The sequence below is a fragment of the Pseudomonas sp. NPDC007930 genome, from assembly GCF_042958985.1.
In the GTDB taxonomy this organism is placed as follows: Bacteria; Pseudomonadota; Gammaproteobacteria; order Pseudomonadales; family Pseudomonadaceae; genus Aquipseudomonas.
The window spans coordinates 939196-982158 of sequence record NZ_JBIBKC010000001.1; the positions used below are offsets into that span (position 1 = coordinate 939196).

Sequence of the window (42963 nt, forward strand, 5' to 3'; positions counted from 1 at the left end):
CGCGGCCATGGGCACCGGCTTTGGCGTGCAGTACGCCTCGCGGCTGGGCCTGCGCCAGCTGGCCAAGTTCATCCCGGTGTGGGGCCAAACGATTGGCGGCGCCTCGGCGGCGGTGGCCAGCTATGGCTACACCTATGCCCTGGGGCGGGCGGCGTGCATGTACTTCTACCGCCTCAAGCGCGGCGAGCCGATCACCCACCAGGAACTGCGCGAGCACTTCAAGCAGGCCTTCGAACACATTCTGCCCGTTGCCCGCGATGAAAAGAGCCATTAGTGCGCTGGGCGTGATCGCCCGCCTCTCTGAACGGGCCATCCCCTACGCCCTGCTGACGGCGGTGATCCCGCTGCTGGTGCTGGCCGGGTTTGGCCTGTACAGCGTGTTCGCCAACGGCCACCTGCTGTTGTTCATCGGCATCTTGCTGGGCTGCACGGTACTGGCCAGCGCCGGGCTGCTGCTGGCCCGGCGCAAGCTGGCGCAAACCGTGGCGCCGGCGGTGGAGCATGCGCTGGAGGCCACGCCCAAGGTGCCCGACTACTGGCGCGAGCGTGACCGCGCGATCCAGCGCGACACCCTGCCGGAGCTGGCCGAGCTGCTCAAGCAGCAACCGGCCTGGCAAGCCCTGCCCGGGCATGCCCTGGCGGTGGTGCGCAGCGTCGCCAACCGCTACCACGACAACAGCCGCCACGCCCAACTGGCCTTTACCGCGCCCGAGCTGCTGGCCATTACCGAGCAGGTCAGCCGGCGCTACCGCAAGGTGCTGCGCGCCCACGTGCCAGGGGTCGACCACATTCGCCTGTCGACCTTGGTGGCGTTGAACGAACAGGTGGAACGTTACGGCCCGCTGGCGATGAAGCTGTTCAACGGCTACCGCGCGGTGCGGCTGTTTTCGCCCCAGGGCCTGCTCGCCGAAGTGCTCACCCAACTGCGTGGCGAAGTGTTCAGCGGCCTCAGCGATGAGCTGCAAAACCGCTTGAAGATGTTACTGCTGCTGGAGGTGCTGCGCGCGGCGATCGACCTGTACGGCGGCCATTCGCGCAGCGAAGACGCCGACCTCGCCCGCGGCAAGGTGGCGCTGGCCGACGATAAGCGCCAGGCGCCGCCGCTGGACCCTGTGCGCATCGGCTTGGTCGGCCAGGTGGGCGCGGGCAAGTCGTCGCTGGTCAACGCGCTGACCGCCAGCCTGGGCGCGGAGGTCAGCGCCTTGCCGGCGACCGAAGGGGTCACGGTGTATGCCTGCAGCGTCGACGGCGCGCCAGACCTCCGGCTGGTCGACCTGCCCGGCCTGGACGGCAGCGAAGCCGTGCAAAAGCTGCTGTTCGAGCAGGTGCGCGATTGCGACCTGGTGCTCTGGGTGCTCAAGGCCAACCAACCGGCGCGGGCGCTGGACAGCGCCTTTCGCAAACACCTGCTGGGCTGGTTCGAACAGGCGAAAAACCTCGACCACCAGCCGCCGATCATCATCGGCGTGCTCAACCAGGTCGACCGCTTGCTGCCTGCCGGGAGCTGGCCCGAGCACTGGGCGCCGGGCGACGGCAGCCAGGCGTCACAGGTGGTGGAGCAAGCGCTGGCCTACAACCGCGAGGTCATGGGCCTGCCGGAACTGGTGCCACTGGCCCTGCCGCCGGGGCGGCCGCCGTTCAACCTCGACGGCTTGCGCGGCGAATTGCAGGAGCGCTATGCCCAGGCGGTGAACGTGCAATTGAACCGCCGCCGGCGCGAGGCCGGTGACTTTTCGATCAGCAAGGAGATGGACCGCGTGCGCAAGGCGGCGGTGGGGGTGTTTGAGTTGTTGAAATGATTGGAGGGCCCATCGCCCGGCACAGCCGGAGTGCCGTTCACTTAAGCAATCAGAGCGCTCAATTGAGGATAAAAAGGCCTGATTTTCTTCAAATGGTTTTACTGAGCGCATGGCCTGACTGGCCCATCGCCCGGCACAGCCGGCCTCCCACGGGTTCTATGTTGCCTCGTAAATCAATGGCTTACACAAATCTGGTGGGAGGCCGGCTGTGCCGGGCGAAGGCCCCGCAACCCCAACTCAGATCAACGGCGTTTCATCGTCGTTGATCAACCGGCTCAGGCCACCGAGGTTTTCCCGCGCCACGCTACGGTCGGCCAGTTTGGCCTGGGCGGCGTCGGGCAGGTCGGTCACGCGGATCACCCCGTTACTGACCAGCAACTGGATCAAGTCGTCCAGTACGCGAATCATGTTCAGGTCGGATTCGCGTAACTGCTCCAGGCTGCGCAAGGCGGTCTGGTTGGAGAACCACTCCAGGATGGTCACGTCGTCGGCGTTGAGCGTTTCGGTGGCTTCGGCGAAGGCCGCGGCTTCTACGCGGATCAATTGGCCTTGTTCATCGCGCTGTACGTAAAACATGTCAAAACCCTCGAAAAACGACCGGCGGCTGCCTACGCGGTTAAGCATAGGGCAGCCGCCGGCCGGTTGATACTGCTAGCGGGGTTACAGGAACGTAGCGGTTGATACCTTCGGCCCCGGCCTGCGGGTGCAGGGCGGGGCCGGGGGTTATCAGTGGCTCTGGTTCACTTTCAGGGTGTGATCATCGATCAACGCCTTCACGGCATCGTGCGAAGAGGCATAGCCACTCAGCAGGTCGGTACCAGACACCTTGATCGTCACGTCAGCGTTGCTGGCACTGGCGTTCAGGGCGCCGGTGCTGCTGATCGACAGCGTCGACGTGGTCACGTGGTTGGCGTCGGTGCTGGTGGTGATCTTCAGGTAGCTGTCGATGTTCGCGTCCGTTGGGTTACCCAGCAGGTCGCTGATGTCGATCTTGTCGCCTTCAGCCTTGCTGAAGTCTTTGATCAGGTCCGCGCCACCGTTGGTGCCACCGCTGGTGTTGAGGTCACCCTTGAGCCACATGAAGGTGTCGGCACCGGTGCCGCCGTACAGCGTGTCGTTGCCTTTGCCGCCGATCAGGATGTCGTTGCCGGCACCGCCGATCAGGGTGTCATCACCTGCCTGGCCAAAGAGAATGTCATCACCGTTGCCGCCGTTGATCGTGTCATCGCCACCGGCCACGCCAACGTTGAACTCACCCAGGTGGCCCTTGATGTAGGTGTAAACGTCAGCGGCGCTGGCGGCGCTGCCCTGCTTCTCGGTCACGTACGCGGTGATCGCCGCGGTGCCGTCGCCCGCGATGCCGTTGAAGAACACGGTATCGCCGAAGAGGATGTCGTTGCCTTCGCCACCGTTGACGGTGTCAGCGGCCGGGACCGCGGTCACGGTCTTGGCGGAGATCACCCCGGCCAGGTTGTCCAGAGACACGTTCTGTGCCGCATGGCCGCTGGTGTCGTAGGCGTTGAGCGACGACAGGTCGGACGTACCCAGGCCTACCGCGTTGATCGTTGGCGACACCGCGTGCAGCAGGTTCCAGCCTTCCATCGAGTTGGTCGCCAAGTCGCTGGCGCTACCGCTGGTTTCCAGCGCTTTCTCGGTGCCACCGTGGCCATCGGCAACCGTGGTGTAGCTCTTCGACGTCCCGGTGTAGCCTTCGCCGGTCAGGTAGCGGTTAGGCTGCCCGTCGGTAATGAAGAAGGTTTCGTTCACCGCGCCGGTGTTCGGGTGGGTGATGAACCAGTTCGCCGCCGTTTTGAACGCTTCTTCGTAGTTGGTACGGCCACCGGTGCTGACCGAGAGCGAGTTCACCCAGGCAGTCACGTCGACGGTTTTGGTCAGCGACAGCGTATACGCCGTGGCGTGGTCGCTGAACGCGACGACGCCCACGTTGATGGTCTGCGAGCTGCTCATGTCGCTCTGGACCGCCTTGATCGCCGCGATCAGCGCGTTTTTCTCGGCGGTCAGGTTGTTCGCCATGCTGCCCGACACATCGACGATGAACGCAACGTTGGCGTTCTTGCCGATAACCACCGTGCTGTTGGCCTTGTCGCCAACGATGATGTCGTTGGCGGCAGTGCCGTTGATGGTGCTACCGGTGGTAGTGCCATCGATCAGGTTGTACACCGACTTGGCAATCGCCACGGTCGTGGTCGCCGTGTTCGACGACGTACCGTAGATGTCTTGCACGGTAACGGTGACGGCACGGGTAGTGTCGGCGGCGTAGTGCGCGCTGCTGCTGAAGGTGATCGCCTTGATCGCGTCCTGGAAGCTCGCGTTGGTGGCGCCGCTGTTGGCGGCCGCGGTCAGGGTCACCGAGGTACCGTCGCTCGACAGCACCGCCGCGATGCCGGTCGGCAGCGTACCGATGTTCAGGTGGTCGCCGCTGATGGCATTGCTGATCGCGATGGTCGCGGTCTTGATGCCAGCATCGTCCAGGGTGATGGCTGCCTTGTCGCTGACCGAGACACCGTCGTGGTTAGCGATGTAGCTGACCGAGTGGTCCGCGCCCACCACACTGGTGTCGAGGTCGAGCACCGGTGCCACCGGGGTCACCCGCACGGTCACGGTTGCGCTCTTCACGCTGTTGGTGCGGCCGTCATACACGTCGTAGGTGAAGTACGTCAGGCCCGAGAAGCCGGCCTTCGGCGTGAACACCACGTTGCCGTCGGCGTTGAGCACCGCGGTATCGCCGGCATTGACGGCCTTCACGTTGACGATGGTCAGGGTATCGCCATCGGCATCGGTGTCGTTCGCCTTCAGGGTCGCGCCGCTGATGATCAGGCTGTGGTCGTTGGTGTGCAGGTTCTCGGTGGTCACGAACAGGTTGTGTTCGAGCGCCGAGCCGGTGTCACCCAGCACCTTGAAGCTGCTGCTGGTGGCGTTGGCATCACCCACTTGTACCTTGAGCACGGCATTGGCGCCCTGATCCCAGTACACGATCTGGATGTCATGCACAGCGGTGCCGCTGACGGTGAACTTGAAGTCGTTGGTTTGCGCTGGCGTGTTGCCGTCGTAAACCGCGACCTGCTTGCCATCGATCAACACCATGTAACCGTCGTCGGCGGTGATACGCAGGGTGTAGGTGCCGGCAGCCAGGCTCACCTGGCCGGTCAGGTTGACGATCGCGTCCGAGGTGTTGCTTTCGTGGTTGTCCAGGCTGTTGGCATTGCTGCCCAGGAACTTGACCAGGCTGGAGGTGCCCGAGCTGGCGTTGTAGGCACCCAGGTTGTTGGTCACGCCATTGCCGTAGTCGATCTTGGTGGCATTGAACGTGGCATCAGCCTGGTGGCTGGCGATCCAGGCCAGTACCTGCGCGACGCTGGTCAGGTTCGGCTGGTTGACGCCTGCCGAGTTCACGCCCTCTGCGTAGCCGTAGTACTCGCCCTTGAGGCCGCCGACGATGGAGATGTCATCGTTGGCCACTGGCGCGCTGTTGCTCAGGCTGAGTGCCAGCGGCGAACTGCCTTCGCTGCTGGCGCGGCCATCGGTCACGACCAGCGTGACGGCAGGCAGCGTGTTGTTGTGGCTGTTGTAGTAGTTCACGCCAGCCTCGGTCAGCACCACCTGGTGGGTGGTGGTGTTCAGGCTGTAGTACGCCGCCGAGCCGTCGGCATTGGCCTTGACGGTCACAGTGAGCTTGCTCTGCGCGTCGTCACCGTCGGCGGTGCTATAAGTACCGACAACGCTGCCGACCGCCGCGACGTGCGGCTTGGAGTCGGTCGCGGTGACGCTCACGGTCGGCGCCAGGTTGCTCAGCGTTGGGGTGTCGCTGCCAGCCACCGACACACGGCCATCGGTCACTGCCAACTCGATGGTCGGCAACTGCCCTTGGTGCGTGGTGTAGTACTGCACACCGGCATCGGTCAGCGCGACCGTCTTGTTGACCGTGTCGAGGGTGTAATAGGTCGCCAGGTTGCTGCCAGCCTTGAAGGTCACGGTCAGGGCATCACCGTCGGCATCGCTGGTGGTGTAATGCGCCACCACCGCGCCCGAGGCAGGGGCATGGGCCGTGCCATGGTCAGCGGTTACGCTGATGGTCGGCGCGGCGTTGGTCAGGGTCACGACCGGCGTGCCGGTTGCCGAAGCGGTCAGGCTGCCGTCGCTGACGGTCAGCTGAACTTGCGGCAGCGTATTGCCCGCGTTCACCCAGGCAGCGCCGGTGGTGGTCAAGGTCACGTTGCCAGCCTGGTCGACTGCGTAGTAGCCCTGCGAGTTGCTGGTGCCGGTGAAGCTCACCGTCAGCGCATCGTGGTCGACATCACCGGCGACGTAGGTAGCAACCACCTCTCCAGCGTGTACAGCGTGCTCGACCAGGGTCAACGGGGTGACGCTCAGGGTCGGGGCATCGTTCACCGCATCGACGATCACGTTGAACGACACCGACGGAGCATCGGCGTGAACGGTTGGCGCGACTTTTTCGGCGGCGTAAGCGTCCACCGTCAGCGTCATGGTGCCGTTCCAGTCGGTGTTTGGCTTGATCTGCAGGGTCGACAGGTCGTACCCAGAGATGTCGGCCTTGCCGTTGGTGATGGTGATGTTCACCAGCGTGGTGGTACCCGCCAGCGCCCCTTGCAGTTGCTGCACGTTGCCCAGCCCGCTCAGGGTGACCACGTGGGTTTCCGACCCGTCGGTGTCCGGGAAGGTCGCGGTGATGGTGCTCAGCTTGATGAAGGCGTCTTCAACGCCGTGGTTCACGGTGTTGACGGTGTAGTAGCCCTCGCCATTGGCCAGTACGTGCTGGGTAGCCGAGCTGCCCAGTGCATCGGCACTGGTGTAGGTCAGCAGCGCGCCGCTGTCCAGGCCGCTCGCCGTGCCGCCATTGACCGCAACGGTGAGGTTGTAGTTACCGGCGCCGTTCTGGTTGTAGTGGTAGATGTCTACCTGGTAGTAGCCGCTGTTCTGCGGGGTGTAGCTGCCGCTGATCACGCCGTGCACGCCATTGGTGACGGTGCTCCAGCTGGCAGTGGCCACCGTGGTGCCACCGACGACGACAGCGAAGCTGTCATCGGCCTGGCCGCCGAAGGTGTAGGTTTTGCCTGCTTCCAGGTAAACCAGGCCGAAGAACTTGGTCGCGGTATCCACGGCAACGTTGCTGGTGCTGTGCACCGAAGCGGTGTTGTCCGGGGTCAGGCCCGCGGTCGCCTTGCCGACCTGGGTGATCAGGTCGGCGGTGGCCGCGCCGCCACCGCCGTTGCCCAGGGCGCTGAGCAAACCAGCGCTGGCGACGGTGACCTTGTTGAAGCCCGTAGTGGCCGCGGCGGGCACGCTGACGGTCAGGGTCGGTGCGTTGGCGATCGGGTCGACGTCTACTTTCAGGGTGGCGCTGCTGCTCACCTGGCCGTGGTTGGCGGCCTCGTAGGTGAACGAGGCGTAGACCGACTTCTGGTCACCGGTACCGGTGGTGCCGGTGTAGCTGTCGTTGCCCGACTGGTGGGCAGTTGGCGTGAAGGTCAGTGCGCCAGCATTGATGTCATGCTGGGTCACGCTGATGCCGTTGGCCAGGTCTGCCGAGGTCAGCGGCTTGCCATTGAGGGAGAGCACTCCATCGGTTGGCAGGCTGGTGATCTTCAGGCTCCAGGCGGTGTCGGTGTTGTCTTGCGCGGTACCGGTGACGTTGAAGTCAGACCAGCTGAAGACCTTGGTCGTGGCTTCGTCGGTGTGAACGGTATTGCCCGCGGCACCTGGCAGGTCGTCGTCGTAGGCGATGACCTTGATGTTCGCGTCGGCGAAGGTGACTTTTTCCAGGCCCGAAGCGCTGACGCTCAGCACTTGGAAGGTCAGGTCACGGGTGCCTTCGATCACCGAATCGTTGGTGAGGAACAGCGAGATAGAGCCGGTGGTGCCGTTTTTCGGGATCACCACATCGAAGCTGCCGGTCGAGGTCGTCCCATCCGCGTTCTGCAGGGTGTAACCCAGCTTGACGGTGGTGTTTTCCGTGACAGGGCGATCCAGCGTCATGCTGAACAGCTGGCTAGCACCGTTCTCGTAAAGCGCCGCCGGGCCGCTCAGGTGAAGGACGGTCTCACTCTGGTTGTCCAGCACGGTGGTGTGCACGTTGCTGCTGTTCACCGAGAGGTTCAGCACATCGCCGCCCGTTACGCTGGTGATGTGCGTGTCTACCGCGAGCGACGGGGTGTTGATGTAGTAGTCATCAGGCGCCGTCACCGTTTCGGTTTCGGAAGTGCTCTGGCCTTTCTGGATGGTCAGTTGCTTGCCGTTGTCCAGGCTGATGGTCATGTCGCTGTTGGCGGTGACCAGGTTGCCCGCGGTGTCTTTCAGCGTGGCGACGTAGTGGATGGTGTCGCCTTCAGTCACCGAAGCCTCGGCGCTGACGCTGACGATCACTTGCTTCTGCAAGGTCACGGTGGAGGTCGCGGTCTGCGACGTCACAGCCGGCTGGCCATCGCCACCGTTGTCGGTGACCGTGACGCTGACGCCACGGCTGCCCACTGCCGGGTGGTCGCTGTTGCTGAAGGTGATCGACTGGATCAGTGCCTGGTACGCCTCGACCGACTGCACACCGGTGAGGGTGACGGTCCAGGTCTGGGTGGCGCTGTCGTATACCCGGGTGAAGTCGATGCCATCGGAGGTGGTACCGCTGGTGACATCGCCATTCTGGGTAGCGCTGGTGGCGTGCGAGGAATCCAGCACATCGTTGGCCGATGCGTTGGAGACGACGATCACCGCCTTGCTCAGGGTGGTGCTGTCCTGGTCAACGATGGTGAAGCCGCTGGTGACCAGCGATACCGCATCGTGACCTTCCAGGAAGGTGCTGTCGGCGATGGTCAGCTTGGCCGGGTCGTTGACCAGGGTCACGGCCGGCGTGGCATCCGCCTCGGCGGTTGGGCTGTTGGCAACGCCCACCAGGCTGGCGACCAGCTGGATTTCCGGCAGCACGTGGCCGCTGTTCACATACGCGGCACCGGCGTCGGTGAGTTTCACGCTGTGGGTCGCTTCGTCGACCTGATAGTAACCGTTCGGGTTGCTGCCGTCTTTGAGGGCAACGCTCACCGCCTGGCCGTTCTGGTCCCAGGTGCTGTAGTTGCCCACCACCAGGCCCGCCACGGTGTTCGGGCTGTCTTCGGTTACGCCCACGGTGGTCAGGGCAATGTGCGGCGCGTTATCGGCGGCCAGCACATGCACGGTCACATCCACCGGCGTTTCGGCCGAGGTCACGGCCGCGCCGAGGGTACCGGCGGTAGCGCCAGCGTAGTGGTCGGTAGCGATGGCAACGACCTTCAGCGCAACATCACCGCTGCTGCCAGCAGGCGCGGTGAAGCTGATCGCGCTCAGGTTCCAGCCGGTGACATCCACCGCGCTGCCCGCGGCGAGGTACTTGACGCTGTCGGTGTCGGTGCCGGTAACGCCCACGTAAACGGTGTGGGTGCCGTCGCTGATCACGCCGCCGGTAGGCACCTGGCGAATCTCGACCTTGAGGGTCTCGGAGCCGTCGGTGTCGTTCAAGGTGGCGGTGATCGGTTGCAGCAGGATCGGCGAACCGGCCAGGCCGGTGTTGTCGTGGGTGGTCAGCTGGATGTTGTCCAGCACACCGCCTACGGAGTTGTAGCCGCTGTCCGAAGCCGCGACGAAGGTCAGCGTCTGGTTGCCGTCGGCGGTGACCGGCAGGTTCAGGGTGTAGGTTTGCAGGCCGACGGTGGCGCTGTTCAGCGTGGCCACCACGGCATCGCCCCACTTCACCAGGATCTCGGAGTCAGCACCGGTGTAGCCGGCACGTGGCGAGTAGTCGAAGGTGAGGGTGTAGACAGTGCCCGCCTTGGCGTTCTGTACCACGGTGTACAGGTCGCTGGCGTCGCCACTGTTGCGCTCCAGCTCGATGACCTGGTTGGTCGCCGGCAGGCCGTACTTGTCGCCGCTCTGCACTTCGACCTGGCCGCTACCGTTATGGGTGAGCCAGGTAGCACCGGCCACGCTGGAAACCGGCACGTCGATGCCAGGCGCGGTGTTTTCGAAGTTCGAGCTGATGGCCCACTCGCGGCTGCCAAGGGTGAGCGAAGGCGCGTCGCTGACGGGGGTGACGTCGATCGCGCTGGTCACCGAAGTGCTGGCGCCGGAGTTATCGGTCGCTTGGAAGCTGTACTGGGTGTTGCCACTCCAGTTGGTATCCGCCTTGAACCAGACGCTCAGGCCGCTGCCGTCGGCCGGGGCCGCCAACACGGTGCCTGGCTCGATCTTGGTGGTCGCGCTGGCGTCGGTGTAGAAGCTGCCGTGGGCCACGTCGGTGATGGTGTAGCTCTTGATGGTGCCATCAACGTCGCTGGCCGCGAGCACCACTTCCTTGGCAACGTCTTCGACGGCGTGGATCGGCGTGTCATTGACAGCCGGCGCATCGTTCACGCCGTTGACGGTCAGGGTCAGGCGGCCGGTGCTGCTGGCGCCCTGGCTGTCGGTCACGGTGTATTCGATGACTTCCTTGGCCGATTGGCCCACGTTGAGCGGGTCGTACTTGGCCGCGGTGGCATCGAACTTCCACTCGCCAGTGGCCTGGTTGACCCAGGTGAAGCCCGCGGGGGTGGTGCCCTTCACTTCGAAGTGCAGGGTGTCGCCCAGGTCGGCGTCTTTGCCGACCACGGTGCCGCTGACGCTGCCGCCTTCGGCGACCTTGGCGCTAGTCCAGTCCGAGGATGGCGCGTGGTTGAGGCTGTTGACCTGCACGCTGACCGTTGCCGAGCTGGTGCCGCCATGGCCATCGCTGATGCCGTAGGTGAAGGTCGCGGTGCCCACGAAGCCATCGGCCGGGGTGAAGACCACCTTGCCGGTGTTTACATCGTAGGTGGCGGTGCCGTGGGTGCTGGCAGTGATCCCGGTGATGCTCAGGCGGTCGCCATCGGCGTCGGTGTCGTTGCCGAGCAGGGTCGCGGCATCGATGGTCAGCGGTGCTTGCGCGGTGGTGGTCAGCAGGTCGTGCTCGACCGCGAAGTTGCTACCGGCGGCGGCATCGCCGAGCACGGTGTAGGTGGTGCTGCCCGCTGGGGCCAGCTCCACTTTCAACTGGGCGCCACCGCCCTGGTCCCAGTAAACGATCTGGATGCTGTGCTCGCTGTTACCGGCAGAGGTGTCTGCCACAGTGAACGAAGCAGTCTGGGTGCTGAGGCCGTTCTGGTTGACCAGCGTAACTGGCTTGCCGTCGACCAGGACTACATAGCCATCATCGGCGGTGACCTTGATCGAGTAGGTGCCCGCGGCCAGGGTGACCTTGCCGGTCATCTCGAGGATGGCGGACTGGGTGGTCGGCTGGCTGCCGGTGGCGTCGGTGGCGTTGCCTTTGAGGAAGGTGTCCAGGCTGTTTTTGCCCAGGCCATCCTTGCTCACGCCGCCAAAATCGACTTTGCCGGCAATGAGCGTCACGTTTGGTGCCTGCACCGAGGCAGTGCCGGTGCCGTTGATGTAGTTCAAGGCGTCGGCGATGCTGCCCAGGCCTTTGGCATCACCGTAGTAATGAACCAGCAGGCCGCTGCCTTCGATGCCGGTGTTCGCGGCATCGGCCACGGCTACCGGGTTGATGTTGGTCAGTTCGACCGACGCCGGGGCCGAGCCCGGGGTGGTCGCCTGGCCATCGCTGACCTCCAGCTGCATGGCTGGCAGGGTGTGGCCGGCGTTGACGTAGTCGGCGCCGAACTGGGTCAGTTTCACTTCGCCGTTATCGACGGTGTAGTACTGGCTGACCTTGCTGCCATCGGCCAACACGGCGTCAGATACCCGCACGGTCAGGCTGGAGGCTGCGTTGTCGACGTCTTTGACGGTGTAGGTGCCCACCACGTTGCCTTCAGCGGCTTCGTGCACGCTGACCGGCTGGGTGACCACGTCGATTTCAGGTGCATCGTTCACACCGTTGACGGTCAGGGTCAGGCGGCCGGTGCTGCTGGCGCCTTGGCTGTCGGTCACGGTGTACTCGATGATTTCCTTGGCCGATTGGCCGACGTTGAGCGAGTCGTACTTCGCCGCGCTGGCGTCGAAGGTCCACTCGCCGGTGGCCTGGTTGACCCAGGTGAAGCCAGCCGGGGTGGTGCCCTTCACTTCGAAGTGCAGGGTATCGCCCACGTCGGTGTCTTTGCCGACCACGGTACCGCTGACGGTGCCGCCTTCGGCGACTTTGGCGCTGGTCCAGTCCGAGGTCGGCGCGTGGTTCAGTGCGTTGACCTGTACCGTTACGTCGGCCGTGGTGGTGCTGCCATGGCCGTCGCTCACGGTGTAGGTGAACACAGCCTGGCCGCTACCGGTCAGGGACGGGGTGAAGGTGACCTTGCCGGTGGCTTCATCGAAGCTCACCGAGCCGCCGGACTTGGCGGTCACAGCGGTGATGGTCAGTTTGTCGCCATCGCCATCGGTGTCGTTGGCCAGCAGCGTCGCGGCGTCGATCACCAGCGGTGCGCCAACGGTGGTGGTCAGGGTGTCATGGCCCAGGGCGAAGTTGCCGCTGGTGGTGGCGCCGAGCACGGTGTAGGCCGAATCCGGAGCGTCGTAGTCCTTGACCTCGACTTTCAGCGAAGCGGCGCCGCCCTGGTCCCAATAGAGGATCTGCAGGGTGTGGCTGGCATCACCGGTCACGGTGAAGTCGGTCACGCCGTGGGTCTGGCCATTGGTGTCGACCGAAGCCACTGGCTTGCCGTCGATCAGCACCAGGTAGCCGTCATCGGCGCTGACTTTCAACGAGTAGTGGCCGGCGGCGAGGCTCACGGTGCCGCTCATTTCGATGATGGCCGACTGGGTCGACGCTGGGGTACCGGTCACGTCCGAGGCGTTGTTGCCCAGGAAGGTCGCCAGTTGGCCCTTGCCGATGCCATCGGTGGTCACACCGCCGAAATTCACCTGGTTGACGGTGAAGCTGGCATCAGGGGTACGGCCGGCGGTGTTGATGTAGTTCAGCGCCTGCGCGATCGAGCCGACGTGGGCGGCATCGCCATAGTAGTGGGCGACCAGGCCGCCAGCATCGCTGGTGTTGGCCGGGGTGTCGTTGGCCGCGACCACTGGCTCGTTGGTCAGGGTGTAGTTCGGGGTAATGAGGTACTGAGCGCCATCGGCGGTGCCGTCGTTCGGCACCACCACCACGGTCGGCAGGGCGCTGGCGCCTTGGCTGTTGACCAGGGCCGCACCGGCCTCGGTCAGCACGACGTTGTTGCCATCAAGGGCGTAGTACTGCTTGGCCGGGTCGCTCGACTGCTCCAGGTGCACGGTAACGGTGTCGCCATCGAGGTCGACCACGTTGCTGAACGCGCCGATGACCTGGCCCGCCTGGGCAATGTGCGCGCTCACCGGCACCGCTTCAACGGCCAGGGTTGGCAGGTCGTTGACCGCCACCACGTTGAACTCGGTGTTGAACGCAGCGCTGCTGACCGGCGTGCGGGCATCATAGTTGGTGCTGCTGTCGCCTTCGTCAGTCACGGTAATGCTGACGCCGCGCGCGCCACCGGTAGGCGTGTCGGTGCTGTTGCTGTACTGGATCGACGAGATCATCTCGGCGTATTGCGCTTTGCTGGCCACGCCTTCGATGGTGATCGTCACGCTGCCATCAGCGTTGGTCACCGGGGTGACGGTGACGCCGGCTGGCGTGCTGCCGGTGAAGGCGATCTGGTCAGCGCCGCTCAGGTGGGTGATGGTCACCACCGCCTTGGTCAGGTTGGCGTTGTCGACGTCGGTCAGGGTCAGGCCCTTGACGATCGACATGGCCGCACCGTTCTCGGTGAAGGTCACCGGCTCGCTGCTCACCGCGACGATCGGCGCGTCGTTGTCTGGCTTGATGTACAGGGTGCCGCTGGCCGTGGCGAGGTTGTTCTCGCTGCTGCCGTCGTCCACCACCAGGGTGAAGGTACGGTCCGGGCCGTGCAGGTCTTGGGTTTCGTTGTCGAAGGTGACGGTTTTCAGCACCTTCTCGTAGTCCGCGGCCGAGCCCACGCCGGTCACGGTCAGCACCAGGCTGGTGACGTTGCCGTCGGCGTCCTTCACCTGCTCGACGTTGACGCTGAGGTTAGTGCCGGCGGTGCTGGCGGTCAGTTGGTCAGCCGACTGCACGTGCAGCAGGGTCACCGTTGCGCTTTTCAGCGAGCTGCTGTCTGCGTCGGTCAGGGTCAGGTCGGCGAGCAACAGGGCCGAGCCTTGGCCAGGGCGCGCTACTTCGCCATTGGCGACGTCCGGGGCTTCCATGAACACGTTGCCGAAGCTGGTGATCGAGCCGTTGGTGCGACCGATGACCGGCGCGTCGTTGACCGCCACTTCGGTCAGGGTACTCTGGGCCGTGCCGCTGAGAACGGTGCTGGTGTTGCTGCCGTTGTCGGTCACCGAGATGGTCACGGTGCGCTCGCCAGCGGTCGGGTTGTCGCTGCCGTTGGCCAGGGTGATCGATTCGATCAGCTGCTTGTAGGTCGCGGTGTTGGCCACGCCTTCGATATGCAGCACCACGGTGCCGCCTTCGTCGGTGCGGGTGACCTGCAGGCCATGGGCGGTGGCATAGGCGCTGTTGATGGCGATCACGTCGCCATTGCCCAGGCCGCTGACGGTCACGCTGGCCGCGCTCATCTTGCTGTCGTCGACGTCGCTGATCTTCAGGTTGCTGACGATGGCTTTGGCGCTGTCGCCTTCGGTGAAGGTCACATCGCCGAAGCTGATGGTCGGTGCGTCGTTGACCGGGGTCACGTGCAGCGTGGTGGTGGCGACTTCCGAATCATCGGTGCCATCGTTCACGGTGATGGTGATGGTGCGGTCGCCGATCGCCGGGTTGCTGCTGCCGTTGGAGAAGGTGATCGCCTGCAGCGCTTGCTGGTAGGCCTCAACGCTGGCGGTGCCGGTCAGGGTCACGACCAGGTTGCTACCGTCGCGGGTCACGGTCGGAACGATGCCGTCAGGCATGCCGGCGGTGTTCAGCTTGTCGCTCGGCTGGAAGCCGACCAGGGTCACGGTGGCGCTTTTCAGCGTGGTGTTGTCCACGTCGGCCAGGGTCAGGGTCGGCGCGATCTGCACCGCGGCGCCCTTCTCGGTGAAGGTGGCGTCGAAGTGGTTGCCCGCATCGCCCGAACCACCGCCAATGACCGTCGGGTCGTTGACCGGGGTGACGGTGATGGCGATGTTCTGAGTACCTTTGAGCGCGCCGCCGATGCCGGTGTTGCCGTTGTCGTTAACGGTGATGCTGATGCCAGCGTTGCCGTTGAAGTCCTGGTTCGGGGTAAAAGTCGCGCCTTCGAGCTTGGCGTTGATCTGCTCAACGGTGCCGTACAGGAAGATCGCGTTCTTGCCACCGGTTTCGGACGAGGTGCCATCGGCCAATACCAGCTTGCCGTTGCTCACCGTGACGAAGAAGTTCATCGGGCTGCCGTTGGCGTCGACGTCGGCGACTTTGATCGCGTTGTCGCCGCTGAAGGTGACCGAGTGGTCTTCAGCGATGGTCAGGGTAGCCGGTGCGCTGACGGTCGGTGCGTCGTTGACCGCGATCACGGTCAGGCTGCTGCTGTCGGAGGCGCCGAGCAAGGTGGTGGTGCTGCCGCCGTTGTCGGTGACCGCGATGGTCACGGTCCGGTCGGTGGTGGTCGGGTTGTCGCTGGTGTTGGCGAAGGTGATCGTTTCGATCAGCGCCTTGTACGCCTCGATGCTGACCGGCGCGTTGGTGTCGCTGGTCAGGGTGTAGGTCACGCTGCTGGTGCCAGCGGAGTACTCGATGTGGATGCCTTTTTCGGCGGCCAGGGCGTTGTTGATCGCCAACTGGTCAGCCGAAGACAGGCCGCTGACGGTCACCACCGCTTTGCTCAGGGTGCTGTCGTCGACGTCGGTGATCTTCAGGTTGCTGATGATCGCCGTGGCTTGGTCGCCTTCGGTGAACTTCACGCCGTTGAAGCTGATTTCCGGCGCATCGTTGACCGGCGCCACGCTGATGGCGATTTCCTGAGTACCTTTAAGCGCGCCGCCGATGCCGGTGTTGCCGTTGTCGTTCACGGTGATGCTGATGCCAGCGTCGCCGAAGAAGTTGGCGTTCGGGGTAAAGGTCGCGCCTTCGAGCTTGGCGTTGATCTGCTCAACGGTGCCGTACAGGAAGATCGCGTTCTTGCCGCCCGCCTCCGAAGAGGTGCCGTCGGCCAGCACCAGCTTGCCGTTGGAAACGCTGACGTAGAAGTTCATCGCGCTGCCGTTGGCGTCGACGTCGGCGACTTTGATCGCGTTGTCGCCGCTGAAGGTCACCGAGCTGTCTTCGGCGATACTCAGGGTGGCCGGTGCGCTGACGGTCGGTGCGTCGTTGACCGGGGTCACGTCGATGACCGAAGTGGCCACCAGCGAGTCTTTGTCGCCGTCGTTGACCACGATCGAGATGGTCCGGTCGGCAGCGCTCGGGTTGTCGCTGCTGTTGCCATACATCACCGCGCGCAGGGCGTTCTGGTAGTCCTCGAGCGAGGCACTGCCGGTAAGGGTGATGGTGGTCTTGTCGTCGCTGATGTTCACCGTCAGGCCGCTGAACACTTCGCCGATGGTCAGCGCGTCGCCCGGCTTGGCGTTGGTCAGGGTGATGGTCGCGCTTTGCAGCGTGGTGTTGTCGACGTCGCTCAGGGTCACGCTGCTGGCCACCGGCACGCCGCTGTCACCTTCGGTGAAGCTGTTGCTGAAGTGGTCGGTACCGGTTGGCAGGCCGCCGATTACCGGGGCGTCATTGACCGGCACCACGCTGACCGGGATGGTCACCGAGGACTCGGAGGTGTCGACGATCACACCGTTGGCGGTTTCCAGGGCGGTGGCGGTGGCAACCAGATTGATGGTGCCGTTGGCGTTCAGCGGCGGGGTGAAGCTCAGGTTGGCCAGGTTCCAGCCGGTGACGTCGACTTTGCCGTCGCCGCCAACAATGGCGGTGTAGCTGTTAGTGCCATCGGTCAGGGTGCCGCCTAGCGGGATGTTGCTGATGGTGATCAGGTGAGTTTCGGAGCCGTCGGCGCTGTCACCGAAGGTGGCGCTGATGGTCGCCAGCTTGATGGCGCTGTCTTCGGCGCCGTGGTTCAACGCGTAGCCGCTGTAGTAGCCGTCGCCATTGCTGTCAAGGTGCGCGTCCACGTTAATGCCGAGGCTTTCGACCGCGCCGATGTTGGCGTATACCGGCAGGCCGCTGGCGCCGAGCGAGGTCGCCGGCTGGCCATCGACGGCCACATTGACGTTGTAGGCGCCCGGGCCATCGGCGTTGTAATGGTACAGCTCAATGGTGTAGAAGCCGCTGGCGGCCGGGGTCACGGTGCCGCTGAAGCCTTGGTTGACACTCCACTGGGTGCTGCCCACCACTTGGGTGCCCACTTGCAGCAGCAGGGTGTCGTCACCGCTGCCGCTGAAGGTGTAGGTGTGGCCGGCTTCGAGGTAGATCACGCCAGACAGCTTGGTGGCTTGGTCCACCGGTACATCGGTGTTGCTGAATTGCGTGGTGTTGGCGCTGCCATTGGGCTGCTGGGTCGCCGTATCGATGGCGTGCTTCAGGTCAGCTGGCGGCATGCCGCCGCCATCGTGGCCCAGCGCCAGGGTGGTCCAGGTTTGCCCCAGCAAGGTGGCGGGGGTGCTGCCCAGGCTGATGCTGGTGGGGTCGGCAACCGGGGTGATGTCGATGCCGAGCTTGACCGTCTCGCCGGTCAGGCTGTCGAGGGTCGGCTTGTAGCTGATCTGGGCGTAAACGTCGTGCTGGTCGCCGGTGCCCGGGTTGCTATAGCTGGAGTCGCCCGAAGCGTCGGCGGCCGGGGTGAAGGTCAGCTCACCGGCCTTGATCTCGGCGCGGCTGACGAAGTAACCGTCGGTGCCCAGGTCAGCCGCAGTCAGTGCCTTGCCGTTCAGATACAGGGTGCCGTCAGTTGGCAGTTGGGTGAGGGTGATGCCCAGGCGCTCATCGCCGACGTCGTTGACCGGCTCCTGAACGTGGAAGTCAGCCCAGGTGAGGGTCACGGTCTGGTCTTCGCTGCCGGTCACGCTGCCGCCTTCGGCGACTGGGCGGTCACGGTCGTAAATGGTGGTCGTGACGCTGTCGGCGTCGCCGTTCACCAGTTTTTCAAAGCTGCCGCCGGTCACGCTGCCAATGCTGACGGTGTAGGTTTCCAGGCCTTCGACCTTGCCATCGGCCAGGGTCGGCACCGAGAACGCCTGCGAGCTGCTGCCCGCGGCGATCGTCACCGACTGGGTGATGGTGATGTCATCGCCATTGGCGGCTTTGCCGGTGTACACCAGCTCGACCACAACGTCGGTCTTGGCCTCGTTGCTCAGGCTCAGGGTGTATTGGGCGGTTTCACCTTCGCCGATGCGGGTGTCGCCGGTCAGCGTCAGGGTGGTGGTGTCGATCACGTCGGTCACGGCAGTGGTGACGTTGGTGTCGGCGGCCGGCTGCAGGTTTTCGTAGTTGCCGCCGGTCACGCTGGTGATGCTGTTGTCGACGTTGGGGTAGCCCTGGTACACATCACCGCCCACCGCGGCGGAGGTGGTGCTGCCCTCGGTTTCGCCCACGGCGATGGTGATGGTTTCGCCGTTTTTCAGGGTAACCACGACCGGGCTGCCGGTCACGGCGGCGCCGACGGTGGCGGTGTAGGTGATGGTGCCGCCTTCGGAAACGCTGGCGCTGGCGGCCAGGGTCACGCTGGTGGTGGTGGCACCGTTGTCGCTGCCGTCACCGATCGAGTCGGTGATGGTGGTGGTGATCTCCGAGCCGATCTGCACGTTCTCCAGGCCGCCGGCGCTTTGTACGCCGGTCACGCTCAGGGTGGTGGTGCTGTCTGCGTCGTTGTAGGCGTTGTCCGGGCGGTTGCCGTCGAGCTCGGCGCCCACGTTCACCGTGTAGGTGGCGCTGGTCGAGTTGGCGGCGATGGTCACGGTGCCGCCGTCAGACAGCGTCAGCACCAGATTCGACGACGGTGCGTTGCTGACGGTGAAGGTGTAGGTGATGTCATGCCCTTCGACCACCTTGCCGCCCGCGGCATCGGAGGTGATGGCCACGGTGGTCAGGGTGTTGTTATCGGTGATGCTGGTGGTCGCCGAAGCGCCGCTGGTCACCACCGATTCCAGGTTGCCGTTGGCGCCATTGACCACGCCGGTCACGCTCAGGGTGGTGCTGGTAGTGCCTTGGACCAGGGCGTCGTCGCCGCGGTTGCCATGGTTGGCATCGCCCACGTTGACGGTGTAGGTGGTGGAGGTCTGGCCGGTGGCGATGGTCACGGTGTTGCCATCGGACAACTGCAGCACCAGGGGAGACTGCGGGGCATTGGCCACGCTGATGGTGTAGGTCAGCGAACTGCCTTCGTTGACCGACTCGGCGGCACTGACGGTGACCTGGGTCGGGTCGATGGTGTCGGTAACCTGGGTCACCGCCGGGGTGGTCTGGCTGGTGATGTTCAGGCCAGCACCACCACTGGTACCGGTGATGGTCACTTCGAGGCTGTGGGCATCGATGTACGGGGTGTTCTCGTTGCCCATCGTGACGTTGACCGAGCCGCTGGTCTGGCCGGCGGCGATGACGATCTGCGCGCCGTTGCTCAGGGTCACGGTGGTGGCGCTGAGGGCCGCCTGGCTCAGGGTGGCGGTGTAGGTGAGTACGCCGCCCTCTTCGGTGATGGTCGACGTCGCGCTCAGCGTCAGGGTGGCCGCGCGTACGGGCGTGGCATCGGTTTGCTCGGCGGCGATGGTCTGGCCACCGTCCAGGCCGGCGGTATTGAAGCCCACGGTGGGGTCAACCACGGCGTTGGTTTCGGTCAGCATCACCACGGTGTGGCCGCCACCCCCCGAACCACCGGTGTCTACGGCATCGTTGCCGGCCGCGGTGGCTTCAAGGTCCTGCGTCGGGTCGGCACCGGCGGCGATGGCCTTCTGCAGGTCATCGACGGAAGTCGCCTGGGCGTTGCTGGCCACGATGCTGTCGTGGCTGGCCTCTACACGGGCAGGCGCCGCGGCGCTCCACTGGCTGTCCCGGCCGACGTCGAGGGTGCGCCCATCTTGAAGTTGCAGGGTGACGGCGCCTGCGCCGGTCTCTACCTGCTCCCCGGCAAACAGCCGATCGCCTTCCACCAGCACACGTTTGATCCCTTCCGGGGATACAGCGACAACCTGGCCAACAATGCTTTTGACGATGGCAACAACACTGCTCATGGGGACTTCTCCGGGGTTACCTTCTGGGTCGCTTCCTTACGACTGGCGAAAATTCTCAGCCATTTCAGAGGGGAGCGCTTAGATTCGATTAATGTTTAAATATGGCGTCAATATTTCGTCTAACTAATTAGCTTGCTACCAACACGACAAACTATTGACCAATTGCGCGTCATCCTAAACAATCCGCCGCGCAATGTCACATTGATATTGCGGGTGGCGAATCGTCTCGCATTGTGTGTGTAGTTTCTGTGACAGAACTTCCGACATACGGTCTCTTCGGTTGCCATTTATGCCAGGCGGCTGCTTCAAGCACCGCGACTGAAACCAGCTATAACCCGGGTAAATCACAATGCGCGCGCCATTTTTAGCAGTACTTCCACTGACTCTCGCTGCCAGCCTCGTGCAAGCACAAACCCTGCCAGAAGCTATGCAGCACGCCCTTGAGGTTCACCCCGAGGTGCAGGCTGGTGTTAACGCTCGCTTGTCCGCTGACTACGCGGTCAAGTCCGCCAAGGGCGGCTACCTGCCGCGCGTTGACGTACTCGCCGGTTATGGCCGCGAGAACACCGACAGCCCGACCACCCGTGCCGAGGGTTACAACAGCCGTGACCTGAACCGCGGCGAAGCCAGCGTTCGTTTGCAACAAATGATCTTCGACGGTTTTGCGACGCAGAACGAAGTTGCCCGTCAACAAGCCACCGCCAATTCTCGGGCGTACTCGCTGTTGGGTACTTCGCAAAAGACTGCGCTCGATGTTGCCCAGGTGTATCTGGACGTTCTGGCCCGCCGTGAATATGTCCGCCTGGCCGACGAAAACTTGAAGAACCATCAGCGCATTCTCGACCAGATCAAACTGCGCACCGCGCGCGGTGTTGGCCGTAACGCCGACCTGGACCAGGCCGAAGCCCGCGTGGCCGGCGCGCAGAACAACCTGCTGACCGAGCAGACCAACCTCAACGACGCCAACACCAACTACTTCAGCGTGGTCGGCCTGGCGCCCGACGAGCTGACCGCCCCGGCCGCCGCCGTGCCGATGTTCCCGGCCAGCCTCGACGAAGCCCGCGCGCAGATGGTCTCCAACAGCCCGGTGCTGCGTTCGGCCGAGTCGGACATCGCCGCTACCGAGAAGCAGTACTCCGCCGCCAAATCGACCTTTTATCCGCGCTTCGATGGAGAACTGACGAAGAATGCCGATAACAACGTGAGTGGCGAAGAAGGCCACTACAACGGCTGGTCGGCGATGGTGCGCATGCAGTTCAACCTGTTCGCCGGTGGTAGCAACAGCGCCGACCTGCAATCGAAGGCCTACGCCAGCAGCCAGGCCCTGGACATTCGCAACAACGCCCTGCGCCAGCTGAACGAAGAGCTGGGCCTGGCGTGGAACGCCTACAACAACGCTGGCCTGCAATTGCCGGTCGCCCAGCAGTACGCCGCGCGCAGTGAGCGCGTACGCACCGCCTACCAGTCGCAATTCAGCCTGGGCGAGCGTACCTTGCTCGACCTGCTCGACAGCGAGAACGAAAACTTCACCGCGCGCCGCCGCGTGGTGGAAGTGGAGTACCTGAAGGAGTTCAGCCAGTACCGCATCCAGGCGGCCATGGGCCAACTCCTGAAGAGCCAGGGTGTGGTCGCGCCATTGGCATCGGTTGTGCAAAGCGACATCAAGCCGGAGGTGAAACTCCCCGGCATGAACTGATTTTTGACAGTTCGGCCCCATCAACCCGTTTAGTAGTAGAGAGTGTGCAGCGTGGAATCTGAAACCGGTCGAGTTCAACTCATTCACGATCCCAGGAGCCTGCACGACGATCCGCTATTGGACGGGTTGCTTGCGCTTTGCTACCTGCACCAGAAGCCCGCCAGCCGGGCCATGCTGACCACCGGCCTGCCGCTGCCCGACCAGCGCCTGGCGCCGGAGCTGCTCGGCCGCGCCGCCGCCCGTGCCGGGCTGCAAGGGCGGCTGCTGGTGCGCAAGCTCACGGCGATCCCAACCATTGCACTGCCAGCGCTGGTCCTGCTGAAGGAAGGGCGCTGCGCGGTGCTGGTGGGCTGGGAGGGCGACAACGCCCGCCTGCTGCTGAGCGAAAGCGACGGCGGTGAAACGAAAGTTTCCCGCGAGTTGCTGTTGGAGGATTACAGCGGCAAGGTGTTCTTCGCCCAGCCGCAACACAAATTCGATACCCAGCGCGGTACGCTGATTCCTCGGGCCAAGTCGTGGTTCAAAGACACCCTGAAGAAGTCGCGCTGGCTGTACATGGACGCCGTGGCCGCGAGCCTGGTGATCAACCTGATCGCCATGGCCGCGCCGCTGTTCACCATGAACGTGTATGACCGCGTGGTGCCGAACCAGGCCACCTCCACCCTCTGGGTGCTGGCCGCCGGTATCTGCGGCGCCTACCTGTTCGACCTGCTGCTCAAGGGCCTGCGCAGCCTCTGCCTGGACCTGGCCGGCAAGAAGACCGACCTGATCATCTCCGCCACGCTGTTCGAGCGCGTGGTCGGCATGGCCTTCAAGCAACGCCCGGCGCGGGTGGGCAGCTACGCGCAGAACATCCATGAGTTCCAGGGCATGCGCGACTTCATGACCTCGCTCACCCTCACCACCCTGATCGACCTGCCGTTCACGCTGTTGATCATGCTGGTGATCGGCCTGCTTGGCGGCTGGCTGGTGATGATCCCGCTGGTGGCCTTCCCACTGGCGCTGACCATCACTCACCTGCTGCAACGCCCGCTCACCTCCACCCTCGAGCGCACCATGGCGCTGGGCGCCGAGCGCCAGTCGACCATGATCGAAACCCTGTCGGGCCTGGACGGCATCAAGGTGAACAACGCCGAGAGCGAGCGCCAGCACCTGTGGGAACACACCATCGGCACCCTGAGCCGGCTGGAGCTGCGGGTGAAGGTGCTGTCGAGCCTGTCGATGAACCTGACCATGCTGATCCAGTCGCTGGCCGGCGTGATCATGATCATCGGTGGCGTGTACATCATCATCGACGGCAACCTCAGCATGGGCGGCCTGATCGCCTGCTACATGCTCAACCAGCGCGCGATGGCGCCGCTGTCGGCGCTGTCGGGCCTGATGACCCGCTGGCAGCAGACCAAGGTGACCATGGGTTCGGTCAACCAGATGATGGAGCTGCCGCAAGAGCGCAACTTCGAAGAACGCCCAATGACCCGCCCGGTGCTGCAGGGCGCGCTGGAGTTCCGCAACGTCGACTTCACCTACCCTGGCCAGGAAAACCCGGCCCTGCGCGGGATGAACCTGAACATTCGCCCCGGCGAGAAGGTCGGCATCATCGGCCGCAGCGGCTCGGGCAAAAGCTCGCTGGCCAAGCTGCTGGTGGGCCTGTTCGAAGCCGAAAAGGGCGAGCTGCTGGTCGACGGCGTAGACATTCGCCAGATCGACATCAGCGAGCTGCGCCACAACATCGGCTACGTGCCGCAAGACATCCAACTGCTGGCCGGCACCCTGCGCGACAACCTGGTGTCCGGCGCGCGCTACGTAGAAGACGAACTGGTGCTGCAAGCCTCGGAACTGGCCGGCGTGCACGAGTTCGCCCGGCTGCACCCGCAAGGCTATGAGCTGCAGGTGGGCGAGCGTGGCCAGAACCTCTCCGGCGGCCAGCGGCAGATCGTCGCCCTGGCCCGCGCCCTGCTGCTGAACCCGCCAGTGCTGCTGCTCGACGAGCCCACCAGCGCCATGGACAACACCGGTGAAGAGCGCCTCAAACAGCGCCTGCAGGCGGTGATCGAACACAAGACCGTAGTACTGGTCACCCACCGGGCGTCGCTGCTATCGCTGGTCGATCGCCTTATCGTTATCGACCGCGGGCAAATCGTCGCTGACGGGCCGAAAGCCGCCGTCATGGAAGCGCTGCGCAAGGGGCAAGTCAATGTCGCTTAAGATTGATAAAGGCGGGATCGGCGCGTACTTCAAAGGCCGCGAATCCCTCGACGGGCAACCACTGCCGGAAGTTAAAAAAGCCCTGCTCGACGACGCCCCGCGCATCGTCCGGCTGACCATTTGGGGCGTTATCGGCTTTTTTGCGTTCCTCGGCCTGTGGGCTCACTTCGCGATCATCGACGAAGTGACCAAGGGCGAAGGCAAGGCGATCCCGTCGTCGAAAATCCAGAAAATCCAGAACCTCGAGGGCGGCATCGTTGCGCAGATTTACGTGCACGAAGGCCAGATCGTCGAAGCCGGCGCGCCGCTGATCCGCCTCGACGATACCCGCTTTGCCTCCAACGTGGGCGAAACCGAAGCCGACCGCGTGGCCATGGAACTGCGCGTGGCGCGGTTGTCGGCCGAGATCGACGACAAGCCGCTGGTGATCGACCCAGCCATCCTGAAGAAGGTGCCGAAGCAGTCTGCCGACGAGCTGGCGCTGTACCAGAGCCGCAAGCAGCAGTTGGCGGACGAAGTCGGCGGCCTGCAGGCGGTGCTGGTGCAGAAGCAACAGGAACTGCGCGAGTTCGCCTCCAAGGCCGAGCAGTACCGCAGCAGCCTGGGCTTGCTGCAGAAGGAAATCGGCATGTCCGAGCCGCTGGTGGCCCAGGGCGCGGTGTCGCCGGTAGACATCCTGCGGCTCAAGCGCAGCGAGGTCGAAACCCGCGGCCAGCTTGATTCCACCACCCTGGCCATGCCACGGGCGCAGGCGGCGATCAACGAAGCCCAGCGCAAGATCGAAGAAACCAAAGGCAAGTTCCGCAGCGACGCGCTGACCCAGCTCAACGAAGCCCGCGCCAACCTGAGCAAGTACACCGCCACCGCCAAGGGCCTGGAAGACCGCGTCAACCGCACCATGGTCAACTCGCCGGTGCGTGGGGTGATCAAGCAGGTGATGGTCAACACCGTGGGTGGGGTGATCCAGCCAGGTAGCGACATCGTCGAGATCGTGCCGCTGGATGACACCCTGGTGGTCGAAGCGAAGATCCGCCCGCAAGACATCGCCTTCCTGCACCCCGGGCAGAAGGCAATGATCAAGTTCACCGCCTATGACTACACCATCTATGGCGGCCTCGAGGGCAAGCTCGAGCAGATCGGCGCCGACACCATCACCGATGAAGACAAAAAGCAGACGTATTACCTGATCCGCCTGCGCACCGACCGCAACCACCTGGGCAGCGATGACAAGCCGCTGTTGATCATCCCCGGGATGGTCGCCTCGGTCGACATCATCACCGGCCACAAGAGCATCCTGAGCTACCTGCTCAAGCCGATCATCCGGGCCAAGGCCGAGGCGCTGCACGAGCGGTAAGTGCGCTTTGCCCGGCATAGCCGGAGTGCCGGACCACGGCCTCCCACGGGTTCTGTGTTGCCTCGTAAATCAAGCACTTACACAAATCTGGTGGGAGGCCGGCTATGCCGGGCGAGGGGCCTCCCAAGCCTGAATATAGTTATTCAATAACGATATTTAAACCCAGGCTTTTATTCCCTTAAGATACCTCCACTGCGTACGCGCCGACCAATCGGAGTGCCGCACGAGAAGAACCAACACGGGGCCAACCCCCGTGAATGTCTAATCGTTGCGCGCCCGTGGCGCGCTTGCGTGGAGTGTCATCATGCCCCTGGCAGCTTCTACCCCTGCGCCTGCCGCGCAGCCTTTCGAGATTCGCCCGTTCCCCGCCGGCACCGGCGCTGAAATCATCGGCCTGGACCTCACCCAGCCGCTCAACGGCGACGACTTCGCCCGCGTTCACCGCGCCCACCTCGACTATCACGTGGTGGTGTTCCGTGAAACCCGCATCACCCCGCAGCAGCAGATCGACTTCAGCCGCCGTTTCGGCACGCTGCAAATCCACGTGCTCAAGCAGTTCCTGCTCGCCGGCCACCCGGAAATCCTGATCGTCTCGAACGTGGCGGAGAACGGCCAGAACATCGGTTTGTCTGACGCCGGCAAATTCTGGCACTCAGACCTCTCCTACAAGGAGCTGCCGAGCCTGGGTTCGATGCTCTACGCCCAGACCCTGCCCAGCGAAGGCGGCGACACCCTGTTCGCCGACATGCACAAAGCCTATGCCGCCCTGCCGGCCGAGCTGCGCAAGGCCATCGATGGACAAAAAGCGTCACATTTATACACCGCGCGCTACGCCGAGCCCGCCATCAACGGCTACCAGCGCCCCACCCTCACCCCCGAGCAACTGGCCCAGGTCAAGCCGGTGGAGCACCCGATCGTGCGCACCCACCCCGAGACCGGGCGCAAGGCGCTGTTCGTCAGTGAGGGCTTCACCACCCACATCGTCGGCCTGCCGGAAGACGAAAGCCGGCAGATCCTCGCCGAGCTGTACCGCTACAGCGTGCTGCCGGAAAACATCCACCGCCACCAGTGGCAGGAAGGCGACATGGTGTTCTGGGACAACCGCTCGGTGATCCACCTGGCCACCGGCTGCCCCGCGCACCTGCACCGCACGCTGCACCGCACCACCATCCAGGGCGATGCCCCGTTCTGAATTCAGGAGTTTCGCCATGTTCAAACGTATCACCACCCTGGCTTCGGCCCTGGGGCTGGCCGGCAGCGCGCTGCTGGCACCGGCCGCGGCCCAGGCCGAAGGCCAGATCCGCATTGCCGAACAGTTCGGCATCGTTTACCTGCTGCTCAACGTAGTGCGTGACCAGCACCTGATCGAAAAGCACGGCAAGGCTGAGGGCGTCGACATTCAGGTCGACTGGACCCAGCTTTCCGGCGGCTCGGCGGTGAACGACGCGCTGTTGTCCGGCTCGGTCGACATCGCCGGCGCCGGCGTGGGCCCGCTGCTGACGATTTGGGACCGTACTCACGGCCGCCAGAACGTTAAAGGCGTGGCCTCGCTGGGCAACTTCCCTTACTTGCTGGTGAGCAACAACCCGAACGTTAAAACCATTGCCGACTTCAGCGAAAAAGACCGCATCGCGGTGCCCGCTGTTTCGGTATCGGTGCAGTCGCGTTACTTGCAATACGCCGCGGCCAAACAGTGGGGCGACAAGGAATTCAACCGCCTGGATAAATACACCGTGGCGGTGCCACACCCCGACGCCAGCGCTGCCATCATCAGCGGCGGCACCGAGCTGAACGCGCACTTCTCGAACCCGCCGTTCCAAGAGCAGGAAGCCGCCAGCCCGAACGTGCACACCGTGCTCGACACCTACGACCTGCTCGGCCCGAACTCGCCTACCGTGCTGTTCGCCACCGAGAAATTCCGCACCGAAAACCCGAAAACCTACCACGCCTTCATCGAGGCGCTGGCCGAGGCGGCGGACTTCGTGCAGCACAACAAGCCGGCCGCCGCCGAGACCTACGTGCGCGTGACCAAATCGAAGGTGAGCCAGCAAGACATCCTCAAGTTGCTGGAAAACCCGAAATACGAGTTCACCATCGACCCGAAAGGCACCTACAAACTGGCTGACTTCATGTACCGCGTGGGCGCGATCAAGAACAAGCCTGCCTCCTGGGAAGACTACTTCTTCCAAGACGCCCGCCCGCTCAAAGGAAGCTGACCGATCATGAATGCGCCTTTGCAAGGCCACGTGGCCAGCAATACCGCACTGCTCAAGGTGGCGGGCCTAAGCCTGGAATACCGCACCGCGCAAAGCGTGGTGCGGGCCACCCACCAGGTGAGCTTCGACGTCGACAGCGGCGACCGCTTCGTGCTGCTCGGCCCCTCGGGCTGCGGCAAATCGAGCCTGCTCAAGGCAGTGGGCGGCTTCCTTGAGCCCACCCAGGGCTCGATCGAGCTACTGGGGCAGAAGGTCAAGGGCCCCGGCGCCGACCGCATCGTGGTGTTCCAGGAGTTCGACCAACTGCCGCCCTGGAAAACCGTGAAGCAGAACGTGATGTTCCCGTTGCTGGCCTCACGCACCCTGGGCAAGGCCGACGCCGAAGCCCGCGCCTTGGAGTACTTGGCCAAGGTCGGCCTGGCGCGCTTCGCCGACGCCTACCCGCACCAACTCTCCGGCGGCATGAAGGCACGGGTGGCGATCGCCCGCGCCCTGGCCATGCAGCCGAAGATCCTGCTGATGGACGAGCCCTTCGCGGCGCTCGACGCACTGACCCGGCGCAAGATGCAGGAAGAGCTGCTGGCGCTGTGGGAGGACGTGAAGTTCACCTTGCTGTTCGTGACCCACTCGATCGAAGAAGCGCTGGTGGTCGGCAACCGCATCCTGCTGTTGTCGCCCCACCCAGGCCGCGTGCGCGCGGAAGTGCACAGCCACCACTACGGCCTGCACAGCCAAGGCGGCGAGGCCTTCCAGGCTTCGGCGCGGCGCATTCACCAGTTGCTGTTCGACGAGGCGCCGAGCGCCGAGCCGAGCGCCGACCGCGCCTTCGCCGATGTGCGTATTTCCTACTGAACAGCAGGTACCTTGCCATGCGCCAAGAATTCGAAATCGACCTGCAGCCGCTGGTGGAAGTGCCGCTGGAGCGCGACATTCCCCTCGCCCAGCGCCTTTGGCAAAAAGGCTGGCTGCGCAAAAGCGTGATCCTGATCGTGATCGCCCTGCTCTGGGAAGCGGTAGCCCGCTACCAGGGCAACGACCTGCTGCTGCCCAGCTTCAGCCAGACCGCCGCGGCCCTGTGGGGCGGCACCCTGAGCGGCGAACTGCCAGAAAAAGTCGCGGTCTCTTTGGGGGTGCTGCTCAAGGGCTACCTGCTGGGCATCGCCCTGGCCTTTGCGCTGACCACCCTGGCGGTGTCGACGCAACTGGGCCGTGACCTGCTCAGCACCCTGACCAGCATGCTCAACCCATTGCCGGCCATCGCCCTGTTGCCTATCGCCCTGCTGTGGTTTGGGCTGGGCGAGAAAAGCCTGATCTTCGTGCTGGTGCACTCGGTGCTGTGGCCATTGGCGCTGAACACCTACGCGGGGTTCATGGGGGTGTCCGACACCTTGCGCATGGCCGGGCGCAACTACGGCCTGCGCGGGTTGCGCTTCGTCGCCTGGGTGCTGGTGCCCGCGGCGCTGCCGGCGATCCTCTCGGGGCTGAAGATCGGCTGGGCCTTCGCCTGGCGCACGCTGATCGCCGCCGAACTGGTGTTCGGCGCCACCAGCGGCAAGGGCGGGTTGGGCTGGTACATCTTCCAGAACCGCAACGAGCTGTACACCGACAAGGTGTTCGCCGGGCTGGCGGTGGTGATCCTTATCGGGTTGCTGGTCGAGAACCTGGTGTTCGACACCTTCGAGCGGCTGACGGTGAAGAAGTGGGGGATGGTGAGGTAGGTGAAGGGGCAGCTACAAGCTACAAGCTACAAGCGGCAAGCGGCAAGCGGCAAGCGGTGACACACCACGGCCAGTAGCTTGAGTTGAGCCGCGGGCCCTGCCTACTTGCAGCTTGCGGCTAGCCACTTGCCACTCACCCACCCATCACTTCGCCGTTGACTGGCCAACCACTCGGGAGCATATTATTAGTTAGCAAACTATGAATATTTTCCGACCGGCCTGCCATGACCCTCGAAAAGCTTCAGCAGAACGTCACCAGCGGTGCCGTTGCCGCTAGCCGGCACTGGCGCCGCATTTGCCAGGCGACCCTGGCCAACTACGGTATTTCCGAAGCCTGCGCGGTGCCCTTGCTCATTATCGTGCGCTTGGGCGATGGCGTGCGCCAGGTCACCGTGGCCCAGGCCGCCGGGCTCGAAAGCCCGTCGCTGGTACGCCTGCTCGACCAACTCTGCGCGCAAGGCTTCGTGCAACGCACCGAAGACGCCACCGACCGCCGCGCCAAGGCCCTGAGCCTGACCGACGAAGGCCGGCAACTGGCCGAAGCCATCGAAGGCGAGCTGGCGCGCCTGCGCAAGGACGTGTTCAAGCACATCGACAAAGCCGACCTCGAGGCCACCCAGCGCGTGCTGCAGGCCTTCGAGAACGCCGCCATGCAAGGGCCCGGTACATGGGCAAACTGAAGCAGTTTTTCAGCGATGTACCGCCGGCCCAGGATTGGTGGTACGGCGTGCGCACCTTTGCTGCCTCGATGCTGGCGTTGTGGATCGCCCTCAAGCTTGAGATGCCCCGCCCCTACTGGGCGATGGCCTCGGTGTACATCGTTTCCAGCCCGTTCGTGGGCCCGACCAGCTCCAAGGCGGTGTATCGCCTGGTAGGCACCTTTCTGGGCGCGGCCGCGGCGGTGTTGTTCGTGCCGCTGTTCGTGCAGGCGCCCTACCTGCTGGCCACGGTGGTGGCGCTGTGGACCGGCACTTTGCTGTACTTGTCGATGCACCTGCGCACCGCTAACTTCTATGCGCTGATGCTGGCCGGCTACACCCTGCCGCTGATTGCCTTGCCGGTGGTGGACAACCCCACGGCGGTGTTCGATGTAGCCTCCTCGCGGACCCAGGAGATTTTCATCGGGATCATGTGCGCGGCGGTGGTCGGGGCGATCTTCTGGCCACGGCGGCTGGCCACCGCGGTAGGCGGCGCCCACGACAAATGGTTTGGCGAAGCCAGCACCTACGCCCTGCGCTACCTCACCCGCTCGGTGAGTGCCGATGAAGTGGGCCCGCTGCGCGCGTCGATGGTGGTCAACTTCAATGGCCTGGAGCAGATGATCGGCCAACTGCCCCACGAAGGCGCCACCCCGCACCACATGCGCAACACTCTGGAGCTGCGCGGGCGGATGATTCACTTTCTGCCGGTGATCGATGCCCTCGACGACGCCTTGGTGGCGTTGGAACGGCGCACCCCAGAGCTGGTGGCGCGCTTCACGCCGCTGCTGGAACACACCCGCGAATGGCTGGCGGCGAGCCTCGACGGTGCCCGAAGCGGCCCCTGGGAAGACCTCCACGCCCACCTCGAGCGCCTGCGCCCCAGCGACGAAGCCCTCGACGACCGCCGCGAGCTGTTGCTGGCCAACGCCCTGTACCGGCTCGGCGAACTGGTCGACCTGTGGCAAGACATGCGCAGCCTGCATGAAGCCATCCGCAGCGAAAGCCGCGCGCCCTGGCGGGCGGTGTATCGCCATTGGCGCCTGGGCCGCCTGCGGCCGACCTTCGACCGCGGCATGATGCTGTACTCCTCGCTCACCTCGGTCACGGCGATCATCGTTGCCTCGGTGATCTGGATTCAACTGGGCTGGGCCGACGGCAACAGCGCGGTGATCCTCGCGGCCGTTTCGTGCAGCTTCTTCGCCGCCATGGACGACCCCGCGCCGCAGATCTACCGGTTCTTCTTCTGGACCTCGGTGTCGGTGGTGCTGTCTAGCCTGTACCTGTTCGTGGTGCTGCCCAACCTGCATGACTTCCCCATGCTGGTGCTGGCCTTCGCGGTGCCGTTCATTCCCATCGGCGCACTGACCGTGCAGCCAAGGTTCTACCTCGGCACGCTGCTGACCATCGTCAACACCTCGACCTTCATCAGCATCCAGGGCGAGTACGACGCGGACTTCATGAACTTCATCAATGCCAACGTGGCCGGGCCGGTGGGGTTGCTGTTCGCCTTCTGCTGGACGCTGATCGTGCGGCCGTTTGGCACCGAACTGGCTGCGCGCCGGCTCACCCGCTTTACCTGGGGCGAGATCGTCGAGCTGGGCGCCTCCGGCACCCTCACCGAGCACCGCCGCCGTGGCGTGCGCGTGCTTGACCGGCTGATGCAACTGCTGCCGCGCCTGGCCAACACCGGCCAGGACACCGGCGCGGCGCTGCGCGATGTGCGGGTGGCGCTGAACGTGCTCGACATCCTCGCCTACGCCCCCCGGGTGGGGCTGCCGGCCCAGGCGCTGCTCGGCCAGGTGGTCACGGAAGTGGCCAGCTACTTCAAGGCCTGCCGCAAGGCCGGCCAGCGGGTGGCCGCGCCGATGGCCATCCTGATGACCATGGACCGCGCCCGGCGCGCCCTCAACGCCCAGGCCTGCGCCAGCGAAGACGACGCCGAGCATGCCCGCGAGCACCTGCTGCTGGCCCTGAGCGGCCTGCGCCTGGCCTTGCTGCCGGGCGTTGAAATGGTTCATGAACCTGAAGCACAACACCACGAACATCACCAGTTTGGCCCGGACGCACCTCTATGATCGGAGAACTCGATATCGGCGGGATCTTCCTGCCCACCCTGCTGGGGATCATGGCCCTCGCCTACGGCCTGTTCCTGGTGGTCCATGCGTTGCTCAACCGTGTGCATTTCTACCGCCTGGTCTGGCACCGGGCACTGTTCAACGTGGCCCTCTATACCGTGCTGCTTGGCGCGGTCGACGTAATCTGCCGAAACCTGATGACATGAAAAAGCCCTTACTGACATTTGGCCGTTTGGTCCTGACCCTGCTTGTGGTCGCCTTTGCCTGCGTGGTGGTCTGGCGCATGGTGCTGTACTACATGTTCGCCCCCTGGACCCGCGACGGCCACATCCGTGCCGACGTGGTGCAGATCGCCCCGGACGTGTCCGGGTTGATCCAGCAGGTCAGGGTGAAAGACAACCAGCCGGTGGCCCGCGGCGATGTGCTGTTCACCATCGACCAAGACCGCTTCCAACTGGCCCTGCGCCAGGCCCAGGCGACCCTGGCCGACCGCAAGGAAACCCTGGCCCAGGCGCAGCGCGAGAACAAGCGCAACCAGGGCCTGGGTAACCTGGTGGCCCGTGAGCAGCTCGAAGAAAGCCAGTCGAAGGTGGCCCGCGCCCTGGCCACGGTGAACGAGGCGCAGGTGGCGGTGGACGCCGCGCAACTGAACCTCGACCGCTCGGTGATCAAAAGCCCGGTCAACGGTTTCGTCAACGACCGCGCCCCGCGTGACCGCGAGTTCGTGACTGCCGGGCGCCCGGTGCTGTCGGTGGTCGACGGCGACTCGTACCACATCGATGGCTACTTCGAAGAAACCAAGCTGGGCCACATCCATGTGGGCCAGGGCGTAGACATCCGCGTGATGGGTGACGACACCCGCCTCAGCGGCCACGTGGTGAGCATCTCCGCCGGTATCGAAGACCGTGACCGTTCCAGCGGCAGCAACCTGCTGCCGAACGTCAACCCGGCGTTCAGTTGGGTGCGCCTGGCCCAGCGGATCCCGGTACGGATCGCCTTTGACCAGGTGCCCGAGGGCTTTCGCCTGATCGCCGGGCGCACTGCCACGGTGTCGATCATCCCCGGCGCACCCGGCAAGGCCGAGGCGGGGGCGGCGCAATGAAACCGCTGATACGGGGCAGCCTGCTGGGCTTGGCCATGGCGCTGTCGGCCTGCCAGGTGATGGGCCCGAATTACCACCTGCCGCAACAGGCCGCGGTCAACCGCCCGGACCTGCAAGGCGCGCTGGCCGCGCAGGACCACGACGTGGTGTCCGCGCCGGTGCCGGCCGACTGGTGGCGGCTGTACCAAGACCCGCGCCTAGACACCCTGGTGCAACAGGCGCTGGCCGCCAACACCGACTTGCGGGTGGCCGCGGCGAACATCCAGCGGGCGCAGAACCAGCTGGAGTTTGCCCAGGCCCAGGGCGGCTTCAGCACCAGCGTGAGCGGCGAAGTGCAGCGCGTGCAAGAGTCCGGGCAAGCCTTCTTGCTGACCGAAAAGGTCCCGGTGGGCAACATCGGCGCGTTCTCGATCAAAACCTCGTACCAGTTCGACATGTGGGGCGTGTTCCAGCGCGGCGTCGAAGCCGCCAGCGCCAACGCCGAAGCGGCCCAGGCCGCGGCGGACCTGGCGCGCATCACCGTGGTCGCCAACGTGGTACGGGCCTACACCCAGGTGTGCGCGGCCAATGAAGAGCGCGACATCGCCCTGCGTTCGCTCGGCCTGCAGCAGGAGGGCGTGAGCCTGGCCCAGCGCCTGCGCGATGCCGGCCGCGGTGACGAGACGCAGGTCACCCGTACGCAAACCCAGTTCAAATCGTTGCGGGCGCAGTTGCCCCAGTACGAAGCCGAGCGCCAGGCCGGGGTGAGCCAGCTGGCGATGCTGCTGGCCAAGCCGGCCAACCAGTTGCCGGCCGGCACCGACAGCTGCGCCGAGCTGCCGAAGATCGCCCAGTTGCTGCCGGTGGGCGATGGCGCGGCGCTGCTCAAACGCCGCCCAGACATCCGCCAGGCCGAGCGCAAGCTGGCCGCGGCCACGGCCGACATCGGCGTGGCCACCGGCCAGTTGTACCCAGACATCAGCTTCGGCGCCACGGTCGGCACCGTGGGCCTGCTCGATGACCTCGGCACCCCATCGACCAACCGCTGGGCCTTTGGCCCGCTGATCAACTGGACCATCCCCACCAATGGCTCGCGGGCCAAGGTGCGCGTGGCCGAGGCCTCGACCCAGGCGGCGCTGGCCAGCTTCGACGGCACCGTGCTCAATGCCATCCGCGAAACCCAGACCGCGCTGGCCAACTACACCGCCGCGCTGCAGCGCCGCGAAGCGTTGGTCGACACGGATCGCTCGGCCCACGACGCCGCCGACCAGACCCACCGCTTTTACCTGGCCGGGCGCCAGTCGTTCCTTGAAGACCTGCAGGCCACCCGCACCTACACCGACGTACGCGCGCAACTGGCGGCCGCCAACACCCAGGTGGCGATGGCGCAGATCACCTTGTTCATGGCGTTGGGTGGGGGGTGGGAGCAGCGTAAGTAACCGGCCTCGAAGCCATGGCTTCTTCAGGTGGTTTGACTGAGCGCATGATCTGACTTGCCCTTCGCCCGGCACAGCCAGCCTCCCACCAGATTTGTGTAAACCCTTGATTTAAGAGGCAATACATAACCCCGTGGGAGGCCGGCTGTGCCGGGCGATAGGCCCTGAAGCTCATTCACCAGACAGCCGGGCGAAGGGCCCTCGAACCCTCAACCCCAGGGCGCCGGCTCACCCACCAGCCGGCCTTGCACGCCCTGGATGCTCATCTCGCGGATCACCTTCAGCTCACCCTCGGTCTCGACCCGCTCGGCCACCAGCGGCAGGTCGATGCTGTGGGCGGCGCGTTGCACGGCTTCGATGAACAAACGTTTGTGGGTTTCTTCGTCGATGGCGCGGATGTAGCTGCCGTCGATCTTCAGGTAGGCCAGGCCCAGGTGGGCGAGGTTGCCGATCATGCTGAAGCGGCCACCAAAGTGCTGCAGCGCCAGGCCGTAGCCGAGGCTGTGCAGGCGCCGGGCGAGGCGTTCGAGCACGTTCTGCTCGGGCACCTGGGCTTCGGCGATTTCGAACACCAGGCGTGGCCCGATGATCGGGTTGCGGCCCAGCACCGAGTACAGTTGGTCCAGCGCCGCGGCGTCGGCCAGGGTCGGCGCGGAGAGGTTCAAGGCGTAGTCCCCGGGGTGCTTGTGCATGTGTCGCAGCACCAGTTCGACCATCACCCGGTCCAGCCGCGCGGCCCAGCCAAAGCGCTCCACCCACGGCAAAAAGCGCCCGGCGGCGATCGGCTGGCCTTGGCTGTCGAGCAACCGCGACAGTACCTTGTGGTGCATCACCCGGCCCGGCTCGGTACTGCTGACCACCGGCTGGAAGTACAGCTCGAAGCGGCCCTGGCTGAGGGCGGCGTCGAGCAACTGGTGCCAGGTATGGTGGTCTTCGGCTACGGCCGCGCGCGGCTGGCGTTGCAGGCACACCCAATGCTGGGCGCCAGCGCTTTCGGCCTGGGCCAGGGCCTCGTCGGCGAGCTTGAGTACATCCTGCGGGGTATCGCCGGCGGCATAGGAGGCCAGCCCCAGGTGGGCGACCGGGGTCACGTCGCTGGCGCCGGTGTCGTACAGGCTGGCCAGGGCGGCATCCAGGCTGCGCGCGAGTTGTTCGGCTTCGTCAATGGTCAGCCCGGGGGCCAGCACCGAGAATTCCCCACCGCGGCTGCGGCAGATCAGGTTGCCGGCTTCCGGGCGCCGGCCACACAGGCGCACCAGGGTTTCCGACACCGCCTTGAGCAACTGGTCGGCATGCCCGCCACCCAGGCGTTGGTTCAACCCGGCCAGGTCACTGACCCGCAGCAGCAGCAGGTAGCCGGTGCTGTTTTCTTCGGCCAGGCTCACCCGGGTTTGCAGTTGCATGTCGAAGTAACGGCGGTTAGACAACCCGGTGAGGCTGTCTTGGTAAGACTCCACCCGCAGCCGTTCGCTGCGCTCGGCCTGCTCCATGAACAGCGCCTTGAGCTTCTCGACCATCTGGTTCATCGCCTGCACCACCCGGCGCAGTTCCGGGGTGCGCGGCAGCTCTGGCAGGCTGAGAAATTCGCGGCGGGCGATGGCCTGGGACTGCTCGACCATATAGTCCAGCGGGCGCAGTTGCCGGCGCAGCAGCAGCGCACCGAGCAGGGCGCTGATGGCGCCGCACAGCAGCAGCCAGCCGAGGCTGCCGATCGCGCTTTGCCACAATTTGGCCAAGGCGAACATCGGGTGGCTGACCACCTCGACCCGCGCCGCCTGTTGCCAACCGCGGCTGACGATCGCGTCGCCGCCGGCGGCGTCCAGGCCGATCAGCTTGATGAACCACCGCGGCACGCCGTTCGGGTCCGGCTCAGCCTCGCGCTCGACCATCACCTGCTGGTTCGACAGGTCGATGACCTTGATGCTGGCGTAGTAGCCGCTGTCGAAGATCGAGCTGACCATCAGCTCGACCATGGCCGGGTCGTCGATGTTCGGCGTCAGCGACAACGCCAGCGCCGTGGCGGCGTCCTGGGCGTGCGAACGCAGCTGGTTCACGTACTGGCTGCGTGAGCTTTCCAGGCTGACCATGAAGCTGCCGGTAAAAGCCACCGCCAGAAACAGGCATATAGCGATCAACAGTTGTTTGAACAGGGACATCTCGACTCCGGTTTTACTGTTCGACCTGCGCCGGGAAACCCTCGGCGTTCATCTTCTGAAGTACGTCTTGCCAACGCGACAGGCGCTTGGCGTCACCCACCTTTTTGTTACCCGCCGCGCCCGTCAACCACAGGCCTTCACCGTTGAACGCGTACACCGGCACCAGGTCGGTCCGTTCAGTGGCGGGGCGAATCGGATCTTCCAGGCTGTCGAGCACCAGCGGGATCGCTTCGGGGGTCGGGTAATACGTCAGGACCATGTGCGCGCGGTTCTGGCGCAGCGCCTTGACGTAGGTGATCCGTAGCTTTTCCGCTGGCACGCCGAGGTGCCGCAGGCTGAAATACTTGGCGATGGCGTAGTCCTCGCAATCGCCGGCCCCCTTCCACAGGGCCTCAATGGGCGTGGCCCAATAATCGACCTGGTTCCACAGGTCGATGTCTTCTTCGTAGCGCAGCTGGCGGTTGAAAAACAGGTTCACGGCCGTCAACTGTTGGGTCTCGCTGGCCTGGCGCTGGTCGAGCAGCAACCGCTGCCAGGCATCGATGCGCTGCTTGCCTTCACCCAGGGGGCCGTAAAGGGCGGTGGCCTGCCGGCTGATGGTGTTGAAGTCCCAATCAGCATGCAGGCTGCCCAGCAGGCCACAGGCGAGCAACAGCGCAAGGCACACCCTGCGCATGGTCAGTGGTCGGTTCGCACGTTGCGCCAAGGCCAAAGCCCCGCCCCTCGCTGGAAAGGAACGCATGGTGCGTGTACATTCAGCAAAAAACAATGGCACGTTGCAATCACTTTCCTGTCAAAAACCGTGCACGCGATAAACGGCTGCCCCAAACCCTTGAACATTCGGCTTAATTGCCGATCTGCCTTACAGCGAGCTCAATTGCAGTAAAAAAGCCCCCGCTGGCATCAGGATGGCACCACAGCGGTCACAGCCTTGGGACATAACCAAGGTGTCGGCAAGTGCGCATAAAGGATGACACTCGCCGAGAAAATAACCGTGTCGCCATAATGATGAAGGTGAACCATCGTGCCGAAGAAACCGAGCCCGGTACGCGCCGTATTGGTGGCAGAGCAATTGCCTGCCCATCTCGCGCGTTCGATCATCGAGGAACGTATCCGCAACGCCATCCTGGACGGCAGCCTCCCCACCGGTACCGCGGTGCGCCAGCAGGAGCTGGCGACGTTGTACGGAGTCAGCCGCATGCCAGTGCGCGAAGCCTTGCGCCAACTCGAGGCTCAGGGGCTGCTGACAGTTGTGCATCACAAGGGCGCGGTGGTCGCGCCGCTGGTCAACGACGACGCCAGCGAAACCTACGCGCTGCGCATCCTGCTCGAGGCAGAAGCCTTGCGGCTGTCGGTGCCGCGGTTGGGCGCCGAGGATTTCGCCCTTGCCGAGCAAGCCATCGAACAGCTAGAAACCGAGCAGGACTACACCACCATGGCGCGGCTCAACCGCCAGTTCCACATGGCGTTGTACAGTAAGGCCGGTAATAACCGCCTGCTGCGCCTGGTCGAGGCAGGGCTGGATGAGGAAGAGCGCTTCCTGCGCTTTAACCTTCAAGACATGGGGTTGCAGCGCATGGCCCAGGACGACCATCGGCAACTGCTCGACGCCGCCCGGCAGGGTGATGTGAACGCCACGGTCGAGCTGCTGACCCAACACCTGCAGCGCGGGATCGAGGCGATCTCGCGCTACCTGGCGCAGCAGGCAGAGCCGGCCTAACGCCCCACCTCGCGGGCCCCTCACGGGCCCGCATGGCTTGCAAAACCGCAAGCACATCGTGACAATGAGACTAATTATCATTTGTCACTGCATATGACTTCGACTTCCTGCGTGCACACCCTTTACCAGCAGCACCACGGCTGGCTGTACCACTGGCTGCGCGGGCGCCTCGGCAATAGCGCCGATGCCGCCGACGTGGCGCAGGATACCTTCATGCGTGTGTTGCTCAAGCCCGAGCGCCCCGGGCTGGTCAGCCCCAGGGCGTTTCTCGGCACCATTGCCCGCGGCTTGGTGATCGACCACTGGCGCCGTGAAGCGCTGCGCCGGGCCTACCTTGAAAGCCTGGCGCAGTTGCCAGCGGCGCAGGTGCCCTCGGCAGAAACCCGCGAGCTGATTCTCGAGCTGCTCGAGCAGGTGGCGCGGATGCTCGATGGGCTCAAGCCGCGGGCCCGCCAGGCGTTCCTGTTGGCCCAGTGCGATGGCCTGAGCCATGCGCAGGTGGCTGATCAACTGAAGGTATCGGTGCGCACGGTAGAGCGTTATGTGGCCGACGCACTGTACCGCTGCTACCTGCTGCGCTATGAACCCTGAGCGCCCGCTGGACAGCGACGTGGTGCGCCAAGCGATTGCCTGGTGGGTACGCCTGCGCGGCGGCAGCGCTTCGCCACGGCTGGCCCGCCAGTGCGCAGGCTGGCGCGCCGCGCACCCGGCCCACGAAGAAGCCTGGCTGCGCATCCAGGCACTGGACGCCGAGCTCGGCAGAGGCCTTGGCGGCGCGCGCCACACCCTTGAAAGCAGCCAGCGTGCCGTCAACCGGCGCCGCGCCATTCAGCTGCTGGCCGGTGGCGTGGTACTGGGTGGCGCGGCCTGGACCACGCGCTCGCTACCCGGCCTGGGCTGGGGCAGCGACTTCGCCACGGCGACTGGCCAGCGGCAGCGCTTCACCCTGCCCAGTGGCGCGGCGCTGACCCTTAACACTCACAGTTCAGCAGCCCTTACGCCGGCCGGGGTGCGGCTCAAGCACGGCGAGTTGTTGCTCGACACCCAGCAACCACTGGCAGTGGCCTGCAGCTTCGGCACCGTAACCCTCGAGCGCGGCCGCATTGCCCTGCGTGATGCCGCCGGCATTGCCCAGCTCAGTGTGCTGCGGGGTACCGCCAGCGTGCAGGGCCAAGCGCTGCGCGAAGGGCAAAGCCTGCGCGCCACCGCGCTTGGGCTGGCGCCGGTGCGGCCGGAGCTGGACCCAGCCGCGTGGGCCGACGGCTTGATCGTGACCCAAGGCATGCCCCTGGGGCGCTTTCTCGATGAGCTGGCGCGCTACCGCGTGGGCGTGCTGGGGTACTCCGCCGCGGTTGCCCCGTTGATGCTCTCCGGCGTTTACCGCGTGGATGACAGCGATGCGCTGCTGCAATCGCTGCCCCAGGTGCTGCCGGTGCGCTTGAGTGGGCTGACGCGCTGGTGGGTGCGGGTCGAAGCGCTGGGCTGATTTTTTTTGTCGGGTTTTTGCAAGCCGTGCGGCTTGGTCATCAAGCCATCCACATTCACGGCTTCAGGAACAGGACCTTTCCATGCCTAACCACAGTTTTACTCCATTCACGGTGCACCGGTTGCGCCAAGCGATTCACGCGGCGCTGCTGACCACCGCCGTGGGCCTGGGCGGCCTGGCCGCCAGCGTGCCGGCAGCCCTGGCCGCGGAGCAAGGCGTGCAAGCCTATGACCTCCCCGCCGGCCCCCTCGGCGACGCGCTCAACCGCTTCGCGCGCCAGGCCGGCATTGGCTTGGCGATGGCCCCGGCCCTGACCGCAGGCAAGCAGGCAGCAGCCCTGCGCGGGCAATACTCGGCCAGCCAGGGCTTGCAGCAACTGCTGCAGCAAACCGGGCTGCAAGCCGTGCCTCAGGGCAACGGCAACTACGTGCTGCAGGCGGCCCCACCGGTTGACGCCCTGAGCCTGCCGGCAACCGACATCAATGGTTTCAGCCTCGGCAATGCGCTGGGCGATGTGCAGGGGTACAACGCCACCCACAGCCAGATCGCCACCAAAACCAGTACCGCTCTGGCGCAAACCTCCCAGAGTGTGTCGGTGGTCACCCGCGAGCAAATGAACGACCAAGGCTCGCAAACCGTGGCGCAGGCGATGCGCTATACCCCCGGCGTACTGACCAACCCCTATGGCGCCACGCACCGCTATGACTACGTGGCCATGCGCGGCTTCAACGATGGTTCTGTGGATAACATCTACATCGACGGCTTGAAGTCGATGGGAGACAGCGGCACCTACAGCACCATGCAAGTCGACCCATACTTCCTTGAGCGCATCGACATCCTCAAGGGCCCCTCCTCGGTGCTGTACGGCCGTAGCTCTCCAGGCGGGCTGGTGGCACTGACCACCAAACAGCCCCTGTTCGAGGCCTACCACCAGGTGCAGGCCACGGCCGGCAGCCAGGGCACCCGCGGCATGGGCTTCGACCTCAGCGGGCCGCTGGATGAAAACCAGCGCATCGCCTACCGGCTGACCGGCCTGGCGCACCGTTCCGACACGCAATTCGACCACGCCGAAGAAAAGCGTTACGCGCTTGCGCCGTCACTGGCGATGCGTTTCGATGAAGACACCTCGCTGACCCTCAATGCCTACCTGCAGCATGACCCCGAGGGTGGTTACCACGGCGGCCTGCCGGCCAGCGGCGTGCTGCACCCGCGCAACGGCCAGCGCATCTCGGAACACTACTTCGAAGGCGAACCCGGGCTGGATGGCTACCAGCGTGATCAACAGTCGTTTGGGTACCAGTTCGAGCACCGCTTCAACGACGTATTTACCGCGCGGCAGAACTTTCGCTACCTCGATTCGAAGGTCAAGCTGGACCAGGTATACGGCTATGGCTACACCTCGGCCACCAGCAATGAGCTGAACCGCTATTACAGCGGGGCTAACGAGCGGCTGCATTCGTGGATCATCGACAACATGGTGCAGGCGGAGTACCTGACCGGCGCGGCGATCCACACCACCCTGCTGGGGGTTGACTACCAACGGCGCAAAACCGTGGTCGATTGGACCAGCGGCGCGCTCAGCCCGATCGACGCGTTCAACCCACAGTACGGCAACGCCGCCATCGACTACTACAGCCCCACCAGCTACCTGCGCCGGCTGCAGCAAACCGGTGTGTACCTGCAAGACCTGATCGAGCTGGACAAATGGCGCTTCTCACTGGGGGTGCGCCAGGACTGGATGAAAACCTCCGATGAAAACCGCATCGCCGAAGCCAGCCGCCCCTTGGGGACGCGCATCAGTGACGACCGCAGCAAGCTGACCACCCGCGCCGGGGCGCTGTACGCGTTCGACAACGGCATTTCGCCTTACCTCAGCTATTCGGAATCCTTCAACCCCAACTCGTACTCAGACGCCCAAGGCAACCCCTTGGCACCGACCGAGGGCACCCAATGGGAACTCGGCCTGAAGTACCAGCCCCCGGGCAGTACCGACCTATACACCGCCTCGCTGTTTCATATCGTCCAGGAAAACCTCGCCTCCAAGTTGCCGCAGGAAAACTTCTACCGGCCGGTGGGGGAAGTTCGCTCTCAAGGGTTGGAGCTGGAGGCACACCTTCAACTGACCGAGGCTCTGAAAGTGCTGGGCAGCTACACCTTTACCGACGTGCAATACACCAAGGCGATGTTGAGTACCGTAGACGGCGTGACGGATAACAAAGGCAACTCGCCGACCCAGGCCCCGCGGCACATGGCCTCGGTGTGGGCCGACTACACCTTGCAAGGCGGCCCGTTGGCTGGCCTGCGGCTCGGCGGCGGGGTGCGCTACGTGGGTTATAGCTGGGCGGACGCGGAGAATACGCAAAAGGTACCGGCCTATACGCTGTACGACGCGTCCATTGGCTATGACCTGGGCCGTGTGGGGCTGAAGGGCGTCGATGTGACACTCAACGCCAACAACCTCACCAACGAGCGTTACGTCGCCACCTGCGCCAGCTTGAACTTCTGCTACATGGGCGAAGAGCGTAACGTTGCGGCCACGGTGAGCTACACCTTCTGAGCCAGTTCGGTACGCTGAAAAGACAAAACCCCTGCGGGTAGGCCCGCAGGGGTTTTTTGTTGAATCTTGACGATGACCTACTCTCACATGGGGAAACCCCACACTACCATCGGCGAGGCGTCGTTTCACTGCTGAGTTCGGGATGGGATCAGGTGGTTCCAACGCTCTATGGTCGTCAAGAAAACCGGTGGCTGGCGCGCCCTGGGGGCGATACAGCGAAATTCTTGAGCAAGGGCTTGAGCAGCCGCTTCTACTAAAAGACAAAACCCCGATCGTTTTCACGACCGGGGTTCTGCGGTGTTTAATCTTGACGATGACCTACTCTCACATGGGGAAACCCCACACTACCATCGGCGATGCATCGTTTCACTACTGAGTTCGGGATGGGATCAGGTGGTTCCAACGCTCTATGGTCGTCAAGAAATTCGGTAGCCGCTTCGCTTTCGCGCCGCCGCCAAATTCGGGTATGTGATCAATTTGTGGTTTGCGCGAACTTTCGGTTCAGCGTCTTCACCCTGCATCTGCCTAAGGCAGATTGCTTGGGTGTTATATGGTCAAGCCTCACGGGCAATTAGTATTGGTTAGCTCAACGCCTCACAGCGCTTACACACCCAAC

General features: G+C 64.4%; 22 protein-coding genes and 2 rRNA genes (1 of these 24 only partly in view). 18 read left to right on the forward strand and 6 right to left on the reverse strand.

The window, feature by feature from the left end; all coding sequences use genetic code 11:
- On the forward strand, window positions 1-274 hold the end of the coding sequence (locus tag ACFZCE_RS04310; RefSeq protein WP_390936375.1) for a GTPase. Its footprint begins 836 nt before the window's first position; the window shows 274 of its 1110 coding nt (coding positions 837-1110); its start codon lies off the left edge, out of view; the stop codon is at window positions 272-274.
- Complete coding sequence (locus ACFZCE_RS04315; protein ID WP_390936377.1) at window positions 258-1799, forward strand: GTPase; 1542 nt, start codon at window positions 258-260, stop codon at window positions 1797-1799. The genes ACFZCE_RS04310 and ACFZCE_RS04315 overlap by 17 nt, the downstream gene beginning before the upstream one ends.
- Before the next feature lie 237 nt (window positions 1800-2036).
- On the opposite strand, the gene ACFZCE_RS04320 is transcribed toward ACFZCE_RS04315, so the two are convergent.
- Both ACFZCE_RS04320 and ACFZCE_RS04325 read right to left on the reverse strand, forming a co-directional pair.
- Complete coding sequence (locus ACFZCE_RS04320; protein ID WP_390936379.1) at window positions 2037-2375, reverse strand: tryptophan synthase subunit beta; 339 nt, start codon at window positions 2373-2375, stop codon at window positions 2037-2039.
- A 150-nt stretch (window positions 2376-2525) separates the two neighbouring features.
- Window positions 2526-19946 (reverse strand): retention module-containing protein, encoded by a 17421-nt coding sequence (locus ACFZCE_RS04325; protein ID WP_390936380.1) that lies wholly within the window; start codon window positions 19944-19946, stop codon window positions 2526-2528.
- Between the two features lie 349 nt (window positions 19947-20295).
- Here ACFZCE_RS04325 and ACFZCE_RS04330 point away from each other — a divergent pair, with 349 nt between their 5' ends.
- The 12 genes from ACFZCE_RS04330 to ACFZCE_RS04385 all read left to right on the forward strand — a co-directional run bounded on the left by ACFZCE_RS04330 (window position 20296) and on the right by ACFZCE_RS04385 (window position 34431).
- A complete protein-coding gene (locus ACFZCE_RS04330; RefSeq protein ID WP_390936382.1) occupies window positions 20296-21642 on the forward strand; it encodes a TolC family outer membrane protein in 1347 nt (448 codons plus the stop codon).
- A 51-nt stretch (window positions 21643-21693) separates the two neighbouring features.
- Complete coding sequence (locus ACFZCE_RS04335) at window positions 21694-23847, forward strand: type I secretion system permease/ATPase (protein ID WP_390936384.1); 2154 nt, start codon at window positions 21694-21696, stop codon at window positions 23845-23847.
- Complete coding sequence (locus ACFZCE_RS04340; RefSeq protein ID WP_390936385.1) at window positions 23837-25201, forward strand: HlyD family type I secretion periplasmic adaptor subunit; 1365 nt, start codon at window positions 23837-23839, stop codon at window positions 25199-25201. The genes ACFZCE_RS04335 and ACFZCE_RS04340 overlap by 11 nt, the downstream gene beginning before the upstream one ends.
- A gap of 304 nt (window positions 25202-25505) precedes the next feature.
- Window positions 25506-26393: a TauD/TfdA family dioxygenase gene (locus ACFZCE_RS04345; RefSeq protein WP_390936387.1), complete on the forward strand. Its 888-nt coding sequence runs from the start codon at window positions 25506-25508 to the stop codon at window positions 26391-26393.
- 16 nt (window positions 26394-26409) lie between these two features.
- Window positions 26410-27417, forward strand: coding sequence for an ABC transporter substrate-binding protein (locus ACFZCE_RS04350; protein WP_390936388.1), 1008 nt, complete (start codon window positions 26410-26412; stop codon window positions 27415-27417).
- A 6-nt stretch (window positions 27418-27423) separates the two neighbouring features.
- Window positions 27424-28269, forward strand: coding sequence for an ATP-binding cassette domain-containing protein (locus ACFZCE_RS04355; protein ID WP_390936390.1), 846 nt, complete (start codon window positions 27424-27426; stop codon window positions 28267-28269).
- Between the two features lie 17 nt (window positions 28270-28286).
- Complete coding sequence (locus tag ACFZCE_RS04360) at window positions 28287-29135, forward strand: ABC transporter permease subunit (RefSeq protein ID WP_390936392.1); 849 nt, start codon at window positions 28287-28289, stop codon at window positions 29133-29135.
- 224 nt (window positions 29136-29359) lie between these two features.
- Window positions 29360-29815, forward strand: coding sequence for a MarR family transcriptional regulator (locus tag ACFZCE_RS04365; protein WP_390936394.1), 456 nt, complete (start codon window positions 29360-29362; stop codon window positions 29813-29815).
- Window positions 29812-31911: an FUSC family protein gene (locus tag ACFZCE_RS04370; protein WP_390936457.1), complete on the forward strand. Its 2100-nt coding sequence runs from the start codon at window positions 29812-29814 to the stop codon at window positions 31909-31911. The genes ACFZCE_RS04365 and ACFZCE_RS04370 overlap by 4 nt, the downstream gene beginning before the upstream one ends.
- Window positions 31908-32117 (forward strand): DUF1656 domain-containing protein, encoded by a 210-nt coding sequence (locus ACFZCE_RS04375; protein WP_390936395.1) that lies wholly within the window; start codon window positions 31908-31910, stop codon window positions 32115-32117. The genes ACFZCE_RS04370 and ACFZCE_RS04375 overlap by 4 nt, the downstream gene beginning before the upstream one ends.
- On the forward strand, window positions 32114-33013 hold the full coding sequence (locus ACFZCE_RS04380) for an efflux RND transporter periplasmic adaptor subunit (RefSeq protein WP_390936397.1): 900 nt from the start codon (window positions 32114-32116) through the stop codon (window positions 33011-33013). The genes ACFZCE_RS04375 and ACFZCE_RS04380 overlap by 4 nt, the downstream gene beginning before the upstream one ends.
- Window positions 33010-34431 (forward strand): efflux transporter outer membrane subunit, encoded by a 1422-nt coding sequence (locus ACFZCE_RS04385; protein WP_390936399.1) that lies wholly within the window; start codon window positions 33010-33012, stop codon window positions 34429-34431. Before ACFZCE_RS04380 ends, ACFZCE_RS04385 begins: the two co-directional genes overlap by 4 nt.
- Before the next feature lie 206 nt (window positions 34432-34637).
- On the opposite strand, the gene lapD is transcribed toward ACFZCE_RS04385, so the two are convergent.
- On the reverse strand, window positions 34638-36584 hold the full coding sequence (gene lapD / locus ACFZCE_RS04390; protein WP_390936401.1) for a cyclic di-GMP receptor LapD: 1947 nt from the start codon (window positions 36582-36584) through the stop codon (window positions 34638-34640).
- A gap of 13 nt (window positions 36585-36597) precedes the next feature.
- Complete coding sequence (gene lapG / locus ACFZCE_RS04395) at window positions 36598-37359, reverse strand: cysteine protease LapG (RefSeq protein WP_390936403.1); 762 nt, start codon at window positions 37357-37359, stop codon at window positions 36598-36600.
- Between the two features lie 249 nt (window positions 37360-37608).
- On the opposite strand from lapG, the gene ACFZCE_RS04400 reads away from it, so the two are divergent.
- From ACFZCE_RS04400 to ACFZCE_RS04415, 4 genes are all read left to right on the forward strand, one after another.
- The gene (locus tag ACFZCE_RS04400; RefSeq protein ID WP_390936405.1) at window positions 37609-38304 is read left to right on the forward strand and encodes an FCD domain-containing protein; all 696 of its coding nucleotides are present in this window, start codon (window positions 37609-37611) and stop codon (window positions 38302-38304) included.
- Between the two features lie 93 nt (window positions 38305-38397).
- Window positions 38398-38895 (forward strand): sigma-70 family RNA polymerase sigma factor, encoded by a 498-nt coding sequence (locus ACFZCE_RS04405; protein ID WP_390936406.1) that lies wholly within the window; start codon window positions 38398-38400, stop codon window positions 38893-38895.
- Entirely contained in the window at window positions 38885-39790 is a 906-nt protein-coding gene (locus tag ACFZCE_RS04410) for a DUF4880 domain-containing protein (protein ID WP_390936408.1), read from the forward strand. Before ACFZCE_RS04405 ends, ACFZCE_RS04410 begins: the two co-directional genes overlap by 11 nt.
- An 82-nt stretch (window positions 39791-39872) precedes the next feature.
- On the forward strand, window positions 39873-42347 hold the full coding sequence (locus ACFZCE_RS04415) for a TonB-dependent siderophore receptor (protein WP_390936410.1): 2475 nt from the start codon (window positions 39873-39875) through the stop codon (window positions 42345-42347).
- A 64-nt stretch (window positions 42348-42411) separates the two neighbouring features.
- Here ACFZCE_RS04415 and rrf (ACFZCE_RS04420) read toward each other — a convergent pair.
- Together rrf (ACFZCE_RS04420) and rrf (ACFZCE_RS04425) are read right to left on the reverse strand one after the other, a co-directional pair.
- Window positions 42412-42527: ribosomal RNA gene (gene rrf / locus ACFZCE_RS04420) — 5S ribosomal RNA — on the reverse strand.
- A gap of 125 nt (window positions 42528-42652) precedes the next feature.
- A 5S ribosomal RNA gene (gene rrf / locus ACFZCE_RS04425) occupies window positions 42653-42768 on the reverse strand.
- Window positions 42769-42963: the final 195 nt, after the last annotated feature.

Coding starts and splice junctions, on each gene's coding strand:
- lapD (WP_390936401.1), bottom strand. CDS start 36,584: ATGTCCCTGTTCAAACAACTGTTGATCGCTATATGCCTGTTTCTGGCG.
- ACFZCE_RS04350 (WP_390936388.1), top strand. CDS start 26,410: ATGTTCAAACGTATCACCACCCTGGCTTCGGCCCTGGGGCTGGCCGGC.
- ACFZCE_RS04345 (WP_390936387.1), top strand. CDS start 25,506: ATGCCCCTGGCAGCTTCTACCCCTGCGCCTGCCGCGCAGCCTTTCGAG.
- ACFZCE_RS04320 (WP_390936379.1), bottom strand. CDS start 2,375: ATGTTTTACGTACAGCGCGATGAACAAGGCCAATTGATCCGCGTAGAA.
- ACFZCE_RS04315 (WP_390936377.1), top strand. CDS start 258: ATGAAAAGAGCCATTAGTGCGCTGGGCGTGATCGCCCGCCTCTCTGAA.
- ACFZCE_RS04385 (WP_390936399.1), top strand. CDS start 33,010: ATGAAACCGCTGATACGGGGCAGCCTGCTGGGCTTGGCCATGGCGCTG.
- ACFZCE_RS04330 (WP_390936382.1), top strand. CDS start 20,296: ATGCGCGCGCCATTTTTAGCAGTACTTCCACTGACTCTCGCTGCCAGC.
- ACFZCE_RS04325 (WP_390936380.1), bottom strand. CDS start 19,946: ATGAGCAGTGTTGTTGCCATCGTCAAAAGCATTGTTGGCCAGGTTGTC.
- ACFZCE_RS04360 (WP_390936392.1), top strand. CDS start 28,287: ATGCGCCAAGAATTCGAAATCGACCTGCAGCCGCTGGTGGAAGTGCCG.
- ACFZCE_RS04410 (WP_390936408.1), top strand. CDS start 38,885: ATGAACCCTGAGCGCCCGCTGGACAGCGACGTGGTGCGCCAAGCGATT.
- ACFZCE_RS04415 (WP_390936410.1), top strand. CDS start 39,873: ATGCCTAACCACAGTTTTACTCCATTCACGGTGCACCGGTTGCGCCAA.
- ACFZCE_RS04355 (WP_390936390.1), top strand. CDS start 27,424: ATGAATGCGCCTTTGCAAGGCCACGTGGCCAGCAATACCGCACTGCTC.
- ACFZCE_RS04340 (WP_390936385.1), top strand. CDS start 23,837: ATGTCGCTTAAGATTGATAAAGGCGGGATCGGCGCGTACTTCAAAGGC.
- ACFZCE_RS04405 (WP_390936406.1), top strand. CDS start 38,398: ATGACTTCGACTTCCTGCGTGCACACCCTTTACCAGCAGCACCACGGC.
- ACFZCE_RS04380 (WP_390936397.1), top strand. CDS start 32,114: ATGAAAAAGCCCTTACTGACATTTGGCCGTTTGGTCCTGACCCTGCTT.
- ACFZCE_RS04375 (WP_390936395.1), top strand. CDS start 31,908: ATGATCGGAGAACTCGATATCGGCGGGATCTTCCTGCCCACCCTGCTG.
- ACFZCE_RS04365 (WP_390936394.1), top strand. CDS start 29,360: ATGACCCTCGAAAAGCTTCAGCAGAACGTCACCAGCGGTGCCGTTGCC.